This window comes from Lysinibacillus sp. FJAT-14745, assembly GCF_001275675.1.
Classification (GTDB): domain Bacteria; phylum Bacillota; class Bacilli; order Bacillales_A; family Planococcaceae; genus Lysinibacillus.
This window is the reverse complement of the sequence record NZ_LITM01000004.1, coordinates 36954-94624: the sequence shown is the minus strand read 5'-3', so window position 1 is coordinate 94624 and position 57671 is coordinate 36954. Positions and strand designations below refer to the sequence as shown.

Here is a 57671-nt window from a genome sequence, read left to right as displayed (position 1 = left end):
TTTTAAAGAAATCGCAGTGAGCCAATACATGCGCAATAATTAATTTATTTTGTGTTAACGTATTTGTATCAAGCAAAAATGCATAGCATGGGTTTGAGTTAATCACTAGCTCATAGATTTGACTTAGCCCTAAATCATATTGAAGCTTCATTTTATGGAACTGTTTACCGAAGCTCCAATGCGAAAATCGAGTAGGCATACCATATGCGCCAAATGTATAAATAATATCTGCCGGACAAATTTCATAGCGCATTGGAAAGAAATCTAAGCCAAAGCTTGAGGCAATTTCTGTAATTTCATCAATCGCTCGTTCAAGCTCTCTCTTCTCCACTTTTTCGTCCCCTCCTTTGAACATGATTTAAGATTCACTTTTTTTGAAAAAGCTCTTTAGGGCATCGTACACATCGCCTTTTTTTCTCAAAATATGATATCTAAATTTAGGGTCATCTAATTTTTTGTATGTGTACATAAGTGTTGAAAAGCGGTTATGCTGATTGACTTCACCGTAGCCAAACATGCTTGATACATCCATTAACTCTCCCACTAGCTTTAAGCACTTTTCATTATCCATTGATATATTTTCACCATCTGAAAAATGTACTGGATAAATATTATAACGAGCAGGGTTATACTTTTCCCGAATTAGTTCCAATGCCTTTATATAGGCAGATGAACAAATCGTTCCACCACTTTCTCCCTTCGTAAAAAATTCCTCTTCTGTTACTACTTTTGCCTCGGTATGATGTGCAATAAACTCAATTTCCACTGTTCCATATTTAGAGCGCAAAAATTTTGTCATCCAAAAGAAAAAGCTCCTAGCGCAATATTTTTCGAATGAGCCCATCGAGCCACTTGTATCCATCATGGCAAGGACCACTGCCTTCGATTCAGGTTTTTCCACTTCATCCCACGTTTTAAAACGCAGGTCCTCATTGTGAATCGGTGTAATTTCTGGTTTCCCTTGCATAGCATTACGCTTTATCGCATTGAGGATTGTGCGCTTTTTATCGACATTTCCCATTAAACCTTTTTTCCGAATATCATTAAACTCAATTTTTTCGGTTTTAATATCCGCTTTTTCTTTCTGCTGTAGGTTTGGTAGCTCAAGCTCGTTAAATAACACATTTTGAACCTCTTCAATGCTTACTTCAGCTTCATAATAATCCTGGCCTGGCTTGTCACCAGCTTCTTTTCCTTTACCATTAGCCTGATCGCCTCTGCTGGCATCACGCGCAACCACATCACCTACATTACTGTCCCCTTGCCCTTGCCCAACATGCTTGGAGTTATCATAGTTATATCGAATTTTATATTCATCAAGTGAACGTATAGGAATTTTAATAACCTCACGACCATTGGACATGACAATGCTTTCTTCACTAACTAAATCGGGTAAATTATTCTTAATAGCATCTTTTACTTTTTCCATATGCCGTTGCTGGTCCTGGTGCCCTTTACGATGGAGGGACCAATTTTCCTGAGAAATGGCAAAACGTTTATTTTCGTTTTCAGTCATTTTTATCCTCACCCATCTATCAAATTCGCTTTTTCTATACTATGCTAGTCATTCGCTTTCTTGAACTTTTTTAAAGAAATCAATTACACTTCGTGGTTACTTCACTTACGGTAAAAAATAAGTGAATGAAGATAAAAGGAGTGCCCTAAAATGGGACACTCCTATTCACTCCTATCAATAGTCTTATAATTTCCACTGAATAGGTCAAAGCCACTAACGATTTAACAGACTACCTACATACTGCAATAATTCATTTGCAGATGTTGTATTATAGCCATGCTCATCAACAAGTCTTGCCACAACCTCATTAATCTTCTTCAACTGTGATTCATCCGGCATTTTTGAGGATGTTGTAATTTTCACGACATCCTTAAGATCCGCAAATAGTTTCTTCTGGATGGCTTCTCGTAATCTTTCATGAGAATTATAGTCAAAACGCTTACCTTTTCGAGCATAAGCAGAAATACGAATTAATATCTCCTCACGGAATGCTTTTTTCGCATTTTCCGAAATGCCAATTTGCTCCTCAATAGAGCGCATTAATTTTTCATCTGGATTCATTTCCTCACCAGTCAAAGGATCGAAAATTTTATTTTTATTACAAAACGCTTCAACATTATCAAGATAATTATTCATTAATGTTTTTGCAGACTCTTCATACGAGTAAACGAAAGCTTTTTGCACTTCATTCTTGGCAATTTCATCATATTCTCTTCGAGCAACTGCAATATAGTTCATATATTTTTCTCGATCTTCCTGAGAAATAGAAGCATGCTGGTCAAGCCCATCCTTTAGTGCACGCAGAACATCTAATGCATTAATAGATGGTATCTCTTTTCGGATAATAGCAGAAGAAATACGATTAATAATATACCGTGGATCAATACCGTTCATGCCTTCGTTCGGAAACTCTTTTTTCAGCTCCTCTAAGTCAACGGAATTAAATCCCTCCACATTTTCTCCGTCGTACAGTCGCATTTTTTTTATAAGATCCACACCTTGTTTTTTCGGTACTTCCAGTCTTGTTAGAACCGAAAAGATTGCTGCGGCCTTCAATGCATGTGGCGCAATATGAACATGTGCCATATCGCTTTCTTTAATCATTTTTTCGTAAATCAATTCTTCCTGACTAACTTTTAAGTTATACGGAATCGGCATGACAATAATACGTGAATGTAACGCCTCATTCTTTTTATTTGAAATAAATGAACGATATTCTGTTTCGTTTGTATGTGCAACAATTAACTCATCTGCACTAATTAATGCAAATCGCCCTGCTTTAAAATTACCTTCCTGCGTTAAAGATAATAAATTCCACAAGAATTTTTCATCTAGCTTTAACATTTCTTGGAATTCCATCATACCCCTGTTTGCCTTATTTAGCTCACCGTCAAAACGATAAGCACGAGGGTCAGATTCTGAACCAAATTCTCCAATTGTTGAGAAATCAATACTACCTGTTAAATCTGCAATATCCTGTGATTTTGGATCTGATGGCGTAAATGTTCCTATGCCCACACGTTTGTCTTCAGAAAAAGTAATACGTTCAATCATCACATTTTCAATACGTCCATCATACTCCTTTTCAAGACGCATCGTATTTAAAGGCGATAAGCTTCCTTCAATTCGTATACCATACTCTTCATAAAAATCATTACGCAAATGATGTGGAATTAAATGTAGAGGATCCTCATGCATTGGACATCCCTTAATGGCGAAAACTGCGCCTTCATCTGTTCGCGAAAATTGCTCAAGTCCGCGTTTCAACAAGGTCACTATTGTGGATTTACCACCACTTACTGGTCCCATTAATAACAAAATACGTTTTCTAACATCCAATCTTCGTGCTGCCGGATGGAAATATTCCTCCACCAGTCTTTCAATTGCTGTTTCAAGCCCAAAAATTTCTTGCCCAAAAAATTCATACATTTTTTGCCCATCGCGTTCCTCTACACCACTACTTTTGATCATATTGTAGACGCGTGAATGGGCTGTTTGAGCAACTTCAGGTCTTTCCTTGATGATGTTTAAGTAATCTGCAAATGTACCTTCCCACTTCAGTTGATTTTCTTCTTCGCGATAGCTTTTCACTTTATCTAAAATGTTGATAGCCTTCCCTCCATTCAGGGCTTGATTTATAACATAGTATGAAGGAAATGACATTATGATACCCAATACTTTTTCAATGTCGAAGTTTCTTCTTATTGACAATAATTTTTTCCTACAGAATAAAGGAATTTAAAGCAAATCAAAAAGAATGCGTTTAAACTTACTCGTTTCACCTGACGTTTTAATGGCTCATTACCAAAGTTAGGTTGACATTTGTTAAAAGATATTCCATGAGAATAAGTTGATTGGAGTGGAGACTGGGCGACTCCTCGGGGATCAGCGAATAGAGGAACTAAGGCTAAAATCATCACATCCTGTGATAACGCCTTCATGACCAACATCGTGTTGGCCCGAGACCCTGCAGCGAAGCGGATGTTTTCTGTGCGAAAGCGTAGTGCTAACGTAGCGGCAGCAACGAAGCGGCTCATCGGACGCCCCCAGGAAGCTCTGCTCTGTGCGAAAGCGTAGCGACAGCAACAACAAATGTTTTATCTGTAGCGAAAGCGAAGCGGCAGCTACAAAGCGTCCAGCCGGAACGGAAATCAACCCTACGTTATGCGCCGTTTTTCACAAAAATTGCTCATTTCTACCGCTTTATTTTCCCACAAAAAGTGCTGAATGAAGAAAAAAATTTCGGTTATTCTAACGTTAGAAAGGAGGTCCATTATTGAATCGCCATTTTATATTCCTTTTATCATGGATGTTTTTATGGAGCTTTACTCTCCCCGCTGTTGCTTTAGCAAAAGAAGAACCTACCCAAGAAGAAATTGTTCAGCAACGTATGGCCTATTATGTACAATTTGACGAATTACTCATTCCGTGGCATTTCTTAGCAGCCATTGACCAATATGAGCGCAATTTGCAATCAGTTCGTAAAGATATTCCGAAACGGGATGGTACCATTGCCATTCAATTTTCTGATGAATATTGGTCAGGTGCTTTAAATCCTGTAAGAGATGATACTCGCCCAGACACAATTAGTTACTTTGGAGGAATGGGGCTAGATGGCAATAGTGATGGAGTTGCTAGTCCTAAGGATGATGTCGATATCATATTCTCCATGGCTACTTTTTTAAGTAAATTTGGAACAACTGATGAGGACTTTAAATTAGCTTTATGGGAATATTACGGAAGTGAACAGGCCGTAAATCAAATCTTCACCATTTCCAAAATGTATAGTCATTTCAAAACAACTGAACTCGATGCCCACACATTCCCAATACCCACCAATTACGATTACAGCTATCGGAGTACATGGGGTGCCAATAGGGGCTGGGGTGGACGCCGTATTCATGAAGGAACAGATATTTTCGCTAGCTATGGTACTCCAGTGATTTCTACCTCCTATGGTGTAGTGGAAATAAAGGGGTGGAACCAATTTGGTGGTTGGCGCATAGGAATTCGAGATAATCATAATTCGTATCATTATTATGCCCATCTTGGTAGTTATAATAAAAAGATTAAAGTAGGAGACCTTGTCGAACCTGGAACTGTTCTCGGTTATGTTGGTAGCTCTGGCTACGGTAAAGAAGGGACGTCCGGAAAATTCCCTCCCCATCTTCACTACGGTATATATAAGTTCAATGGACGTACAGAATGGGCATTTGATCCATATCCATCATTACTACAATGGGAACGAATTGCAAAAAAAGCGAAACAATAATACATTTGAGCGCTTGGTGCATTTTTGCAGCAAGTGCTTTTTTCATTAAGTAGGAAAAAATACATAAAGCAAATAAAAAAATTTCATAATTGTACTAAAGACACATATTTTTAACTACCTCCCTCGTTAACATCAAAATGTTATTGTACTAAAAAACCATTTTTCATTTTCCCATAAAAAAAGTTTATTTATATACAGATTTAGTTATAAAATAATATTTGTACTATAACAATTTAAAGACCATTGAAAATTAGCAAAGGGTGGGAAAAGATGAAAGGTATTTTTCAGTTTAAAACACTTAAAGCTCGAATATTAAGTGCATTTCTTCTTTTATTAGTATTAGTTGTTTGTTTTACAGCCTATACTTACGTTTCTAATAATAAGATGGAAAAACAAGCAGAAGGTTTAGTGAAAGAAGATTTAATCGTCTTAACTGCAAGTAAAAATTTAGCAATGTCTATGAGCGTTCGTCTCTCTGCAGCATTAAGTTATGTTGTATCTGGTGAAGAAAAATACATAGAAACTTTTAATGAATATCGTAAAATTGCTGAGGAAAACAATAGTATTGTGGAGAAATACGTAAATACGCCTGAGCGTGAGGCGCTAGTAGAAATGGCACGTACATGGAGCAATCGCGTAAATACCGAAGTATTCGATGTTTATAAAAAAGGTGATAAAGATTTAGCATTAAAAAATTTAACAGCTATGAATAATCTTGTATCTGAAGTTCGTATTGGTTATGAAGACTTAGCCAATAAACGCTCCGATGCCATCACTAAGATAGGTGATGACGTAGTATCCACAAGTTTAAGAAATAAAACAGTTGGACTGATTGTTAGCATTGTGTTGACGATCGCAGGTATCGTAATCGCCATTGTCACTGCTGGCAATATTTCTAAGCCTATTACGATTGTCTCAAAGCGCATGAGCGAATTAGCGGATGGTAATTTACAACATGAACTACTTCCAATAACTCATCGTGATGAGATTGGTCAATTAATGCTTTCTGCCAATGATCTGAATGAAAAACTAAAGCAAACGATAGGATCAATCCATGCTGTTTCTGAAACAGTAGCAGCTAGTAGCGAAGAGCTGGCCCAATCTTCTAATGAAGTACAATCTGGTACAGAACAAATTACTGTGACTATGCAGGAGTTAGCCTCTGGCACAGAAACGCAAGCTTCTACAGCAGGTGATTTAGCCGAAACAATGGCTTCTTTCCAGCGTAGTATTCATGATACAACACAGGAAGGCATTGAATTAAAAGAGCATTCAAGTCATGTACAAAAACTAACAACAACTGGTAAAGACTTAATGATACAATCAACACAACAAATGGCAGCTATCAATGAAATTGTTTTAAATTCAGTGAAAAAAGTTGAAGGCTTAAATGTGCAGTCTGCTGAAATTTCCAAGCTTGTTTCTGTCATTGATGATATTTCAAATCAAACAAATTTACTTGCCTTAAACGCTGCCATCGAAGCAGCTCGTGCAGGAGAACACGGTAAAGGTTTTGCAGTTGTAGCCGATGAAGTTCGTAAGCTTGCTGAACAAGTGCAATTCTCTGTCACTGATATTTCAACTATCGTCAACCGCATTCAAGGTGAAACTGGCAATGTAACAACTGCCCTACAATCCGGCTATGAGGAAGTAAAAAGAGGAACAACACAACTTAATCAAACAAATGAAACATTTGAACAAATTTCGGAAGCAGTTGAGGACATGATTCTTAACATAAATACCATTTCAAGCAATCTAAATACAGTTGCTCAAAATTCCGAGTCTATCAATGCCTCCGTTGATGAAATGGCTTCTATTTCTCAAGAGTCTGCGGCTGGCGTAGAACAAACAACTGCAACTGTAGAGGAAACTGCCGCTACTATGGAGGAAATTTCAAGGAGTGCAAATCTGCTTGCTAGTATGGCTGAAGAGCTAAATATCCAATTACAGCAATTTAAAATTTAGGTACGTATCACTTTGACACGATACCGAATCATCACGCTAGATTATCCTAGAAGTAAAAAAAGCAATCTCGACATTACGTTCGAGATTGCTTTTTTCTACAATTTTATTGCCAATGTCTAATTGGTACCCTTTCAAGCTCATAACGTTTGATAATAACACTGATCTTCTGAAACCATTCCTCACATAACTCAAGCGCTTCTTGATACTCATCCTCTTCTCTTGATATAGGCTCACTGTTATCCATAAAAGCATATTCTAGAATAGGATCAGATAAGTTATCAGCTACAATTTTCAACGTCAATTGAGATACAGTGTTATACTCAGGGTCTTCTTCATCTAATTCCTCTTCTATATCCAGTTCTTCACTCAGTAATGAACCACTTATGAAGTTATTGCTAGTCCTTGCAATATACATTTCGTCCTCTACTATAGCAACTTCATATATTTTATTGAATGGAATTTCTTTTTTTATCAAATCTTCTTCTAAATTTTCTCTACTTACGAGGAAAAGTGTATTTGTAGGTTCATTTAATAATAAAGCACTTAAACAATCATTTGAGATGATGCAATGTGTATGAGGGATAGCCAAAAGCTCCACCTCACTTGCCTCTTTCATTTCATTTAATGTATTGATATAGATATATCGTTCTTTAACATAACGAATAATTCCTACTATTACTAATCCTAAACCAATTAATAAATAGACCTTACTAAATATAGCCGTTTCGACTGACTTTGCTAGTAATAAATAGATCATCCCTAGAAATATAAGAAAAAAGGTTTTCATCTATATCCCACCCTCAAAAAGATAATCGATAGGATTATTTCATCCATATTAATAGAAATTTTATTCTAACGATTATCTTTTCATTCTTAATTTCTATGGGAATTAATTATCTGCGTTTCTAACATTTACATCAAACTTTGAAACGGATTTTTCAAGTTCTTCTGCCATTTTATTCAGTTTTAAAATAGAATGGAGGATATCTTAATTGTTGCTTTCCTGTTCCACCGCACGCTCTACAACACTTTCTGTTGCCTTTGCAGCCTTATTAGCAAGCATCGTTGTTTCCATAACTCCTGCTGTAATTTCCTGAGAAAATGCGGACAGTTCTTCTGAGATTACAGAAACTTTTTTGTATGAGATACTACGCCTAGGCCAACGATGTTGGACACTCAGTCGTGTGTTGTTGTTGTCGCTGTCGCACAGAAAAACTGCCTCAGGACATGGCGTTCTTAGACTGAGTTCCTCTATTTCTGAAAAAAGTTAAAAACAGCTACAAAGCAATATTGTAGCTGTTACTATAATTTTGAATAATCAATTACCCCTAAATGATTATTCATATGAAAGATAGTTATTTAGTTAGTGTCATGTATAAGACTGACGGTATGAATGATAAAGCAAACATACAGGAATACCACATAGATGTACGGCGTAATGAAAAACGAACTTGTTTCTTTTCTGCATAAAAAATGTCTAACATCACTGAAGCAACAACAAGTGGGATAGTAACACATGCGATAGCAACTAATAAAATGTTTAAACTAAACATAAAAGCACCCCTCTGTTCGTGAACATTTATTTTTCCTCTTTGTGACAACTTTATGTCAATTTCAGTGTACACAATTCGGTCACAAATTGTCAACTACATTCAACTAAGAAAAGAATGCTTTTAATAGAATATTTTTATCTTAAAGGAGAGATTTACGTAAAAAAATTCACAAAAAAGCAGCTGCTAAATTGCAGCTGCTTTTTTAACCATTAATTCATTAGCTCTTCACCAAAATTTACACTTGACAATTCAAAGAGAACGTTTCGAAAGGTTATGCCTCAGACCTCACGCAACTTTTTAATCAAGAGTTGATCCATTTTATTCTCTATATTTATCTGTCAGCCCTCTTAAAAAATTTCTCACAAAGCGATCGCCACATTCTTTATAGTTACGATGACTTGGATTTCTTAAAATGGCACCTAATTCGCCTTTCGAAACGCTAACGCCTCCATCATATAGAATATCGAGCATCTCCTCACTCGTTAAGGCTAACGCGATCTTCACTTTCTTTAACAGCATATTATTAGGGCTTTCTTTACCTGAAACAGGTAGTGGCTCTTGTGACTGACCAGGCTTAGGCTTTTGTGGTCCTCGTTTAAATGTAATAAATCCATTTAAAAAAGCTTCTATCATTTTATTATTACATTTGATGTATTCTTCTGGTGCTTCTTCCTCATCATTAACTTTAATAAGCATGTTCAATACTTCTTCCTTCGTAAAGTCCATGCCACCTAGGTTAAAAATTTTAACCATATCTTTATTTTTGATATCTAATGCATATCTTAAACGAATTAAAATATCATTGTTCGTCATTTAAAAAACCTCCATTTTAACTGTCAAAGCGCTTCTAACAATCATATCCTCTAAATTGAAGCATTACTCTATTATAGCAGAGACATTCACAATTTTAGTTAGCTTTCCAAAAGTTACTTTACTATAGTATTTAGAATGTGCATTTTATTTTTTAACATGTATGATTAGCTAACTCTCGACCATTCTAATCACAAGGAGGTGAGATAAATGGCTAATCGTAGTTCAAATAAACTTCTAGTTCCTGGTGTACATGAAGCTGTTAATCAATTGAAATATGAAATCGCACAAGAATTTAATGTACAATTAGGGCCAGAAGCCTCTTCTCGTGCAAACGGTTCAGTCGGAGGAGAAATAACAAAACGCCTCGTAGAAATGGCTGAAAAACGTTCAAAAGGTTTATTATAATCATAAATTTAAAAAGAACGAATCCCTTTTTTAAATTGGAATTCGTTCTTTCATGTTTGAATTAATTTATTTCAACCGTTTGTAAAGACTTGCTTGCCCCTTTTAGAGTCAGCATCACGATAAAGGAAATGCAATATAAGGCTGCTAAATAGATCATTACGACCGTCATATCATAACTTTGAAGAATATAACCGACAAAGATCGGTGAAAATCCTCCAATTGCTCTACCGAAGTTAAAAATCGTATTTGTAGCTGTACTTCGAATTTGCACAGGATAGAAACTACTAATTAAAGCTCCATACCCTGCAAACATGCCGTTTGAGAAGAAGCCGACAATCGCACCACCTAACAATATTGCAACACTTCCTGTGGCGTAGGAGTATAAAAACACTGCACATGCTGAAGCAAGTAAAAAGAAACCAAAAGCACGCTTTGCGCCAAATCGGTCCATAAATCGTCCAAATGTTAGCATCCCGATAATCATGCCAACTGCTGTGCTAATTGTCCATAGTGCCGAGCTTGAAACGGATAGACCTTGAGATTTTTGCAGCATAGATGGCAACCAAATCATTAAGCCATTGTAACCAGCAATTTGAACAGTTGCCATAACGATTAATGACATTGTCGTCATCGAAGTTCGAGGCGTTTCAAATAGTTGCGCCAACTTACCTTTTTCATGTTGCTTGTTTATTTTTTTATTTTTCTGAGCAGCCAGCCACTCTGGTGATTCCTCAAGATTTTTTCGCACAATGAATGCGAAAATGACAGGTAACACTCCAACAAAGAATAAAGCTCTCCATCCTAAAGTCGGAAGAATAACGGCACTTAGTAACGCTGCTAAAATAACTCCGTATTGAGCACCTACACTAACATATGAAGAGGCTCTTCCTTGCTTATTCTTCGGCCAAGCCTCGGCAACAAGAGCCATACCAATGCCGTATTCGCCACCTGCACCAAGACCTGCAATAAATCTATAAATATAAATTTGTTCAATATTTGTTGCTAATCCAGTTAAAGCTGTACCAAGCGCAAACAACAAGACGGTGTAAGTAAATACTTTTACCCGCCCATACTTATCAGCTAAAACCCCGAAAATAATACCGCCCAACAGCATACCAATATTCGTTACGGAAGAAATGAGCCCACCCGTTGCGAGATCAATGTTAAATTCCGAAATAATCATTGTCATCGCAAAGGAGATAAACATAATGTCCATTCCTTCCAACGTTAAACCAGCTACTGATGCTACCACTGTTTTCTTACGATAATCCATTCTTACAATCCTCCAGTTTCTTGTTGATTGATCAATTATGCCTCGGCATAATTGCGTCCGGAATCGGCTTTGTGCTTAGGCCTGCGTGATGCAGGTCAGTTAGCCGTTATCGCATGGATGCGATGGTTTTAGGCTAACATCCTTTTAGAACTCCTTTCCGATCTCCGTGACATCCGCCGGAGGCTTGGGCCAACGTGATGTTGGTCACTCAGTCGTTGCCACAGGACGTGGCGTTCTAAGACTGAGTTCCTCTATTTCAGCGGATGTTTGGACACCCGTTGAAAAGTAACTTAAACCCGCATTCATCTCACCACCTATAAAGGTAGGAGACTCTGCTGAAAGAAGTTAAAATCTCTTTTAGCCTATTCGAGGGAATGGATTATACAATTCTTGTCCATTCTCTTTTGAAGCCTCACGGGACTCCCTTTAAAAGATGTATATAAATCAATTTCGCCTTGGCGTAATTGCGTCCGGATTTTGAATTGTGCAGGCACAATTCAAAATCCGTGACATCCGCCGGAGGCTTTATATTCATTCAGCAGGTATTGGGACACCCACTAAAAAGGAACCACATCTGCATTCATCTCACCACCTTCAAAGGTGGGAACCTTCTGCTGAATGAATATAAAAAAGCCCTTTTTGTCACAGAGGACAAAAAGGGCATGCGAAAACAAAGATATTGTTAGCTAAAAAAATATCATGTAGCCCTTTTCAGCCTCTCTGGACCGTATTAAAGGAAATTTATTTCGTTCATTTATATCGTTCTACATTCTATAAGATTATGATTGAAAAAGCAATGCTTTATAGTAGAACAAATTACCTCAGCACTTAGAAAGTTGAGAATATCGATATTTCCCGATATGTCAATTGAAACAATGTCTAGTACTTGATGCTTTACAAATAGATAGCCCTATGATGGGAAACTATTTATGTTCATTAGTAGTTTTTTGTTAGTTATAACAAAGTCTCATCAGCTACAAAAAGCTAATCTCATGGTACTAACTACAAATAAATTAGCCTTATCTCTATACGAATCTGTCGGCTTTTATACTGATAAGGAAGAGATAAGGTACTTTACAAAACTGAATTAGGTAACAAAAAAGAGGGGTTCATTTGCCCCTCTTTTCTATTTACCGTCCTTCGTCAATCAACATCGTTTGATTCAAAGTTATCAAGCAATGCACGCACTTCATCTGTTGATTTCGTGTTCATCAATTGATTTCTTAATTCACCAGCTCCACGGAATCCTTTGACATAAATTTTGAAAAAGCGATGAAGCCCTGTTATGGAACGTGGTAGTACTTCCGCATATTGATCTTGAAGATCAAGCTGCAATCTTAAAAGATCAAGGTACTCTTTACTGCTATGCTCTTTTGGCTCTTTTTCAAAAGCAAAAGGATTTTTAAAAATACCGCGCCCGATCATAACGCCATCAATGCCATATTGTTCAGCAAGCTGTAGCCCAGTTTGACGGTCAGGAATATCACCATTGATCGTTAGTAGCGTATTTGGTGCGATACGGTCACGTAATTTTTTGATTTCCGGAATTAGCTCCCAATGCGCATCTACTTGGCTCATTTCCTTTCTTGTACGTAAATGAATAGAAAGGTTCGCAATATCCTGTTTTAAAATATGCGTTAGCCACTCCTCCCACTCATTTACCTCTTTAAAGCCAAGTCGTGTTTTCACGCTGACAGGCAGTCCGCCCGCTTTTGCTGCTTGAATAAGTTCTGCCGCAACATCTGGACGCAAAATAAGACCACTACCTTTCCCTCTCGATGCCACATTCGGTACAGGGCAGCCCATATTAATATCGATCCCTTTAAATCCTAGCTCTGCCATGCCAATACTCATTTGACGGAAATATTCGGGATTATCTCCCCAAATATGTGCCACCATTGGCTGTTCATCTTCTGTGAAAATCAAACGGCCACGCACACTTTTCATGCCCTCTGGATGACAATAGCTATCCGAGTTTGTAAACTCTGTAAAAAATACATCCGGTCGACCTGCTTCACTTACTACGCGACGAAAAACAACATCTGTCACATCTTCCATTGGTGCAAGTACAAAAAATGGTCGTGGTAAATCACGCCAAAAATTATCTATCATTTTCAAACTCAAATCCTCTCACTATGGATACAACTTTAAACTCTCGATCAAACAATATAACGCCGAATGTTCCACTTCATTTACACTTATATCATGCTTAATAACTTATTATCAAACAAAAGTATATTTGGAATTTATAATTTGTGAAAAACTATTGCGAAAATCGGCAATGTTTAATTGTAAGCGTCAAATAGCGCCCAGCTGTTTATCAGGGGGCGCTATTATTAAAATGAACCCATAGACTTGACAGATAGTTGAACATTCGTCGTGCGTACCGAAAAGGTATGCTTATTTTTTACTTCGGGATTACCCTATACTTAAATGTCGAGGTGACAAAATCTCCATGTTTAAGAATTATTTTAATTGGCAATGAATAAACTTAATTATCAAAAATCCAAAATCGCTAATTAATGATTTTGACTTTTCATTAACACGAATTTACAATGGAGGTGAAAGGGTGTGATAATTATGAGTACAGCTATATATGAAGAAACTAAAAAAGATATCGCCGAAGCCTACAGTAGCCACAACAAATCTAAAATTGCAAAGGAAACAAGTTTTATATTTAATCAATTATTCGTCACAATGCTGAGTAGCTTTAAAGATCGTTTAATAGGCATATCTATTGAATCATTAGATTTCAAAGAAGATTATATCACCTCTGTAAAAAACCATGAGAATCTTTCTGAATGGTTAGATCGATTTTATGACCTAACGCTTCCTCTTTCAGATCTTGAATTTGGGAAATTAAAAATTGATTTTGAATATTGGTATTACCAATTAGGAGGTAAAGAAATTCATTTTTTATATCGTGAAGATTACTTACTTAAACCAAATGAGGTGGCAAAAGAATTAGGTATTTCGACTGTAACGTTGAATAAATACATTAAACAAGGATTAGAATGTGTTGATACAAAAAACCATAATAAAATCCCAAAACATTCTATAGATATATGGAAAGATTCTTTTTATTCAATAAAGATGCAAATGTTATATCAAGAAAAGAAAATGCGTAAACAAACACCTCATGATCGAATACAAGAGATTAATCAAGAATTACTGGAGTTTCAATTAAAGTACAAGAAAAAGAAATGCGATGAAGCCTTTATTGATTGTAATATCAATGAGTTAGATGACCCAAGTGATTATTTTGAGTGGCGAGATTTAGAAGAAGAGAAAGAAACCCTAATTTCAAAGTTAATAGGATCGACAGAACCTGGTGACAAATAATACAAAGGCTGAACTCCTTCTTCCTGCAGATATTCTGGAAATTTCGAAGAAGTATAGCCACTTACTAACGAATTATCCTAATTTACGGGAACGGGATTCTATTTTCGCCAGTATTAAACGAACATCTAACAAACTATCTGTCTTATTTCCACTAAAAGAACATCCAATTCATGGAATAACGGGTTTGCATGCTACTGAAAAGTATGATGAAAATGGTTATGTGAAGGAATATCATTATTCTTGGAAAAGGATTATTCCAAAACAAGGCGTTATCTATAATCATATCTCTGCCTGGGAAAATGAACCTCATGACGATTCAAATACACCTGAGAAATATAAAGTGAATTCTGAACCCCATCATCATCATCATGTTCCTGGAGATCGACACCAACGAAAAGATAACTTTGACATTCATACTTTAGATACTGCTTTTGCCTTTGTTGCAAATTATATTGAGAGTGGAGAAGAATATAAACCTTAGACATTTCCATTAAGGGAATGTCTTTTTTTAATCTATTATAATTCGGCGAATAGTAGAATCAAGTTGAACACTTTAGAAAAATAAAAACATCGTACGCGAAATCGTGTATTATTGAGGCTCCAACACCAATCAATAAGAAGGGATTTCGAATACGATGCTAGAACAGGATATCATAAAAACACAGAATAAGAAACCACGCCTTACATAGTTTCAACATGGAGAACTTCAAGGCTACTTGAACGCTGGAGTTACAAATAGGAGCGAGCTTGCGCGAAAACTCAAGGTTTCGCGTGGGACAATCTACAATGAAGCCTTTAAGCCATCTGATGCAATATTTGTCCATCTGTATCCTTCCCTACAGGCACCAAAGATACCAGTAACATCCCCTTTGCCAGTTTCTTTATTTCCCATTTGATCCAGCGTTGTAACACTTCATAAATTTTATTTTCTGATGAGTGTCCTTAGGATTAACCCATTCATATCCACCTGTACTGCCACCACCAATCTTTTTTTCTCCATCCCGAAGGTACTTTAAAATTAATTGCAGGTTAGATAGTTTTCCCACAAAAAAGCCATTTACATTTCTAAATAATCAGAGTATTATAGCATTTATCTTACATTCAACTTACATGTAAGTTGAATGTAAATTAGGGGAGGGATGTTCTTTGAAAGGAAAAACACTTCAAGAAACAGCGTATCATGAAATTAAAAACAAAATTATTAGAGGGGATTTTTTAGAAAGCGGTTTCACTTCCCAAAATCAGTTAGCAGCTGAGCTAGGAATAAGTAGAACACCGATAATGACTGCTTTACAAAGGTTACAAAATGAAGGGTTTGTAAAAATTATTTCAAACCATGGCATTCAAATTATAGGACTGAATGTTCATGAACTAGAAGAAATGTATGAAATGCGATTGGCGTTAGAAACTTTTATCATACCAAAAATAGTTACATTGGTGACTGCGGAACAAATTGAGATACTTGAAGAAATCATTCAAGAACAGAAAAAGTGTGTTGAACACAATGATATAATTCAATTTTTGAAATTGGACTCTGCCTTTCATCTTCAACTTACTGAAGTTTATGGAAACTCCTTATTTATTCAAACACTTACTAATATTCGAGAAAGATTATTTAGTAACCCATATTATTTTCGCAGAAAAGAATATCAAATTTCTAGATATATAAAGGAACATGAACAAATACTTGAGGCAATTAAATCTAAAGACATTAGCCAAGCGATTAAAGAGTTAGAAACACATATTGTAAATGGCTAAATTTTGAATAGTCGGAGTTTTCATTAAAATGAGTTAACCTAGGAGAGAATTATGAAGAATAAAACTTTAATGGACAGTATTATTATTGGATTTGCCACATTTGCAATATTTTTTGGAGCAGGAAATCTTATTTTCCCACCCTTTATTGGTTTTACATCGGGAACAGAATGGGTTCCGGCGTTACTTGGTATGACACTTACAGGTGTAATTTTACCGGTATTAGGAATTGTAGCTGTATCAAACAGCGGAGGAACATTCGCTGACTTAACTAAACCGATAGCACCTTGGTTTTATAAAGTGTTTTGTACACTCATCATGATAGTCATTGGAACTTTCATCAATGTTCCGCGAACTGCTGGAACTAGTTATGAAGTTGCTATTCAACCATTTTTCCCTAATTTTTCTACAGTCTTGTTCAGCATCATTTTCTTTGCTATTGTGTTTTTAGTTTCTGCTAACAAAGCAAAGGTTATTGATACAATAGGAAAATTCTTCACACCTTTTAAATTTGGATTGCTGCTAGTTATCGTTTTAGTTGCCATTTTTTCTCCTATTGGGAGTCCAATTTCAACAAATTTATCGCAACCATTTTTGAATGCCTTTGTTCAATCCTATCAAACAGCCGATGTATTGACTGGGTTGCTCGTTTCAAATATTATCATCGCAGCGATCCGTGCCAAAGGATACGCTGGAAAAGAATTGAAGAAAATTACAATTTATGTTTCTGCCATTGCAGGTCTTGGGCTTTTCGTAATTTACGGAGGATTGCTCTATCTTGGAGCATCTGGTAGCCAAGTAATTTCAAACAATAATATTGAAAGAACTAGTTTGTTAGTAGAGTTGATGAAAAAATTGATGGGGCAAGGCGGCCTGACACTACTTGCACTATGTGTTTTACTAGCTTGCGTAGTTACAGCAATTGGATTAACAAGTGCAACTAGTGACTTCTTGACAGACCTAACAAAGAATAAAATTCCTTATACTATTTGGGTGGCTATTAATACAATAATAAGTGCAATTTTTGCAAATGTTAAAGTGGATGCACTTATTTCAGCTGCTGCGCCTATCTTCCTTGCTCTGTACCCAATTTCGATTATACTCGTTATTTTAGGATTGTGTAGAAAGTATATACCAAATAGAGGGTCTTATATTGGAACAGCATGTTTTACATTCATCTTTAGTTTAAATGATGCATTTAATGCAATGGGTATTAAATCAGATGCCTTTAACTCATTTGTGGCAAAGATACCATTCGGTTCTCAAGGTTTCACATGGTTGATACCGGCGATCATAGGTTTTATTGCGGGAACTATCATTTACAAAATATTCATTAAAAAGCCTAGCAATACTATTGCAGCATAACTTACACATTAAATTGAAAGAAGGAAGTTTTATGAAAAAACCTATTATCGGAATTTCTTGTAGCTTTAGTCCAAATGGACAGATTGGAGTTGTGTCTCATCTTGGTGCACCAAGCCAGGAATGGCAACTTCTTGCAGATGACTACATTCAAGCAATTGAGAAAGCTGGAGGGATTCCAGTGATTTTGCCAGTCGTTGAAAATCCAGAAACAATCCTTCCGATTCTTGGGAAGCTAGATGGAATTATTTTTACTGGCGGAAATGATGTGAGCCCACTTTGTTATAACGAAATACCTTCAAGTGCTGTTGGAGAGGTTTCTGTGAAAAGAGACCATGCAGATTTAGTACTAATCAAATCTGCATTGGAAAACTATCAAATTCCTATATTAGGAATTTGCAGAGGTTGTCAAATGCTGAACGTAGCTCTTGGTGGCACATTACATCAAGATCTTGTTAAAAATGGTGTCACAGAGAATGAGCACTTCTTATTGTCATACCCTATCGACAATGTATCTCAAATAGCAAATATTGAGACAAACAGTAGACTTTCAAAAATTTTCGGAAGTAAAAGTATAGGAATCAATAGTTTCCATCATCAAGCAGTTAAAGATTTAGGGGAAAATTTAGTAGTAGCTGCAAAAGCTGAAGATGGTGTCATTGAGGCTATTGAAATTCCAGGTGAGAGATTTATAGTTGGTGTTCAATGGCACCCTGAGATGATGCAGAGAAACAAAGTAAATCACTCTGTCTTTTTTGAGAATTTTATTAAGGAGTGCTCTTTAAATTAATTATTAATGTACACTTGCTACACAGTGAAAATTGGTTTAAATACTTATGGCTGTAAGCTTCAAGATTCGAACGGTGAGGTTGCCGCTTTTCCATCGAAAGTAATGATTTGTTAGATATAGATGTGCATGAATGGATTAAGGAGAAAAAATCAAACTCTTTCTATTAGTTCAACTTTAAATGGCTCAACATATGAGAGCATGCTTAAAATCAAAAAAGACAACGTTTAATCTTAGCGTTGCCTTTTTTGATAAAACTATTTTTTTAATATAAGTTTCGCAACTGCCTCGCAATGTGTGGAGTGTATGTGGCAACACATGGGTACTGGTGGGTTTAAGTAATTGGCTAGGTGCTACCATAGTAGAACCTAGCCTATTTTTTGTATGTTCAAACACTTTTTTTTTAATCTCAAGTAGACCGTTAGCAAAAAAAGAAATTGCTCTAATAAAACAAACGCAAACTATTTATTCAATAATAAAATCACTAAATTTTAAATATATCAAGATTTAATCGTATAGTACCTAACACCATACCAAGGCCGAGTATTTTACTTACGTATATGATATTCCTATAAAAAAAATAAATCAGCTATCTAACATCGATAAAAATTACCAATACTAGATAACTGACTTATGTTAGAAATTTACTCTAAGCTTTTTCGGTATTTTATAAATCCGTAAAAGTTGGTGGTTTCTTTTTGAAGCCTTTCGTCGTAATGAAAGCATAGATAAAACCGATTGCAAGCCAGATAAAACCTATCTTCAATGTCATCGGTGATAAATTAATAAATAAGTAGAAACAAATACCAAATCCTAGCCCTGGAATTAAAAAATATCGAATTATTTTCTTTTCTTTTTTACGGAAGAAGTAATATACGATCACTGACAAGTTGACAAACATAAATCCCGTCAGGCCTCCAAAGTTCATTAATTCTGCTACGAAATTTGCTGATAAAAACAGCGCTCCTAAAACACTAATCACACACATTAATAAAATATTGTATACCGGCGTTTGATATTTTGGATGTAAATGTGTGAAAAACTTTTTCGAAAGTACCTCATCACGCCCCATACTAAACATTAATCGAGATGCACTTGCTTGTCCTGTTAAACCAGCTGTCACTGTCGATACAATAATCGCAACCGTATAAAGAGTTGCAAGAGCTGCACCACCTGCTTTTTCCGCTACATCAAATAAAGCCGTATCAGCTGAGCTAAAGTTTGTAACATCAGGCCATACGAGCTGAGCTACATACGCTTGCCCAATAAAAATAAGTCCTCCAATTAAACAAGCTAAAATAGCTGCCTTCCAAATATCATCTTTTGGATTGACTGCCTCTTCAGAAAGAGTTGTAATCGAATCGAACCCTAAAAACGAGAAGCAGGCCATTGCTGCACCAGAAATAATTGCAGACATAACGAATTTTTCATCGTTGAAGAACGGCACAACAGTAAAGAGCGACGTACCACTTTCCCCACCGACAATTGACTTCACACAAAAAACCACAAAAATAACGACTACAATTCCCATAAATATAACGAGGATTTGATTTGTTTTTGCTGCGATGCCAATGCCTAGAATATTTATAGTAGTTATAATCCCTGCAATTAATAACACCCATACCCAATACGGAACAGATGGTATTAATGCATTCGCATATGAAGCACCTACCATAAATACAATGAGTGGTACTAAGACATAATCCATAAACATTGCCCACCCTGCAAAAAAACCTAAATGCGGATTGATTGCACGCTGCGTATATGTATAAGTTGAACCTCCATTTGGAAAAACAGCAGCCATTCGACCGTAACTATATGCAGAAAACATCATTGCAACCATCGCAATCAAGTAGGCTAATGGCAACATCCCTCCTGTAGACTCTGCTGCAAAGCCATAAATATAAGCTGGCGCAATCGGTGTCATAAAGGCAATACCATAAATGACTAAATCTTTTAATGTTAAAACACGCTTTAATTGTGGTGTATGATCATTGGGTGTTTGACTCATAGTCCATTTCCTCTCACACATTCACTGGTTTGCGTTTTGATAGTTCTTCCGTTACTAGATCAATTACTTCATCTGTACTCATCACTTGGCAATAAATTTGATTCATAATCATAATTTCAGCATCATGAAGCTGTTGCGTTGCAGCTGCACATGCATCTTCAACTAAAATAACTTCAAAGCCTGCGTCAGCTAAGCTTCGCACTGTTGAAGCAACACATTGATCTGTTACAACACCTGTACAAACTACTGTTTCAATGCCCATATTACGCAGTAAAAATTCATAATTCGTACCACTTAATACGCTATCTGTCGTTTTATTTACAACAATTTCGTCATCAAGAGGCTTTAATTCATCCACCATCTCCGCTCCTGGGTCACCGATTGGCAATAAAATATTGTTCCATCCTGGGCGACGTTGTACAGGAGAACGATCTCGTCCATCTTTATGATGGCAAGCAATGCGACCAAATGTTACTTCTAATTTATTAGTACGGAAAAAATCTAAAAGCTTTTTATTGTTCGGAATCGTTAAATTGTCGATACGATCAAAAAAGTATTCCCACTGATCAAACATGCCCTTTTCTCTTGCAACCTGCGCGTCTAATCCGTCTCGACTAATAAACTGATGTTGCATGTCTACTACTAGTAATGCTGTTTTATCTGGGTTCACGTTTATTTTTTGACCGTCAGTCGGCAAAAATTCATAATATAATGTTGATGTATTTTCCATAATAATTCCTCCAAAATACCTCTAATTCCAAAATGTATAGACAAATAAAAAACAGACTCTTTGTGCAAAAGAATCTGTCTAACACAAAAATGACCTACTCATTTAAAGCTAAAAACTTAAAATAAATCGACCATTTAAAATTCCCACTGTTGTCTAAACAGAGATAGCACAACTTCATAAACACGTATGTTTACGAAGACAGTCCTGCAACTATTCGCTACAGACCCAGTATATGATGGCGAGAACTCACCACATACTTCGGCGACACTTCCTTCTACCTAACTTCTTCATCTTCTCGGACTCCATTAGGTACTGTTAACTGTCGCGCCTCTACCTCACTATCGGAAAAGTGAGGCTTATTTAATTGTTTGAAATAATTATAATATTGCATTTTTTATATGTCAACTTTAAAATCTACTATATTTTATAAGATTTATCGCGCACAACCACAAAAAAATGACAATTAAAACACTTTTACACAATAACCATTTACAATAAACATAACAATATACTAATAATTGTATACATATTTAATTATTGATCTCACTACATGCTGAATCTACTAAAAAGCAAAAGAAGTTGAATTGCATCGATTTATTTACTGATGCTATTATCTCAAGAGAAGAATTAGTCGAGTATCGCGAACTAACAGTTTATAAAATCAAAGAACTACAAACTAAGAAAACTCAACTCATTGATAAAAGATGAAAATTATGCAGTTACTATCGGCAAAAAGTTAAAAGACATTCTTTCATTAGATGAACTGACACCGCAAATTCTTCATTCACTAGTTGAGCGGATTACGTGTACACACGAGGGTAAAATCCACATACACTACACCTTTGTTTATCCCTTAGAAATAGCATAAAGCCTCCTACAAAGAGGCTGGGACAAAAGGATTTTAGCCAATAAAAAACCCGAACTATATTACAAAACGCTCATTCTGTGTTTCGTATTAGTTCGGGTTTTTTGTTTATATTGCTTTGTAAATTTAAAAATTATCCGGCTTTCATAAAGGACAAATTAGTTATGTTCCAGCCTCTTCCTTTAAAATGAGTTGCGAGACACACTCTACATGCGTTGAATGCGGGAACATATCTACAGGTTGAATCTCCTGCGTTTGATAGCCCCCATCCTCCAAAATTCGAAGGTCACGTGCTAATGTAGCTGGATTACAGGACACATAAACAACTCGCTTAGGACGTTGCTCTAAAATTGTCTTTAGTAGCGCTTCATCGCAGCCTTTGCGTGGTGGGTCCACTACTAAAACATCTGCTTCTTTGCCTTCCTTATACCAACGTGGAATAACTTCCTCTGCTGGCCCGGCCTCGAAATACGTATTCGTAAAGCCATTTAGTGCTGCATTGCGTTTTGCATCTTCAATAGCTTGCGGTACAATTTCAACACCCATAACAGCCTTTGCTTGTTGTGCAAGGAATAATGAAATTGTGCCTATACCACAGTAAGCATCAATTACTCGTTCATCACCCTGTAAGTCAGCGTAGTCTAATGCTTGCTTGTATAGGACTTCCGTTTGCTCAGGGTTTACTTGATAAAATGAACGGGCTGAAATTTCAAAGCGAACATCGCCAATTGTATCAATAATAACGTCCTGGCCCCACAGATTTACGGTTTCGTCACCGAAAATAACGTTCGTTTTGTCGCTATTAATGTTTTGCATTACGGATGTGACATTCGGGACAAGCTTCTGGATTGTCGTAACAGCGGCTTCTTTTTGCGGGAATTTTTTCTTTTTAGTTACGAGAACAACCATCACTTCACCAGTTGCTCGTGCCTTACGAATAACTACGTGGCGTAGCATTCCCTCATGTGATAGCTCGTTGTATGGTTGAATACCGATTGCTGCTAGTTCCTTTTTCAAGCCTGCAAGAATAGCGTCCGCTTCCCCTGTCTGAATTAAGCAACGCTCCATATCCACAATGCTATGAGACTTCGTTTTGTAGAAGCCAGCAATCGCTTGTCCTGCTTCGTTTGAGGAGAAAGGTATTTGTGCTTTATTACGGTAATGCCAAGGCTCTTCAATGCCTTTCACAGGTAAAACAGGCGCATCAATTTTACCAATGCGCTGCATGACATTACGCACCATGTTTTCTTTCCATTTTAACTGCCCTTCATAAGACAGGTGCTGTAATTGGCAGCCGCCACATTGCTTGAAATATTCACAAGGCGCATCTACTCGGTCTGGTGATGGTTTTAGAATTTCTATAACCTTCGCAAAGCCGTAATTTTTTAACGTTTTTACAACATGTACCTCCGCCGTTTCATTAGGAAGTGCACCTTGGATAAATAATGGATAGCCATCGACCTTTGCGACGCCATTACCATCATGAGTTAAATCTTCTATATAAACTGTTAGTCGGTCATTCTTTTTCACGGGTGCTGACATTCGTACATCCTCCATTTCAATCTCTTTATTGTAGCATGTTGTGGCGGATGAAAAAAGAACCAGGCTTAATCTTAACTGCTTGGGTGTATAGAGAAAGTGATCGAGTTTGCTCTCAAACTGCTCGGGTAGGTAGAGTATGTAATCCGTTCTCACTCCAAACTGCTCGGGTTGGCCAAGAATGTGATCCGTTCTCACTCCAAACTACTCGGGTTGGCCAAGAATGTAATCCGTTCTCACTCCAAACTACTCGGGTTGGCCAAGAATGTGATCCGCTCTCACTTCAAACTGCACGGGTAAAAAAAAGTAATCAACTCTTCTTACCGGTGCACTAGAACGGATACATCCTACCCTTTACACGAGTAGAAAAAAGAGCCGCTATTCGCGACTCTTACCCTCTTTCCTCACTGTGTGGTAATCTCTAGGTGCCCACCAGAAAGCAGCAACTACTCCTAGGATGACGACTATAAATGGCGCATAAAAAATTAGAAAACTTGCCATAGTTTTATCCCTCCTATGCGTGATTGTCTTCTTTTCCTGTCACATAATTTTTGTTGAAGAGGAATAATTTCAACAACAAGAATAGTGATGGAATAAGCAGACACAGTCCTAAAATAAACGCAATGACGAGCGCAATCGCCATCTGTGTACTTGTAAAGCTATCGTAAATTGTTAAATACGGATACAGTAAATATGGATATTGAGCGATCCCATATGCGAAGAATGCTACTGCAAATTGAGCAATCAATAATCCAACCGCAAGACCGTAATTTTTTCGCATCCAAATCAACACTACAGTAATAATAAATAACACGGCTGAAATGGCAAACATCCACCATAAATTAATTAGATGATTGTAACTATCAGGATTGATAAATTTCATTTCGTACATAATGCCGACCGCACTGACCATTAATGGTATCGCCCAAGCAAGTGCATATCTTCTCATTAAATTTGTGGCTTCTTTATCCTTTGCTTTATAAGCATACCAAGTTAAAAACACGGCTGAAATATAAAGTACGGCTGCAATGCTCAACACGACAATACTCCAAGCAAACGGGCTCGTATACAACGTCCAATAATTCAAGACAGGCTGCCCGTTAACAATATCAACATAACCACCAGCAGCAATCGCGAATACAACAGAGAGTGAGGCTGGAATAAGTAAGCCAGCTACACCATACGTCAGCGTGTAACCAATATGTCCACGTGTGCCATATGATTCAAATGCATAGTAAGAGCCCCGAATGGCCAGGAGCACTAGCGAAATACTAACTGGGACAAGTAAAATCGTTCCATAATAGAACGCTGTTTGTGGGAAAAATCCAACAATCCCCACAAAGAAGAATACTAAAAAGACATTGGTTACTTCCCAAACAGGTGATAAATAACGCTTAATAATATTCGTTAAAATATGATTTTTTCCGATGAGCAGGCTGTAAGCATTAAAAAAGCCTGCACCAAAATCGATTGAAGCTACAATGACATAACCAAATAGGAAAATCCATAAAACTGAAATACCTAAAATCTCTAATGTCATAAGATGTCACCGCCTTTTTCAGCATGGCGATCTTCTATTTCTCGCTCAATTGGATTCTTTTTGAACATTCGAACTAAAACTACCATACTTCCTATTGCTAATACAGTATACACACCTGTAAACAATAGCATCATTAAATCCACATGGTCACTCGTTGTAGCCCCTTCTGGTGTTCGCATTAATCCATATAAGATCCAAGGCTGTCGACCAACTTCAGCAAGCCACCATCCTGCTTCAATCGCAATAATGGAAAGTGGTCCACCTGCAACAACAATCCATCTAAACCAACGTCTATGAATAAACTGCCAATCACGTGCTTTCCCGGTTACATAAAGCAGTGAAACGAATGCCATGAACATGCCAATCATCACCATGAGATCAAAGAGGTAATGAATATACAGTGGTGGTCGATCTTCTTTAGCAAATTGATCTAAGCCAATTACCTCTGCATTTGGATTATTATGTGCTAAAACGCTCAAAGCATAAGGTACTTTAATAGCATATTTTACTTCTTCACCATTTAATACACCGAATAGTATAAGGGAAGCTTTATCCCCCGTTTCAAAATGCCACTCAGCTGCAGCTAGTTTTTCTGGCTGATATTCTGCTAAATATTTTCCTGAAAAGTCTCCAATAATCGCTGATGCAATGGAGAAAATCAGGCCTATCTTCATAAGTAGTAATAAAGATTTTTTATGGTATACATGCTTAGAACCTCTAAGCAGACGGTATCCTGCAATGGATGCTAACACAAATGCGGACGTCATATAAGCTGTAACGAGAACATGCGCAACTTTTGTCGGCATTGCTGGATTAAACATTGCTAAAAAAGGTTGAATATTCACAAGCTGTCCGTCCACAATGTCAAATCCTTGTGGCGCATTCATAAACGCATTGACAATTGTTATAAACACAGCTGACATCGATGCGCCGACAGCTACAGGAATTAACAGTAGCATATGCTTTTTCTGACTATCGAAGCGATCCCAAGTATATAGGTAGATGCCTAAAAAGATGGCTTCAAAGAAAAATGCAAATGTTTCCATAAAAAGTGGTAATGCAATTGTTTGGCCAGCAAGCTGCATAAAATTCGGCCATAGTAAAGATAACTGTAAGCCAATTGCTGTCCCTGTAACAACTCCGACTGCAACTGTAATAACAAAACCTCGTGCCCAACGTCTTGCCATTAAAATATAATGCTCATCATTCTTTTTATACCCAGTCCATTGTGCAATCATAATCATTAACGGGACACCAACACCAATCGTTGCATAAATAATATGGAACGATAAAGTTAGCTCCGTTAATGCTCTACTCCAAAAGACTGCTGATTCATTCACCATTTCATTGCCCCCCTAACCTCCAAATATTCTTCCAAGTATGGAAAGTAGCATGATAATTCCAACACCAAAGCTTAGCCAAATGAGCTTTCTTTCCTGTGACTTATACAAAGGCAACACTTCCTTTCCTTATCCATACCCCATTTTCCACTATTACAACGAAAAAAACCTTTATAACGGACCGAAATTTCGGCCTATTATAAAGGTTTCAAATTTTGTTCAAGTAATATACGCACATTTGCCAAACAATTTTCTTATTTCATTCACAATACCAATTATTATATCTATATATAGTTATTTTACCAATTTTAACCATCTGTAAATATACTTTCATCTAAGTTAAACAGGGCTCCCTCTTAAATTGAGTAGAGCTCTGTTTTAATGTTCATTACATACGATCTTCTTCACGAATATCTGCTAGTGGAACAAAAATTTCAATATGGCGCTTTAAGTTTTCAAATGTAGCAGGTGCATCTCCACCATATTCACCATCTAAGTTTAAATGTATTTCCTCTTCAGTAGATACTTTTACGACACTTGCCTTTTTATAAATTACGCGATCATCATTCAAATGCTCGCCTCTTAATGCCATTGCAGCAAGCTGAATAAATTCAGGCAAGCTTACTTTTTTCAATACTAATAAAGTAAAGTAGCCATCATTAATACTTGCGTCAGGTGCAAGCTTTTCAAAACCACCGACTGAATTTGTTAAGCCGCATAAAAACATCATGGCATCCCCATCAAACACTTCACCATCATATTCGATACGCATATGTGAAGCTTTGATCGATGGGATCATTTCTACTGCTTTTACGTAATAAGCTAGCTGTCCTAGCATTGTTTTCATTTTACTTGGCACTTCATAAGTTAACTCTGTAATACGTCCGCCAGCGGCAATATTGATGAAATAGCGTTCCCCATTTAATAAACCAACATCTACTGGCAACGTTTCACCTTTAATAATGATGTCAACAGCAACTTCAATATTTCGGGGAATATGCACGGCACGGGCAAAGTCATTCGTTGTGCCCATCGGAATTAACCCTACTTTCGGGCGATTCTCAAATGAACTCACACCTGAAACAACTTCATTTAATGTGCCATCTCCACCAACTGCAATGATTATATCAAAGCCACGTTCAACTGCATTTTTTGCTGCAATGGTTGCATCGCCTTCACAGGTTGTTGCGTGACAAGATGTCTCATAGCCTGCTACCTCTAATTTTGCCAGTACTTCTGGTAGATGCTTTTTAAACACTTCACGCCCAGATGTAGGATTATAAATGATTCTTGCTCGTTTCATAACATACCTTCTTTGCTTCATAAGATTCTATTTCTTTCAACGAATTATTCGTTTAGATGTTGCTTTAAGCTTCCAATAATTTAATAAAAGCTAGGCTCGTCCTCATTCTCTGACATGCAGCCTTATGATTTACGATTATTGTAATGCAGCTGTTACTTGCTTTTTAAAATCCTCATAAACAAATGTCCAATATGATTTATTCGTAATATTCTCTTCACGAATTTCTGCATATAGTGCTTTTTGTGCATCTTCAAATGCAGGATCTTCTTTATCGGGTAAAGTAGCTCGTTTACTCACTACTAGTTCCTGTAATTCTGGTGCACGTGGACCCCATTTTCCAACAACCTGACCAGCATCATCTAATAAAATATAAACCGGAATTGCACGTCCACCGTTTGTTAAATAGCGATCAATTAAATCTGTATCAGCATCACGTAGTACTGCGCGCATTTCTAATCCTGCTACCTCTGCAACACGGCGAATAACTGGATTGTTTAACATTGCGTCCCCGCACCAATCCTCAGTAATTGTTAAAATTTTTGGTTGCTTGTCCTTCAATAGTTCGATAAAACCATCGTTTAGTGGCACTTCGAAGCCATCATAAATACGGAAGCTTTCTTCTTTTAACGTCGTCATATTATTCATATATTGTTGAATCGAAATCGCATCATTGAAATATTGTTGTTCAGTTTTCATTGATTGACCTCCTAAATTTTTATTATGTTCTATTCTATATTTTGCTATGAATACTCTTTGAAGACAACTATAAAGTGTTAATTTGGTATTTTTTAGTATTAATACGATAAAATTAGATCATTACCATAACGTGTGGTTGATTTCCGTTCCGGCTGGGCGCTTTCCTGGGGGCGTCCGATGAGCCGCTTGGGCCTACACGATGTAGGTCACGAAGGCGTTATCACAGGACGTGATGCCCTTAGCCTTCGTTCCTCTACTTGCTCGCTCCAGGGTCTCGGGCCAACACGATGTTGGTCACGAAGGCGTTATCACAGGATGTGATGGTTTTAGCCTTCGTTCTTCTATCGCTAATCCCCAAGGAGTCGCCCAGCCTCCACTCCAATCAACTTATTTACATAGTAGAAGTTTTAACAAAAGTCATCCACAACTTTTGCTGATGAACCATAAAATTAAGTTCAATGAGCTATTTTTTAATATAACTCCGCTTCGGAAAGGTCAATATGTAACCTTTCTAAACTACTACCTGTTGATACTTTATGGTAATGAGGGCATTTATCTTGTATAGATACCCCAAAGAGTTTTTTCTATGTATTCATTATTAAAATAAAAAGCCAAGAAAACGAATTTGCTCTCTTGGCCTTCTATTGCAATTGCAATTAACGTTTTGCAATTTCTTGTTGTAATAATTTATTGACCATTGGTGGGTTCGCTTGACCTTTAGTTGCTTTCATAATTTGACCAACTAAGAAGCCAATAGCACGATCCTTACCGTTTTTGAAGTCTTCGATTGATTGTGCATTGTTGTCTAGAACTTCTGTAACGATCGCAAGTAATGCACCTTCATCAGAAATTTGAACTAAACCTTTTGCTTTAACGATTTCTGCAGCAGAACCGCCTTTTTCTACTAATTCAGCAAATACTTTTTTACCGATTTTAGAAGAAATTGTACCGTCAGTGATTAATTTCACCATCTCAGAAAGGTTTTCTGGTGTTAATGCAGTATCTTTAAGGTCTTTTTGCTCTGCATTTAAGTATGCAGAAACATCACCCATAAGCCAGTTTGCAGAAAGCTTAGCATCAGCATCATTAGCTACCATAGCCTCGAAGAAGTCTGAGATTTCTTTTGAAATAACAAGAACTCCTGCATCATATGGTGTTAAGCCTAATTCTTCAACATAGCGTTTTTTACGAGCATCTGGAAGCTCTGGAATTTCTGATTTTACTCGCTCTAACCATTCATCAGAGATCGATAGACGTACTAAGTCTGGCTCTGGGAAGTAGCGATAATCGTCTGTTCCTTCTTTCACACGCATAAGAATTGTTTTACCTGTTTTTTCATCGAAACGACGAGTTTCTTGCTCAATTACTCCACCTGAAAGAAGTACATCAGCTTGGCGTAATTCCTCGTGCTCTAAACCACGACGAACATAGTTGAATGAGTTCAGGTTTTTAAGCTCTGTTTTCGTACCGAATTCTTCTTGACCGTATGGGCGGATTGAGATGTTAGCATCACAACGTAAAGATCCCTCTTCCATTTTACAGTCTGAAACATCTGCATATTGGATGATTGATTTTACTTTTTCAAGATACGCATACGCTTCGTTTGGTGTGCGAATATCTGGCTCAGAAACGATTTCTACAAGTGGTGTACCTTGACGGTTAAAGTCAACTAAAGAGTGGTCGCCACTGTGAGACAGTTTACCAGCATCTTCTTCCATATGAAGACGTGTAATACCAATACGTTTTGTATAACCATCTACTTCGATATCAACCCAGCCGTTTTTACCGATTGGCTTGTCGAATTGAGAAATTTGATAAGCTTTCGGATTATCTGGATAGAAGTAGTTTTTACGGTCAAATTTTGTTTCTTGTTCGATTTCCATGTTAAGTGCAAGCGCTGCACGCATTGCGAAATCTACAACGTTTTTATTAAGTACAGGTAGGACACCAGGATAGCCTAGGTCGATAACTGTAGTATTTGTATTTGGTTCAGCACCGAAGTGAGCTGGTGCTGGTGAGAAGATTTTTGAGTTTGTTTTTAACTCAACGTGTACTTCTAAACCAATGACTGTTTCAAAGTTCATGTTATTTTCCCTCCCAAATTTGAGGAACTTGTTTATGGAACTCCGTTGCTTGTTCGAAAGCATGAGCTACACGGTAAATTGTTGCTTCATCGAAGTATTTACCGATAATTTGTAAGCCTAGTGGTAGACCATTTTCAATACCACATGGAATTGAGATGGCTGGCACACCAGCTAAGTTCATAGGAATCGTTAAAATATCATTTGCATACATCGTCATTGGATCATCGACGTTTTCACCAATTTTAAATGCTGGTGTTGGAGAAGTTGGTCCAATAATTACGTCAAAGTCTTCAAATACTTTGTCATAGTCTGCTTTGATAAGTGTACGTGCTTGTTGCGCTTTTTTGTAGTAAGCATCATACGTACCTGCGCTTAGTGAGTAAGTACCAAGCATGATACGACGTTTTACTTCATCGCCAAAGCCTTGTGCACGTGTTTCTTTGTAAAGGTCCATTAAGTTATTAACGTTTTCTGCACGGAAACCATAACGGATACCGTCAAAACGAGAAAGGTTAGAAGACGCTTCTGAAGAAGAAAGAATATAGTATGCTGCAAGTGCATATTTAGAATGAGGAAGCGATACTTCTTCTACTGTAGCACCTAAGCCTTTTAATACTTCTAATGCATCAAGCACTGATTGACGTGCTGCTTCGCCAACACCTTCACCAAGGAATTCTTTTGGTACAGCGATACGTAAGCCCTTTACGTCACCTGTAAGGGCTGCTGCGTAGTTTGGTACTTCTACGTCTGCAGAAGTTGAATCGTTTGCATCTAATCCTGCAATTGCTTCAAGTAAAAGAGCGTTGTCTTCTACATTACGAGTAATTGGCCCGATTTGATCTAAAGAAGATGCAAAAGCAACTAGACCAAAGCGAGATACACGACCATATGTAGGCTTCATTCCTACAACACCGCAATAAGCAGCTGGTTGACGGATTGAACCACCTGTATCAGAACCAAGTGAGAATGGTACTTCACCTGCTGCTACTGCTGCTGCAGACGCACCTGAAGATCCACCTGGTACGTGGTTTAAGTTCCATGGATTTTTTGTCGTTTTATAGTATGAGTTTTCGTTTGAAGAACCCATTGCAAACTCGTCCATGTTTAATTTACCGATAGTGACCATACCAGCTTCACGTAGCTTTTTAACTACTGTTGCATCGTAAATTGGCATAAAGCCTTCTAAAATTTTAGAAGCACAAGTTGTTTCTAAACCTTCTGTCACGATGTTGTCTTTAACACCGATAGGAAGACCGAAAAGTGGTCCACGCTCTTCAAATGGCACTTTGTCCATTTCAGCTGCTTGTGCAGTTGCTTTTTCTTCGTTTGAAGCAAGGAAAGCTTGTACATCGCCGTCAAGCTTCGCCACACGTTCATATGCTTCTTTTGTTAAATCAGCAATTGTTAGCTTACCCGCTTTAATGTCAGCTTGTAGCTCCTTTGCTGAACGTTCAAATAACGTCATGAGGAATCCTCCTATGTTTTAGTATTACATGATAGCTGGTACTTTTACTTGACCATCTTCTTGTTCTTTTACGTTTAACATCATTACTTCACGGTCTAAACCTTTTGTTGCCACATCTTCACGCATTACGTTTACTAGTGGTAAAACGTGAGTTGTTGGCTCAACATTCGTTGTGTCTAACTCGTTTAGTTGCTCTGCGAAGTCTGTAATTTTCCCAAGCTGTTCAGCAAATTTCTCTGCTTCCTCTTCCGTAATTGCAAGACGTGCTAAATTTGCAACGTGCTTAACTTCTTCTTTTGTCAATTTTGCCATTTTTCACACCTCCGAATACTCATTCAATTCATTGTTTTTACCGATAACAATAGGGTTGAATAAACTTAACCATGCAAATAATCATAACATTTTTCATATTAAAAATCACAACTTTCACCAAAAATATAGAAACTTTCACTACTATGACGAAGTGTTGTCTTTAGGGACTGTCTTAAGAGTCCTTCTTATAGACTTCGCTTTGCGGGAGTAGGGCGTGGATTGTGTCGCTGTGCTCTCTTTTATTTGTCAAGTTGGTGAGGCTATCCGTCGTTTCTAAGACTCTTTCCGTCGCTTTCACTCTTCTATCCGTCACTTCGGCGAGGCTTTCCGTCGCCTTTTTTCCTTTCCGTCACTCTAAAGAGTCTATCCATTACTCTGATGAATTCTTCCAGCGAAAATTATCAAATCTCATTTTTCTTCTACAAAAAAATATAGTCAGCACGAGGCTGACTATAAATTAATAAACATGGACGTATGGTTCCTTATCGTTGACATTCTTTACGATTAATGCCTCTGGACCGTTAATTGAGGTAATATTTACTTCAACATTGATGTTATCAAATTGATTGATAAGAACACCTGTTAAATATTGAGTAAAGCCTATAATTTCAAGCTTGCCGAAGAATTGGATTGGCACTTCAATCGTTAGCTTTTGAATTTTTTTATTTTGATAGAAGCCTGTTCCTATTACACTAGTATAGTTAGAAAAGTATTTATCTACATCTTGTTTAAAATTCTTAAAGTTATTGCTAACATCTCGGTATACATCCTGTGATTCACTCGTTGGGAACAATACATATTCTTCATCATTAGCTTTCCAATCAGCTACGTCGTTTTGTCCTGCTTTTGCTACGCCATAACTAAAATATGTTCCTGGAACAATGTCATTGCGAGCTTTTTGTTTAAACAAGCCTACTACAATCGGTATATCTTTCAATTCATCACGAGTTCTTAGACGAGACACAATTTCAGCGGCCATCTTCTTTCCTTGCTCAACAAGTTTTGCCTCTGGAATTGGTTGCTCATAGTAATCCCCATACTTTTCTTTTTGATAGTAATAAATAGAGTTTAAGGCAAGCCCTATCGAAATACCGCCTAATTTTACTTTGTTATCACTAGTTTTTGTTAAATAGTTTTGCTCAACAATATGTGATAAATAGATTGGAGCCTTTGTTGCACGTTCTTCTGCAGACATTGAGTCCGTCGTTGGAGGATTTAAACCCTCCTTCGCTTGTGAACTACGTGCAAGCCAATCTGTCACTGTGCTTTCCGCTAAATATTGCCCCTCTTGGAAGAAGTAGTTTTCTGTGTCAAACTCATTTTGAGAAAGACGCATTAAACCTGTTTCTACTTCCTTCATATCATATTTCGTAAAGATATTTGAAACTACTAATCCTCTGCTAGCACTTTGTTTATAAGGTGTTAGCGTTCTATAGTATGATTCATCAATCTGTATGCTTGGAATAATCGTTGTTTCCGCTTTTTCCTGTTGCGTATCCTGTGTAAGCTCTGTTGCCTTTTTATCAGAAGGCACACAGCCGACTAGCATTGCAGCAGCGACAATTGCTGGAATGAGTCGAAATGACTTCATTATATTTGTACTCCTTTACTGAAAATCAAATTCTGCTCGATGAATTGTTCAGACCCTACCTGTAGACAGAAGGAGACATTTATAAAATGCCTCCACCAAGTGGCTAGGACAAATCATCATACTTTAGCTTTGCTTTTATCCATTATTGGACGAGGTTTAGTTGTTCGATCAGGCCGTCTTCATTCCAAACTTCAATACCTAACTGCTCGGCTTTTGTTAGTTTAGAACCAGCATCTGCTCCCGCAATGACAAGGTCAGTTTTTTTGCTGACACTACCTGTAACAATACCACCTAACTCTTCTATTTTCGCCTTTGCTTCGTTACGTGTCAATTGCTCAAGTTTACCAGTTAATACGATTGTTTTACCTGCAAAAGGATTATCCCCTACAGCTACCTCTATTTTTTTACCTTTATACGTCATATTGACACCTACTTCAGCAAGGCGCCCAATGACTGCACGTGCATCCTCATTTGAAAAATACTCGACAAGCGATGAAGCCATTTTATCGCCGATTTCATGAATCGCCACTAGTTGCTCCTCTGTGGCTGCCATTACCGCTTCCATCGTTCCAAACTCCTCTGAAACGATTTTTGCTGCCTTTTCACCAACATGTCGTATACCTAACCCAATTAGTAGACGCTCCATCGAATTTTCCTTGGAAGCCTGAATAGCATTGACTAAATTCGCGGCTGATTTTTCGCCCATACGCTCAAGCTCGACAAGCTGTTCTACCGTTAAGTGATACAAATCAGAGACATCATGAATTAAATCTGCACGTAATAATTGCTCAACGACCTTATCACCAAGACCGTCAATATTCATAGCATTACGAGAGACAAAATATTTAATGCTCTCCGCAACTTGTGCAAAGCATGCAGGATTTACACAGCGTAATGCCACTTCTCCTTCAATACGAATAAGTTCGCTCTCACAAACTGGACAATTTTCAGGCATTACATAGGGCACCGAGTCCTCAGGGCGTTGCTCCAGTATTACACCTACAACTTGAGGAATAATGTCTCCGGCTTTTCGGATAATGACTGTATCTCCAAGTCGGATATCTTTATCTCGAATTAAATCCTCATTGTGTAATGATGCACGTTGTACTGTCGTACCTGCCACTTGAACAGGCGATAAAATAGCAGTTGGTGTAACAACACCTGTACGCCCAACCGTTAAATCAATATCAAATAATGTTGTCACTACTTCCTCAGCGGGGAATTTATAAGCAATTGCCCAACGTGGACTCTTAGCCGTATAACCCAGTTCATCCTGCTGTGCATAGCGATCCACCTTAATAACAATGCCATCAATCTCATAGGCTAAATTCGGACGATTTTCAGTCCATTTTTCGATAAAGGCAAGTACATCTTCAATGGTTGAGCAGCGTTGACGCTCTTTATTTGATGGAAAGCCTAGTCCTTCTAAATAATCGAGCATCTCTGCGTGGCCGTCAATACCATAGGCCTCACCATCTCCCCCAATTGCATAAATAAAGGTTGATAGCTGACGACTCGCTGCTATTTTAGGATCTAACTGGCGTAAAGAGCCGGCAGCCGCATTTCGTGGATTAGCGAATAATTCCTCTCCATTTTCAGCACGTAGGGTATTCAATTTTTCAAATGATTTTTTAGGCATATACGCCTCGCCACGTACTTCAATTGTAAGTGGTTCCTTCAATCGAAGAGGTATTGCTCGAATCGTTTTTAAATTTGCTGTAATATCTTCCCCTACAACACCGTCTCCTCGCGTTGCGCCTTGTACAAAAACGCCATTTTCGTATTTTAATGAAATGGCAAGACCATCAATTTTCAGCTCACAAACATAGGAAAAGTTATCACCGATTGCTTGACGCACTTTACGGTCAAATTCACGTAAGTCTTCTTCATTAAAAGCGTTTGACAGACTTAGCATAGGGTAATCGTGAGTCACCTTTTTAAAGCCTTCTACCACTGCTCCGCCAACACGCTGTGTCGGTGAATCTGGATAAATAAGTGACGGATTCGCTTCCTCTAATGCGATAAGTTCATGTAATAATTGGTCATAAACACTATCTGCTACGACAGGTTTATCCAACACGTAATAGGCATGACCGTATTCATGCAATAATTTATTTAATTCCACAATGCGCTGTTCGATTTCGTTCATTTAAGTTCCCCCGCTCACCCTTTTTCAATAGGTGCAAATTGTGCTAGTAATCGCTTTATACCAATAGGTTGTGGAAAGGCAATATCAAGCTCTGTACTATCACCCTCACCTTTTACACTAACAACCATACCTGTTCCCCATTTTTTATGGATCGCTTTGTCTCCAGCCTTCCAGCCAAATTGGTCTCCACCAGTTGTTTGTAAACGAGCTGTTGCAGGCTGTGTTTTCTGAACTTCTCCAAGTGTACGTTTTTGATAGCCGCCTGCAGAACGATTACTAGAGGCAAACGGAACCTCGGGCTTCGAACCACCTTTGGATATTGATTCTGTAATATCCTCCGAAATTTCACCTAAGAAACGTGAGACATTGTTATAACTAAAACGACCAAAAATCGTACGACTTTGTGCACTCGTTAAATATAAACGTTCCTCTGCACGTGTCACGCCAACATACATTAATCTTCTTTCTTCTTCCATTTCATCCATATCATCAAGTGAACGAGAATGCGGGAAGATATTTTCCTCCATTCCAATGATAAAGACGACAGGGAATTCTAAGCCCTTTGCGGCATGCATCGTCATTAAAATAATGTTGCCCTTCGATGTATCATCTTTATCAAGAGCATCAATATCTGCAATTAGCGCTAAATCTGTTAAAAAGGCAATTAAGCTCTTATCATCACTGCGTTCTTCAAAAGCCTTTGTTACTGATAAAAACTCTTCAATATTTTCTAATCGGCTTTCCGCTTCAATCGTCTTTTCGTTTTGAAGCATTGCACGATAACCAGATTTGTCAATAACCTGCTCTACAATTTCTGTCACCGATAAATACTCTTGCATCTCTGTAAAGCCTTTAATCATTGCATAAAATTGCTCAGCTGAATTAGCAGCCTTCCCTGAAAGACCCATGAACACAAGATCATTCATTGCATCAAAAATAGAGCGTTCTTGTTCAATCGCATAGCGCGCCATTTTTTCAAAGGAAGTTGCACCTATACTACGCTTCGGCTCATTAATAATACGTGCGAGTGATAAATCATCATCATTATTGGCAATAAGGCGCAAGTAGGCAAGTAAATCCTTAATCTCTTTACGATCATAGAACTTAGTACCACCAACTATTTGATAAGCCATATTGGACTTAACAAGCACTTCCTCCATCACACGGGACTGAGCATTTGTACGATATAGTATCGCAAAGTCATCAAACGAACGATTTTCTTTTTGAATAAGCTGTTGGATTGTTTGTACAACGAATTGCGCTTCCTCTTGCTCGTTATACGCTTTGTACAATACGATTCTTTCACCTTCTGCATTTTCTGTACGCAGTTCTTTTGGATAACGTGTTGTATTATTTTGAATGACGTCATTTGCCGCTTGTAGGATGCGTCTTGTTGAACGATAATTTTGCTCAAGCATAATGGCCTTAGCATCTGGATAATCCTTTTCGAATGAAAGAATATTGCCAATGTCCGCACCACGCCATCGATAAATCGATTGGTCTGAATCACCTACAACACAAATATTTTTGAATTTCTTAGCAAGGAGCTGAACGAGTATATATTGAGATTTATTCGTATCTTGATATTCATCCACATGAATATATTGAAATTTATTTTGATAGTATTCAAGCACTTCTGGTACACGCTTAAATAATGTAATAGTTGTCATTATTAAATCATCAAAATCGAGTGATTGATTGCGGCGTAGTCTTTTTTCATAACCTTTATAAACACGGGCAATCGTTTTTTCGTAAGGATTGTTTTCATTGATTTGACCTGCATAATCGTCCGCAGTTTTACATTCGTTTTTTGCTGAACTAATCGCATTTAAAATCGCACGAGGTTCAAAACGTTTAGTGTCAATATTTTCATCCTTCATAACATTTTTAATAACTGATAGCTGATCAGTAGAATCTAAAATTGAAAAGTTGCGTGATATCCCAAGCTGTTCAATATTGCGTCGTAAAATACGCACACACATCGAGTGGAATGTCGATACCCACATACTATCGCCAGTTCCGTTACCGAGAATGCCATCTATACGCTCACGCATTTCACGTGCAGCTTTATTTGTAAACGTAATTGCTAAAATCTTTGATGGATAGACTTCTTTTTCGATTACTAAGTATGCAATACGATGTGTTAATACTCGAGTCTTCCCTGATCCAGCACCCGCCATAATTAGAAGTGGTCCTTCAGTTGTTTTGACTGCTTTTTCCTGCTCAGGGTTCATACCTGCTAATAAGTTTTTCGTTAACTGTTCCATTTCGCACCGCCTTACAAACATTTGTTCTTAGATTATATATTATTTTTTACAGCCTTAACAGTCGCAAGTGCAGCTTTTAAATCTTCGTAAATAATATTACCAACTACTACTGTATCTGCATATTTTGCCATTTCCGCTGCTTGCTTAGCAGATGTAATGCCGCCACCATAAAACAGTCGCGTATTTTTCAGTTCATTTTTCACTGCACTTACAACCTCAATATCACCATAAGTACCGCTATACTCTATATAAAATACAGGTAGTCTAAAGAAATTTTCAGCCATACGTGCGTAGGCAACGACATCATCTATGGATAAATCAGTTTTCGCATTCGTTACTTCCGCTACTTTACAATTCGGGTTTAATATACAATAACCTTCAGCGACTAATTCTTCCCACACCATAATATCTCCATATTCCTTAATTGCTTCATGGTGTAGATTTTTAATCCACTTTGGGTCATCACTATTCAACACGGTTGGAATGAAATAATAGTCATAACCTGGTGTTACTGAATCAATCGCAGAAATTTCGAGCGCTATTGGTACTTCAAAGCGTCTTACACGAACGAGTAAATCTAATACACCATCTAAAGTTACTCCGTCTGTTCCGCCAACTATAATAACATCTGTACCTGATTCACAAATTTTTTCTAGTGCCTCATCTGAAATATCTTTAGCTGGGTCTAACTTGAACACGTGTCTCCATTCTAAATAATCCATCTATTTTACCACCTATCATTTTCTATCTATTCGTTTACAAGTATAGCTTATGACTGTCTACAAAAAAATGAAAAAGACTGGGTAAAAACTCTACCCAGCCTCTTTACCTACTATTCTTTTGGTGCTTGAAATGGCTTTTCATCTGGATACAAACGACCTAACATTTCATCATATGTATCGTTCCCATAATCAAAGCAACGACGTACACGCGAAATAGTTGCTGTACTTGCACCTGTTTCCTTTTTAATGGATTCGTAGGTTTTCTTTAAACGTAGTAAATGCGCAACCTCAAAGCGTTGTGCCAGCGATTGAATTTCACTAATCGTACATAAATCATCAAAAAACTTATAACATTCTTCGATGTCTTTCAGCTCTAACACCGCTTTAAATAATTGATCTGTTTGATGCCCTCGAATTTTTTCGATTTGCATGCAATCTTCCTCCCTTTAAGGCTGCGTTTTCACCATTGCTTTTAACCCTGGTGAAGTTGGCACGAAATGAACCCAAGACTTCCCTGGTACTAGCTTCACAAGCTCCCCAGACTCTTCTACAGCCGTTGGTATTCCATCAATATTCGCCCATTTGACTTCTCTCATATAGCCATTTTGAAATACATACGCATTTCCACCAGAGGTTAAATCAATATCTTGGCGCCCCTCATTATCAATCGTTCGATGTTTCATTTCAAAAAATAGAACATTTGCAAATGATAACGTGTCGCCTGTTAACATATCCTTTGTGTCAACGCCAGCCGATTGTCGTCCATAACGATTACTTTGCTTATCATACAAATATGAATTATGGAAATACTCACTGTTTCCGTAGTAAATGTCAACTCGACTTATTTCATTGCCTATTTTACCACGTTCATCGGGTTCATAAAAAGCCTCATGTACTTTTTCATGGTAACTCATTGAAGCACCTACTTTTTTCGCTCCATTTAATATATTTTCAGACGTAATATACGAGTTGTGTGGAGCAACACGGTCTTTTGATCGTTTAAAAAGTGTACCATCATATTCCATGCCATTTATATTGTCAACTACATTATTAGTAAGCATCGATTTTGCCTCTGGGCTATAGCCATGTGCTACATAAAATGCATCAAAGCCTTTCGCAAGATCAACAAAATAAGATCGAGCACTACGAACTGGCCCCACATTTTCTGGCAGTTCACTTTGATAAACTGCTAATAAACGCGTAACATTGCCTTCTGCCAGCATTTCATAAATGATATCTGCCGCTTCTAATCCTGATTGCGGACGTGCTTTCGGATGATTATTAACGGTAACAATAATTGGTCGTTGCGTAATTTCTTCCTTCACAGCTTCACCTGTTAAAGGAGCAACATATGCCCCTTTTTGAACAGGCTCTTCAATAGCAGTTCCATCATCAACCTTGTTCGTATCATCTTCCTTCACTTCCGACGTATCTTTTGAACATCCTCCAATCAATAAGGTGCTAAAAGCCATTGCGATAAATAGTTTCTTCGAATTGAACACAAGCATTACTCTCCTTTTATCAATTACATCTACCATACGGAAATCAACTAGCGCATCACTGCTGGTAATAATAACTTATTCTTCATAACATCAAAAATCCCTTTTGGTGTTATACGGATATATGGTAAATGTGTCGATTGTAAGAATAGTAAAGAATAAATTACGTCCCCTAAGTGGTACCCACGTTCCGCTAATGCTTGTTTTAAGAACTTCTCTTTTTCAGTTAGCTCCTTAACATCACCATCATATAAAAAACCGCCAATTGTTAAAGGAACAGTAGCAATTACTTCACCTTTTTCAACAAGTACAATACCACCACGCATTGCCTTCATTTCTTCAAAGGCTTTGATCATATCATCTTTATTTTTTCCGATTAGCAAAATATCGCCTGTATTCGAATAAGATGAGGCAAAGCCTTGAACACTAGTAGCAAAACCTTTAATCATCGTGTTAACATGCCAATTACCAGCTCTATTAATGAGCATTAAATAGCATTCATCATGATCTGCAAGTTGTCCTTCTCTTGTAATTAATGAGTTATATGGTTTCGTAATAACATCATTTACTAACTCAATTCCAAAAGGCATCGAGAATTGAAAATCATGAGACGTTAATGAAAAATCTAAATCAAATGCAGGTAACGCTGAATAGTCAATTGCAGCAAGTTTTTGCACTTGCTCTTCATCACGTTTTAACCAAACGCCCTTCGATAGTACGCTCTCAGGAACTGGGTGCCATTCATCTTGTAAAATATTTAGTGAAGCAAATCGACCCGTTGCGATAAAGCCATGTAAATTGGACATATTATAATAACGTGCCACATTATAGGAAGCCATTTGATAAGCATCTATTGGTGCTACACCTGCATCTAAGGCTACTTGGATACATTTATCCATCACGCCATCCTCATGAAAAGAAGGCGGTGAGCCATCTGTTGTCATCATTAAATGATCAAAAATAGGTAGCTCTTTTTCGACTATTCCCTTTAATAGATGTGGTAAGTCTGGACGTATTGAAGAATGACGCAGCGTTACTGCATATCCTTGCATAATACGTCGCTCTACTTCTTCCACTGTCATAGCTTCATGATCACCATCTGCACCAAGTAGCTTCATACGTGCTAAAGTTCGCTCTGATGCACCAGGGAAGTGCCCTTCTATTTTTTTACCTTTGCCCTTAGCCATTTGCATGCGATAGAGCATTTGGTCATCTCCATGTAACAACTTTGGCCAGCCGGTTAATTCTCCTCCAAGTAAAACATCCTCTCGTTCTAGCCATTCTAAAATGGACGTATTAGAAAAAATCTCTTCCTCTTGTTCCATTTCAGTTTGCGAATCAAAACGAGTCCACCAATAAAATGAAAACGGTAGCTCTTTCAAATTATCTAATATTGAAAACGCTTTCTTATTTTCTAAAGATAAAACGAAGCTTAAATTATCTGAAATAAAAGTTGTAGTTCCTAGCTGTCCACAAAAATCAGCAAAAGACTGCGGATGGTATAGCTGGAACGGATGAACATGTGGCTCAATATATCCTGGTACAATTGTTTTATTCGTACAATCGACCACCTCTGTCCCTTCTAATAACGGAGGCATTCTATCACCAGCATAGACAATCCGATCTCCTAAAATCCAAATGTTCCCTACTATCCATTGTTTGAGCATGCTATGTAAATAACGAGCATTTTTCAATACAATATCCGGTGCTTTTTTTCCATCTATAACAGCTAATTGCTGACGTAATTCTGTAATTTTCCATACTGGATCCATTCTATTCGCCCCTTCCTAAATTACGTAAAATTTCATTGTGTAAATCCTACGCGAAATCACATACTACTACTGCATAAACGCTTTTTTTCATAAAATTAGTGCTTTATGCAAACATCTTGTTTCAATCGTAACACAGCACTTTCATAAAGCAAAGTGCACCCCGCTTTATTTTTCCCACAATGACTAAAGGAGGAAATATGATGATGCAAGAAACGAATTTAAGCGAAAAAAATGCCTTTTGTCGCTTTGCCATGGGTACAAGTATGACGGCATTTGGTATCGCTAAGGTCTCAAGAAATCCTAACTGTACGGCAGGTCGATTGATGATTGCTTTTGGTGCCATGAAAATGGCTGAGGGTATCTTTAAGTATTGCCCAACTAAAGCTTTACTAGGCTCTAGCATGCAAGGTGCTATGAACAACGATAATAGCAACGCATCTATGCAAAGTATGTTCAGTGGTCAAAATTCTATGTCATCTGAACAAATCGATAAACTCATGAAGGATTTCTCCTCTGCTATATCTGGAAATATGTCAGGATCAAACGCAACTGCGTCAAAGCAATCTGACTCCAGCACTTCAAATCAAAATTCCTCAGAAAGTAAAAATTCTACAAATAAAACACAAAATCCTTCTTAGTCAAAGGAGCCGTCTCAACTGTATTGTTGAGACGGCTCTCACCCTTTTTAATCATACGTTTGAAAACAATAAGAAGTTTCATTGCATGATAAAAATATTTAAATCAGGTACATAAAAGTTTATCACCATAGCGTAGGGTTGATTTCCGTTCCGGCTGGGCGCTTTGCCGCTGACGCTTCGCTTTCGCGCAGAGCAGAGCTTCCTGGGGGCGTCCGATGAGCCGCTTCACTCGCTTTGCTCGCTCCAGGGTCTCGGGCCGACAGGATGTTGGTCACGAAGGCGTTATCACAGGACGTGATGCTTTTAGCCTTCGTTCCCCTATCGCTGATCCCCGAGGAGTCGCCCAGCCTCCACTACAATCAACTATTTGCATGGTATACGTTTTAACAAAATGGCATCTCTAGATTACGATGATGGACCAAAATTTATTAGTAATATCACTTGTATAGCATTTTACCACAACGAGGATTCGCTGCGCTCCAATCAACTTATATACATAGCATATGTTTTAATAAATGTTGTCCTCAACTTTTAAAATTAAGCCTTCCCTTCGCTTTCGCACAGAAAACATATAGTCCCTACTATTTAAACGTACGCCAGCCGATATCTTTGCGGTAGAAGAAATTGTTCCATTTTTCTGTTGCAATGCCTGCGTATACTTTTTCTTGTGCTTCTTTTAAAGTGGAGGCTTTTGCTCCAACTAATAAAACTCGACCACCATTACCAACAAATTTTTCATCTACAAGCTTTGTACCTGCATGGAATACTGCATGTGAAGCTGATAGAGCCTCTAAGTTAGGTAATGTATTGCCTTTTTCAACGTCCCCTGGATAACCTTCTGCAGCAATAACTACACCAAGCATTGCTTCTTCAGACCATTGCAAATCAAATGGCTTTTCATCCATTAATGCCATCATAAATTCGCCAAAGTCAGATGCCATACGTGGTAAAACTACTTGTGTTTCTGGATCTCCAAAGCGTGCATTAAACTCAATCACTTTGGGACCATTTTTCGTTAAAATCAATCCTGCATATAATATCCCTGTAAACGATACACCATCTGCCTCCATACCTTTTACGGTCGGTTCAACAATAGTCTTATAGGCATCATCCACTACTTCTTGTGAGATTTGAGGTACTGGTGAATAGGCTCCCATACCACCTGTATTTGGTCCTTTATCGCCATCATAAGCACGTTTATGGTCTTGAGCAATGACCATTGGATAAATCTGACCTTTATGGACAAATGACATAAAGGAGAATTCTTCTCCGTCTAGGAATTCTTCAATGACAACACGAGAAGATGATTCACCAAAACGTTGGTTCCCAATCATATCCTCTACAGCTTCAATTGCTTCATCTTCAGTCATGGCTACAACTACGCCTTTACCAGCAGCTAAACCATCTGCTTTGATAACGATTGGTGCACCTTGCTCTTTAATATATGCTATAGCCTTATTTGCTTCAGTGAATGTTTCATGGGCTGCTGTTGGAATATTAAATTTATTCATAATATCTTTCGCGTATGATTTACTGCTTTCAATTTGTGCCGCTACCTTTGTTGGACCAAATACTCGTAAACCACGAGCAGTAAAGAAATCGACTATGCCTTCAGCAAGTGGTTGCTCAGGTCCTACAAAGGTTAAATCTACTGCATTTTCTTTTGCAAATTGTGCAAGACCTGCAAAATCCATAGTATTAATAGCAACGATTTCCGCATCGCCCCTCATGCCATCATTACCAGGTGCTACAAATACTTTATTAACAGATGGTGAAATACTAAATTGTTTGGCGATAGCATGTTCTCGACCGCCGCTTCCAATGACTAATACTTTCATTTTAGGGAATCCTCCTCTTTGTGCGTAAGACCGAGATGTTGCCCATCTCGGTCTAGTTTTTGGATATTTTAGTGCTTGAAATGACGTACGCCAGTGAATACCATCGCAATGCCGTATTCATTCGCTTTATCGATTGAATCCTGATCTTTGATAGAGCCACCTGGTTGAATAATGGCTGTAATACCAGCCGCTGCAGCTGCTTCTACAGTATCGCTCATTGGGAAGAATGCATCTGATGCTAGTGCTGCACCTTTTGCTTTTTCGCCCGCTTGCTCAAATGCGATTTTAGCTGCTCCAACACGGTTCATTTGACCAGCACCAACGCCAAGTGTCATTTGAGAATCTGTCACAACGATAGCATTAGATTTAACGTGCTTCACAACCGCCCAGCCAAGTTGTAATGCTTCCCATTCTTGAGCTGTCGGTTCACGGTCTGTGACAACTTTAATATCTGCATTTGAAAAACCGTAGCGATCGGGTTCTTGTACAAGAAGACCACCTTCAACTGATACAACATTGAACTTGTCTTGTTTTGCTTGCTCAAAAGGAATAGTTAATAAGCGAATATTTTTCTTCTTCGTTAAAATTTCAAGCGCTTCTTGGGAGAAAGCTGGTGCAATGATAATTTCTAAAAAGATATGGCTTAATTTTTCAGCAGTCGCTGCATCTACTTCCATATTTAAAGCAATAATGCCACCAAAAATAGACGTTGGGTCCGCTTCATATGCTTTATCAAATGCTTCTTCTAATGTTACGCCAGTTCCAACACCACAAGGATTCATGTGCTTTACAGCTACTGCTGCAGGCATTTCAAATTCTTTGACAATTTGCAATGCGGCATTCCCGTCTTGAATATTGTTGTATGATAATTCTTTACCATGTAATTGCGTAGCAAAAGCTAATGAGAATTCAGAGCCAAGACGTTTTTGATAGAAAGCGGCTTTTTGATGAGGATTTTCTCCATAGCGTAAGTTCTGTTTTAATTCATATGTCATCGTTAAGCTCTCTGGGAACTCTTCTTCTGTTAAATAGTTTGATATATATGAATCATAAGCGGCTGTGTGACGGAAAACTTTCGCAGCTAACTTACGACGTGTTTCAATTGTCGTAACACCATTAGCTTTAAGTTCCTCTAATACGTTCGCATAGTCATTGCTATCCACAATTACTGTTACATATTGATGGTTTTTTGCTGCAGACCGTAACATTGTTGGACCACCGATATCAATATTTTCAATCGCATCATCCCATGTTACATTAGGCTTTGAAATTGTTTCAACGAATGGGTAAAGATTGACACAAACAATCTCAATTGGCTCAATTCCATGCTCATTCATTTGTGCTTGATGAGAAGCATCGTCAAACTTTCCTAATAGTCCACCGTGAATCATTGGATTTAACGTTTTTACACGACCATCTAAAATTTCAGGGAATTTAGTTACTTCATCTACTGCTGTTACGGCAACATTATTGTCTTGTAACATTTTTTTCGTACCACCAGTTGATAAAATTTCATAACCTAATGCTACTAGTTCCTTTGCAAATTCTAAAATACCATCTTTATTGGAAACACTGATTAATGCACGTTTTGTCACAACGAAATCCTCCTAATTTTTAGGATCATCACCAAAATGTGTGGTTGATTTCCGTTCCAGCTGGGCGCTTTGCCGCTGACGCTTCGCTTTCGCGCAGAGCAGAGCTTCCTGGGGGCGTCCGATGAGCCGCTTCACTCGCGTTGCTCGCTCCAGGGTCTCATCTGTGACGCTAATCCCCAAGGAGTCGCCCAGCCTCCACTCCAATCAACTTATTTTCATAGTAGACGTTTTAACAAAAGTCATCCACAACTTTTGGTGATGAACCAATTTTCATCGTGTTTGCCACGAATATGTCTTGCTATTATTGATAGAGTAGAGTTAGGCTGTATTGTTCCAGAAGACCTAACTCCTCACCACTGAATTACTTTAATAATTGCTGTAAAGCTTTTGTATATAGTCCATGCTCTTCCTGATGAATGGCCGTTTCTGTTGCCTCACGGTCACCTTCAACAACTTGAACTGCCGCTTGTGCAATAATAGGCCCCGTGTCCATACCTTCATCTACAAAATGGACGGTTACGCCTGTTATTTTGACGCCGTGTTCCATCGCTTGACCAATGGCATCTTTACCAGGGAAAGCCGGTAATAATGACGGATGAATATTCACAATGCGCTGTGGATATGCAGTTAGTAATACTTCACTAATTAAGCGCATATAACCTGCAAGCACAATCCATTCTACATGACATTTATGTAGCGCCTCGATAATAGCAGTCTCGTAATCTGCTTTTGAAGCAAACTCTTTCGGACTTAAAGCGAGCACTGGAATATTAAAGTTTTCAGCACGTGTAACTACAAATGCGCCAGGCTTATCTGTAACAACAAGTTCGACCTTTGCATTAAGTTCGCCACGGTCAATGGCCTCTTGAATGGCCTGAAAATTACTACCGCTGCCTGAAGCAAAAACGGCAATTTTAGTTGGTGCCGTCATTACACTAAACTCCCATCATGTGAGCCATTGAATACAACACCTTCGCCTTTCACTACGCGACCGATTTTGTATGCATTTTCACCATTTGCTTCTACTGTAGCAAGGACTTTATCTACTTCATCTGCTGGAACAGCTAACACGAAGCCAATACCCATGTTAAAGACGTTATATAAATCCTTGTCCTCTAACTGTCCTTTTTCTTTTAAAAACTCAAAAATACGTAAGACAGGCCAAGATCCTAAGTCAATCTCTGTTGCTAAACCTTCCGGCATCATGCGTGGTAGGTTTTCATAAAAACCACCGCCAGTTACATGTGCACAGCCATGAACGTCTGCTGCTTTTAAAGCTGCAAGCACAGGTTTCGCATATAGTTTTGTTGGCACTAACAAGGCTTCACCGATAGGACCAAGATCTTCGTAGCCTTCAACAATCGAATCAACAGCGTAATGATTATCAGCAAAGACAATTTTTCGTACTAATGAGTAACCGTTTGAATGCACACCACTTGAAGCAATACCAACAAGCACGTCACCTTCTACTATTTTCTCACCTGTTACGATGGCTGATTTTTCACAAGCTCCTACTGCAAAACCAGCTAAATCATACTCATCTTCATCATAGAGACCTGGCATCTCTGCAGTTTCTCCACCGATTAATGCCGCACCAGATTGCACACAGCCATCTGCAACGCCCTTTACAATTTGCTCAATTTTCGCTGGCTCTGCCTTGCCAAGAGCTACATAATCTAAAAAGTACAATGGTTCAGCACCTTGCGCTACGATATCATTGACACACATCGCTACACAGTCCACACCAATCGTGTCATGCTTGTCCACCATAAATGCTAGCTTTAGCTTTGTCCCAACACCATCTGTACCTGAAATAAGAACAGGTTCCTTAAGATTTAGTTCTGACAAGTCAAACATACCACCAAAGCCACCAAACGTGCCCATCACACCTAGACGGTTTGTACGTTCAACGTGAGACTTCATTCGTTTTACGGCTTCGTAGCCTGCTTCAATATTTACACCTGCTTGTTCATATGCTTTTGACACGCAGAGTTCCTCCTTATCATCCAAATCGCCTTGGCATAGTTAGATGTTTTTCTTAACGTAATAGTTCTTTTTCATGTGGTAAGATTGTATCTGGGAAAATTTCTGTTGGATATTTACCTGTAAAGCACGCTAGGCATAATCCACGGTTTTCATCTTCATATGGTCTTGCAATCGTCTCCACCATGCCTTCAACTGAAAGGAATGTTAATGAATCGGCTCCTATAGCGTCACGGATTTCCTCTACATTGTGGCTTGATGCAATCAGTTCCTCATGCGTTGAAGTATCGATGCCATAATAGCAAGGATCCGTCATTGGTGGTGAGGAAATCACAACATGTACTTCTGCCGCCCCTGCATCTTTTAACATTTTGACAATACGTCTTGAAGTTGTACCGCGAACGATTGAATCGTCCACCATCACTACACGTTTACCTTTTACGACTTGAACAACTGGGGAAAGCTTCATTTTCACACCGCGTTCACGTAATTCCTGTGTCGGTTGGATAAATGTACGACCTACATAACGATTTTTAATAAGACCTAGCTCATACGGAATACCACTTTCCTCAGCAAAGCCGATTGCTGCTGAAATACTTGAATCAGGTACACCTGTTACAACATCAGCTTCAATATGTGCACATTCACGTGCAAGCTGTTTACCCATACGTTTACGTGCCATATGGACGTTAATACCATCAATATCAGAATCAGGACGTGCTAAATAAACATACTCCATCGCGCACATTGCACGTTTATTCATATCTGCAAAACGATCAGATTTGACACCCTCGTCATTAATAATTAATAACTCACCTGGTTCAACAGATCGAACAAATTCTGCACCTATTAAATCGAATGCACAAGTTTCAGAGGCCACAACCCAGCCATCTCCTAGCTTTCCAAGAGATAATGGACGTAAACCATGTGGATCACGTGCTACAAGCATTTCATCTTTAGTCATAATTAAGAATGAATACGCACCCTTTAATAATGATAGGGCATTTTTCACCTTTGCACGGAATGGTGAATGCGAGCTTTTCTTAATAAGATGCGCTAGCACTTCTGTATCGGAGCTAGAATGAAAAATACTTCCTTGACGCTCTAAATACTGTTTCAAGTGCGTTGCATTGACTAAGTTACCGTTATGAGCAATTGAAAGGCTACCAGTTGAGGAGTGGAATAATAACGGCTGTACATTTTCAATACCGCCTCCACCGGCAGTCGTATAACGAACATGGGCAACTGCTGCTTTTCCGTTAACTGCCTTTAATTTCTCTTCGTTGAAAACATCGTTAACTAGTCCTTCGCCTTTCACCGCGCGAAGATGCTGACCGTCAGAAACGACGATCCCTGCACCTTCTTGGCCACGGTGTTGAAGAGCATGAAGCCCGTAATAACTAAGGTGTGCTGGATTTGAGTTGCCCCAAATACCAAACACCCCACATTCTTCGTTTAAGCCTCTGAGTTCAGCAAGCATGGGATTGCTCCTTTCCAATTAGAACGGAATTCCTCCACTGTACCTTCTACAAGCACACCGTTATCACCGTTGATTTTAACAAGCGCATCGTTTGTTACGACACCGATTTTCTGTGCATCTTTTACAATTTCTACAAACGCAGCTGCATTTTCTTCTTTCACTGTTACAACGAAGCGAGATTGTGTTTCACTGAATAATGCTGTTGTTGCAGAGCCTGTTAATGCCACATCAAGACCTAAGCCATTTGCGCCAAATGTTGTTTCAGCGAGCGCTACTGCAAGACCACCTTCTGCTACATCATGTGCAGATTGTACGATTCCTGCTTTAATCGCTTTAAGCAATGCTTGTTGACGTGCAGCTTCAACTTCTAAGTCAATAGCTGGTGCTTTCCCTGAAATAACCCCATTATTTAATAATTTTTGAAGCTCAGAGCCGCCAAATTCAGTTTTTGTATCGCCGATCACAAATACTACATCGCCAGCAGCTTTTACTTCTTGAGTTGTCACATGTGCTAAATCTTCAATTAGTCCAACCATACCGATTGTTGGTGTTGGGTAAACCGCTTCACCAGAACGCTCGTTATAAAGAGACACGTTACCGCCGATTACAGGTGCATTTAGTGCTGTACAAGCGACTGAGATACCATCAGCTGATTTTTCAATTTGCCAGAAGATTTCTGGTTTCTCTGGATTGCCGAAGTTTAAGCAGTCAGTAATCGCTAATGGTGTACCACCAGATGCTACGATATTACGAGCCGCCTCTGCTACAGCTATGGCACCGCCTACCTCTGGATCTAGGAAAATATAACGAGAGTTACAGTCTGTAGTCATCGCTAATCCTTTGTTCGTACCACGCACGCGGATAACGGCTGCATCCGAACCTGGAGCAACGACTGTTGATGTACGAACTTGATAATCATATTGATCGTAAACCCACTCTTTTGAAGCAACTGTTGGTGCTTTTAAAAGTGCATTTAATGTTTCTTTATAATCTGTTACTACTGGTTCTGAATTTTCCATCGCCTGGAACTCAGCATAGTAAGTAGGCTCTGCGGATGGCTTATGATAAACCGGTGCATCTTCTGCAAGTGCATCAGCAGGTACTTCAGCTACAACTTCACCATTATGTAATAGGCGTAGCATTTTATCATCCGTCACGTGACCAATTGCCACAGCATCTAAATCATATTTATCGAAAATCGCTTTAATTTCATCTTCGCGACCTTTTTTCACAACAAGTAGCATACGCTCCTGAGATTCAGATAGCATCATTTCATATGCTGTCATACCCGTCTCACGTTGAGGTACTAAGTCTAAGTTCATTTCTACACCAGAACCAGCTTTAGAAGCCATTTCTGCTGATGAAGAAGTAAGACCAGCAGCACCCATATCTTGAATACCTACTAACGCGTCCGATTTTACAACTTCTAAACATGCTTCAAGTAAAAGTTTCTCCATAAATGGATCTCCCACTTGTACTGCTGGACGTTGGTTCTCAGACTCTTCTGTTAACTCTTCAGATGCAAATGTTGCACCATGGATACCGTCACGACCTGTTTTAGCACCCACATACATAACTGTATTCCCTACACCAGCTGCGATTCCACGTTGAATATCTTTGTGGTCGATTAAACCTACGCACATTGCATTCACTAGTGGGTTGCCTTCATAGCAAGGATCGAACTGAATCTCGCCACCGACTGTAGGAATCCCGATACAGTTACCGTAACCTGCGATACCAGCAACTACTTCTTCAAATAAATATTTGCCACGTGCTGATTTTAATTCGCCAAAGCGTAGTGAGTTTAGCATCGCAATTGGACGTGCACCCATTGAGAAAACGTCACGGATAATACCACCAACACCTGTAGCAGCACCTTGATAAGGCTCAATTGCTGATGGGTGGTTATGTGATTCCATTTTAAATACAACTGCTTGTTCGTCACCAATATCTACGATACCAGCACCTTCACCTGGACCTTGTAAAACTTGTGGACCCTTTGTAGGGAATTTACGTAACACTGGTTTTGAATTTTTGTATGAGCAGTGCTCAGACCACATTACGGAGAAAAGACCTGTCTCTGTCCAGTTTGGTAGACGTCCTAAAATACCTTCTACCATTGCAAATTCTTCGTCTGACATCCCCATACCAGCGTATAATTTTTGATCTTTAATTTGCTGTGCTGTTGGCTCAAACTTAGTTGTTGACATGATTTTCCCTCCACTGCTTTACAATTGATTTAAATACTGCTAGACCATCTGCTCCGCCCACCAGTGCATCAACAGCTCGCTCTGGGTGAGGCATCATACCTAGTACATTGCCGCGCTCGTTTGTAATCCCTGCGATATCTTCTAAAGAACCGTTTGGATTTTCACCTGAGTATGTGAACACGATTTGATTGTTGTCTTTTAACTTTTGTAAAGTTTCCTCGTCACAGTAGTAGTTACCTTCACCATGTGCGATTGGAATATTGATTATTTGACCTTGCTCATATTGATTTGTGAATAATGTATTATTGTTTTCAACTTTAAGCTGGATTGTACGGCACATAAATTTCAAATTTTTGTTACGAAGTAATGCACCTGGTAATAAACCTGCTTCAGTTAGAATTTGGAATCCATTACATACGCCTAATACTGGCTTACCAGCATCCGCTGCTTTCTTGACTTCTGCCATAATATTAGATTGGTTTGCCATCGCACCACAGCGAAGATAATCCCCGTATGAGAAGCCTCCTGGTACTAAAATGCCATCAAAGCCACTTAAATCTGTTGCTGTATGCCATACATATTCTACTTCTTCACCTAGCTCGTCTTTAATCGCATGATACATATCGATATCACAGTTTGACCCAGGGAACACGAGTACTGCGAATTTCATGATTAGTTAGCCTCCTCGACTTCGTAACGGTAGTCTTCGATTACAACGTTAGTTAAAACCTTTTCACACATTTCTTTTACTAGAGTATCAATATCACGTTCTGTATCTTTAATTGTTAGTTCAAGATATTTACCGATACGTAAATCTTCTACTTCAGCGTAACCCATCTTCACTAAAGAACCTTGTACAGCTGAACCTTGTGGATCAAGAATGCTCTCACGTAATGTTACGTAAATTTTAACTTTTTTCATTGTTATTTGCCTCCGAGTCTAGAAAGTATAATAGTATAAACTTCAGTTAAATTACCAAGGTCTCTACGAAAGACATCTTTGTCTAACTTTTGCTTTGTAGTTGCATCCCAAAGTCTGCATGTATCTGGTGATATTTCATCTGCCAGTAGTACATTTCCGTCATTGTCACGTCCGAATTCTAATTTAAAGTCAATTAGTGTAACGTTGACATCTGCAAATATTGGCTGCAGAACTTTGTTAACAGCTAGTGCACCATCATAAATGGCAGTCACTTCTTCAGGTTTTGCAAGATCAAGTACATCAATATGTTCCGTTGAAATGAGTGGATCTCCAAGCTCGTCGTCTTTATAGTAAAACTCAACGATTGGACGTTTTAATGGTGTACCTTCCTCAAGGCCAAGGCGTTTCGCTAAGCTACCTGCCGCTATATTACGAACAACAACCTCAATCGGAATAATATCTACCTGTTTTACAAGCTGTTGCGTATCAGACAATTGTTTCACGAAATGTGACGCAATTCCGTAAGCTCGTAATTTTTCGAAAATTAATGAAGTAATGCGATTATTTAATACGCCTTTTCCTTCAATTTCTTCTTTTTTCTCACCATTAAACGCTGTTGCACTATCCTTGTACTCAACGAGTAGAACATTTGGCTCCTCTGTTGTATACAATTTTTTTGCTTTACCTTCATACAAAAGTTGACCTTTAATCATTTCGTTAATCCCCCTGATATTATGAAATACACGCGTATTGTACAGAATTGAATCGTACGTATACGATTCAATTCTGTAACATCCGCTAGTGACTCTACTTAGTTAAGTCCAAGACGCTCAAAAATCATATCTACATGCTGTAAATGGTAGTTGTAGTCAAAGCAATCATCTAGCTCTTCCTTCGTTAAATACGATGTAATTTTTTCACTTGCATCGACTAACGTACGGAACTGAACTTGCTCGTCCCACGCTTGCATCGCTAAAGGTTGTACTGTATCATACGCTTCCTCACGCACTAACCCTTTATCGATAAGTGCTAATAAGATACGTTGAGAGTAAATTAAACCAAAAGTGCGACCCATATTACGTTTCATGTTTTCAGGGAATACTGTTAAGTTTTTCACAATATTACCGAAGCGATTTAACATATAGTTAAGTGTAATCGTTGCATCCGGTAAAATGACGCGCTCTGCAGATGAATGTGAAATATCACGCTCATGCCATAAAGCTACGTTTTCAAAAGCTGTCACCATATAACCACGCATTAAACGTGACATACCAACCATGTTTTCAGACCCGATTGGATTACGTTTATGAGGCATCGCTGACGAGCCTTTTTGCCCTTTTGCAAAGGCTTCTTCAACTTCTCGCGTTTCAGATTTTTGCAAGCCGCGAATCTCTGTTGCAAATCTCTCTATTGATGTTGCGATTAATGCCAACGCACCTAAATATTGAGCATGACGATCACGTTGTAATGTTTGAGTTGAAATAGGTGATGCTGTTAGTCCTAATTTATCGCATACATATTGCTCAACTTGAGGATCGATATTGGCATATGTTCCAACTGCTCCAGACATTTTTCCTGTTTCAATTACTTTTGCCGCTGCTTCAAAGCGTTCTAGGTTACGCTTCATTTCTTCATACCATAAACCTAGTTTTAAACCGAAAGTTGTTGGCTCAGCATGAACACCATGTGTACGTCCCATCATAACCGTATGCTTATGCTCTTTCGCTTTTGCAGCAATAATATCAATGAAATTCACGATGTCTTTGCGTAAAATATCATTCGCTTGTTTAATCAAATAAGAAAGAGCTGTATCAACTACGTCCGTAGAAGTTAAACCATAGTGCACCCATTTTCGCTCTTCACCAAGTGTTTCAGAAACGGCACGAGTAAATGCTACAACATCATGACGCGTTTCTTTCTCAATCTCTAAAATACGATTAACATCAAATGAAGCATTTTCACGAATTTTAACTACATCCTCTTTCGGAATGTCGCCAAGTTCTGCCCAAGCCTCACATGCTAAAATTTCAACTTCTAGCCAAGCTTGATATTTATTTTGTTCTGTCCAAATTGCGCCCATTTCGGGTCTTGTGTAACGTTCGATCATTGCGTTTCTCCTTCTATTCTGACCAAATGCCAGAACTCTCGATTTGTTGTAATGTTTCTTCTAAGTTTTTTGTCATAATCGTTACGTGGCCCATCTTACGGTTCACCTTAGCTTCAGCTTTCCCATAAAGATGTATAGACCATTCAGGATATTTAGCAATTGAGTTACTAAGTGGCATGACATGCTGCCCTAAAACATTTACCATAATAGATGGTGCCCAAAGTTGTGGTTTACGTAATGGCCAACCACAAACAGCGCGTATATGCTGATGGAACTGTGAAACATTACATGCTTCTAATGAATAGTGACCTGAATTATGAGGTCTTGGTGCTAATTCATTAATAACAATTCCACCATCTTCTAATACAAACATTTCTACAGCTAATGTCCCTACTAAATTTAAATAATCAGCAATTTTCAAAGCTTCTCGCTCTGCAGCCTGTGCTGTTTCTTCTTTTATACGAGCTGGCACAATCGTTTCATGTAAAATATGATGAACATGAATATTTTCTCCAACTGGCTGACAATATGATTCACCATTACCGTTTCTTTGTACAATGACAGACACCTCTTTAACGAAAGGCACAAATCCCTCAACAATACATTGTGAATGAGTGAAAAGCTCCTTTGCCAATGGTAGGTCTTCGGCAGATTTTAAAAGTTGCTGCCCCTTGCCATCGTAACCACCTCTTGCTGTTTTGACTATACAAGGATAACCAATCCTATCGATATTGGCTAGTAATTCTTCATATGTATTTGCAACCAAATAAGGGGCTACCGGACAACCTGCGTTCACAATCGCTTCTTTCTCAGTCACACGGTTTTGTGTGATGCGTACAAGCTCTGCTCCTTGTGGAACGTAAGCCATTTGTGTTAAACGTTTTAAGCCATCATAATCGATATTTTCAAACTCATACGTTATAACGTCACTTACCTCGGCAAGTTCTTCTAAAGCTGACTCATCATCATATGGTGCTACAATACGTATATCCGCAACCTGTCCACATGGTGAATCCATTGATGGTTCAAGAACGGCAATTTTAAAGCCTGCTTCTTTAGCAGCAAGTGCCATCATACGGCCAAGCTGCCCTCCCCCGATAATGCCTAACGTCTGCCCTGGATAAATTATCTTTGTCACACTAAGTCACCTGTGCTTTCCAGTACTTGTTGCTTCGTAGCTTCACGTCTAGCATCTAGTTTATTAGCAAGCTCTGCATCTGTTGTCGACAAAATTTGCGCTGCTAGCAAGCCTGCATTCGTAGCTCCCGCTTTGCCAATCGCTACTGTTGCTACAGGTACACCGCCAGGCATTTGAACGATTGATAATAGAGAATCAAGACCGTTAAGAGCACGGGATTGCACAGGTACACCGATTACTGGTAACGTTGTTTTAGCCGCTACCATTCCAGGTAAATGCGCAGCTCCACCTGCACCGGCAATAATTACTTGAATACCTCGCTCACGTGCTGATTCTGCATACTCAAACATTAAATCAGGCGTACGATGTGCAGACACAACCTTTTTCTCGTACGGTACTTGTATTTCATCTAAAATATCACATGCATGTTTCATTGTTTCCCAGTCACTTGAACTCCCCATAATGACACCGATTTTCGGATTCATGATTGTCGCTCCTTTTTAACGTTAGAAAAATGATCAAATATTGTGCAAGCCTTTATTCCTCATATAGCTTTACTTTTATAACAAAGAAAGTCCCCAAATAAACTACTCCCTACCATACACGTGAAAGCAGTTTACTTGAGGACTTATTATGAAAAGAATATGCAAATGTACATTTCTGTACATACACCTTCTCGTAACATGCCAAAAGTGCTTTCCCGCATAGTCCAGCATTTACGGTGCCGGGTAGAGACACTAGAGCCAATCCTCTAGCATATATGTGGGATTTATTTGTTTTTCCTTCTCACATTTTAACAAGTCATCGCATTATAGTCAATGCAAAAATGCGAACATTTTATTTTTACTATTTATAAATGTTCGGATTTTGGTCAAATTCACTCGGAATCTTGCCATAACATCGCTTTGAATTGTATTTTTTGACGTAAATGCGTTGGTTCTCCATTGACTACGTGAAAAATCGGTTCTTCTTTTCTTCCCACTGCCATATAACCATCTCGACGCATTCTTGCCAAACAATCTTCAATTGACTCGTTTTCTTCTACCTCATACCAAATTTGTTTTTTCCCCAAATCTTTCTTCCTTTCGATCTTGTTTCCAATTATTTTCCCTTGTATGAATTCCATTATACCTTTAGTTTGTTCCTTTAGTATGTATGATTCATTAATAATATGTTCTTCACCATAACGTGATGTTAATTTTCGTTCCTACTGGGCACTTTCCTAGGGGCGTCCAATGAGCCGATTGGGGCAGCAGATGTTTTTTGCGCGAAAGCGTAGTGCAACGTAGCGACAGCGGCATATGTTTTTTGCGCGAAAGTGTAGTGCAACGTA

The 57671-nt window shown here is 38.3% G+C and carries 50 protein-coding genes and 2 riboswitches (1 of these 52 only partly in view); of the genes, 10 read left to right on the top strand and 40 right to left on the bottom strand.

Features of this window, described 5'->3' with window-relative positions; all coding sequences use genetic code 11:
- From AMS59_RS06980 to AMS59_RS06965, 4 genes are all read right to left on the bottom strand, one after another.
- Window positions 1-331, bottom strand: partial view of a SpoVR family protein gene (locus AMS59_RS06980; protein ID WP_304438248.1) — the start only. It extends 1073 nt beyond the left edge of the window; only the first 331 of its 1404 coding nucleotides appear in the window; it begins with the start codon at window positions 329-331; its stop codon lies beyond the left edge, outside the window.
- A gap of 27 nt (window positions 332-358) precedes the next feature.
- Window positions 359-1516 (bottom strand): sporulation protein YhbH, encoded by a 1158-nt coding sequence (gene yhbH, locus AMS59_RS06975; protein ID WP_053483029.1) that lies wholly within the window; start codon window positions 1514-1516, stop codon window positions 359-361.
- Window positions 1517-1729: 213 nt separating this feature from the next.
- Window positions 1730-3625, bottom strand: a complete 1896-nt coding sequence (locus AMS59_RS06970; RefSeq protein WP_053483104.1) for a PrkA family serine protein kinase — start codon at window positions 3623-3625, stop codon at window positions 1730-1732.
- Window positions 3626-3717: 92 nt separating this feature from the next.
- Window positions 3718-4053, bottom strand: a complete 336-nt coding sequence (locus AMS59_RS06965) for a hypothetical protein (protein WP_053483028.1) — start codon at window positions 4051-4053, stop codon at window positions 3718-3720.
- Window positions 4054-4292: 239 nt separating this feature from the next.
- On the opposite strand from AMS59_RS06965, the gene AMS59_RS06960 reads away from it, so the two are divergent.
- Window positions 4293-5288 carry a M23 family metallopeptidase gene (locus tag AMS59_RS06960; RefSeq protein ID WP_082337418.1) on the top strand — a complete coding sequence of 332 codons (996 nt, stop codon included), beginning with the start codon at window positions 4293-4295 and terminating at the stop codon, window positions 5286-5288.
- A gap of 270 nt (window positions 5289-5558) precedes the next feature.
- Window positions 5559-7253: a methyl-accepting chemotaxis protein gene (locus tag AMS59_RS06955; RefSeq protein WP_053483027.1), complete on the top strand. Its 1695-nt coding sequence runs from the start codon at window positions 5559-5561 to the stop codon at window positions 7251-7253.
- Between the two features lie 103 nt (window positions 7254-7356).
- On the opposite strand, the gene AMS59_RS06950 is transcribed toward AMS59_RS06955, so the two are convergent.
- The 3 genes from AMS59_RS06950 to AMS59_RS06940 form a co-directional block, all read right to left on the bottom strand.
- On the bottom strand, window positions 7357-8040 hold the full coding sequence (locus tag AMS59_RS06950; protein WP_053483026.1) for a hypothetical protein: 684 nt from the start codon (window positions 8038-8040) through the stop codon (window positions 7357-7359).
- Between the two features lie 568 nt (window positions 8041-8608).
- Complete coding sequence (locus AMS59_RS06945) at window positions 8609-8806, bottom strand: hypothetical protein (protein ID WP_053483025.1); 198 nt, start codon at window positions 8804-8806, stop codon at window positions 8609-8611.
- Between the two features lie 318 nt (window positions 8807-9124).
- Window positions 9125-9619, bottom strand: coding sequence for a DUF1456 family protein (locus tag AMS59_RS06940; RefSeq protein ID WP_053483024.1), 495 nt, complete (start codon window positions 9617-9619; stop codon window positions 9125-9127).
- A 207-nt stretch (window positions 9620-9826) separates the two neighbouring features.
- Here AMS59_RS06940 and AMS59_RS06935 point away from each other — a divergent pair, with 207 nt between their 5' ends.
- Window positions 9827-10024: an alpha/beta-type small acid-soluble spore protein gene (locus AMS59_RS06935; protein WP_053483023.1), complete on the top strand. Its 198-nt coding sequence runs from the start codon at window positions 9827-9829 to the stop codon at window positions 10022-10024.
- Window positions 10025-10085: 61 nt separating this feature from the next.
- On the opposite strand, the gene AMS59_RS06930 is transcribed toward AMS59_RS06935, so the two are convergent.
- Window positions 10086-11297 (bottom strand): MFS transporter, encoded by a 1212-nt coding sequence (locus tag AMS59_RS06930; RefSeq protein WP_053483022.1) that lies wholly within the window; start codon window positions 11295-11297, stop codon window positions 10086-10088.
- 1143 nt (window positions 11298-12440) lie between these two features.
- Entirely contained in the window at window positions 12441-13409 is a 969-nt protein-coding gene (locus AMS59_RS06925) for a tRNA-dihydrouridine synthase (protein ID WP_053483102.1), read from the bottom strand.
- A 468-nt stretch (window positions 13410-13877) separates the two neighbouring features.
- On the opposite strand from AMS59_RS06925, the gene AMS59_RS06920 reads away from it, so the two are divergent.
- From AMS59_RS06920 to AMS59_RS06900, 5 genes are all read left to right on the top strand, one after another.
- Window positions 13878-14639, top strand: coding sequence for a helix-turn-helix domain-containing protein (locus AMS59_RS06920; RefSeq protein WP_053483101.1), 762 nt, complete (start codon window positions 13878-13880; stop codon window positions 14637-14639).
- Entirely contained in the window at window positions 14629-15120 is a 492-nt protein-coding gene (locus AMS59_RS06915) for a DUF6516 family protein (protein WP_053483021.1), read from the top strand. Before AMS59_RS06920 ends, AMS59_RS06915 begins: the two co-directional genes overlap by 11 nt.
- A gap of 665 nt (window positions 15121-15785) precedes the next feature.
- Entirely contained in the window at window positions 15786-16397 is a 612-nt protein-coding gene (locus AMS59_RS06910; RefSeq protein ID WP_053483020.1) for a GntR family transcriptional regulator, read from the top strand.
- Window positions 16398-16448: 51 nt separating this feature from the next.
- Window positions 16449-17759 carry a branched-chain amino acid transport system II carrier protein gene (gene brnQ / locus AMS59_RS06905; protein WP_053483019.1) on the top strand — a complete coding sequence of 437 codons (1311 nt, stop codon included), beginning with the start codon at window positions 16449-16451 and terminating at the stop codon, window positions 17757-17759.
- Between the two features lie 31 nt (window positions 17760-17790).
- A complete protein-coding gene (locus AMS59_RS06900) occupies window positions 17791-18546 on the top strand; it encodes a gamma-glutamyl-gamma-aminobutyrate hydrolase family protein (protein WP_053483018.1) in 756 nt (251 codons plus the stop codon).
- 664 nt (window positions 18547-19210) lie between these two features.
- On the opposite strand, the gene AMS59_RS06895 is transcribed toward AMS59_RS06900, so the two are convergent.
- Complete coding sequence (locus AMS59_RS06895) at window positions 19211-20554, bottom strand: APC family permease (protein ID WP_156304576.1); 1344 nt, start codon at window positions 20552-20554, stop codon at window positions 19211-19213.
- Between the two features lie 13 nt (window positions 20555-20567).
- Complete coding sequence (locus AMS59_RS06890; RefSeq protein ID WP_053483016.1) at window positions 20568-21284, bottom strand: cysteine hydrolase family protein; 717 nt, start codon at window positions 21282-21284, stop codon at window positions 20568-20570.
- A 156-nt stretch (window positions 21285-21440) separates the two neighbouring features.
- Window positions 21441-21625, bottom strand: a riboswitch (Lysine riboswitch).
- A 353-nt stretch (window positions 21626-21978) separates the two neighbouring features.
- Between AMS59_RS06890 and AMS59_RS26910 the strand changes: the two genes are divergently transcribed.
- Window positions 21979-22152: a DUF4368 domain-containing protein gene (locus tag AMS59_RS26910; protein ID WP_199777682.1), complete on the top strand. Its 174-nt coding sequence runs from the start codon at window positions 21979-21981 to the stop codon at window positions 22150-22152.
- Between the two features lie 159 nt (window positions 22153-22311).
- Here the strand turns inward: AMS59_RS26910 and rlmD are convergent, their stop codons facing one another.
- From rlmD to AMS59_RS06810, 16 genes are all read right to left on the bottom strand, one after another.
- The gene (gene rlmD, locus AMS59_RS06885) at window positions 22312-23691 is read right to left on the bottom strand and encodes a 23S rRNA (uracil(1939)-C(5))-methyltransferase RlmD (protein WP_053483015.1); all 1380 of its coding nucleotides are present in this window, start codon (window positions 23689-23691) and stop codon (window positions 22312-22314) included.
- A gap of 375 nt (window positions 23692-24066) precedes the next feature.
- Window positions 24067-24189 carry a hypothetical protein gene (locus AMS59_RS26620; RefSeq protein ID WP_255350000.1) on the bottom strand — a complete coding sequence of 41 codons (123 nt, stop codon included), beginning with the start codon at window positions 24187-24189 and terminating at the stop codon, window positions 24067-24069.
- Window positions 24190-24202: 13 nt separating this feature from the next.
- Entirely contained in the window at window positions 24203-25228 is a 1026-nt protein-coding gene (locus AMS59_RS06880; protein WP_053483014.1) for a cytochrome d ubiquinol oxidase subunit II, read from the bottom strand.
- Window positions 25225-26571, bottom strand: a complete 1347-nt coding sequence (locus AMS59_RS06875) for a cytochrome ubiquinol oxidase subunit I (protein ID WP_053483013.1) — start codon at window positions 26569-26571, stop codon at window positions 25225-25227. The genes AMS59_RS06880 and AMS59_RS06875 overlap by 4 nt, the downstream gene beginning before the upstream one ends.
- 385 nt (window positions 26572-26956) lie before the next feature.
- Window positions 26957-27871 carry a diacylglycerol kinase gene (locus tag AMS59_RS06870; protein WP_053483012.1) on the bottom strand — a complete coding sequence of 305 codons (915 nt, stop codon included), beginning with the start codon at window positions 27869-27871 and terminating at the stop codon, window positions 26957-26959.
- 135 nt (window positions 27872-28006) lie between these two features.
- Window positions 28007-28567, bottom strand: coding sequence for a thioredoxin family protein (locus AMS59_RS06865; protein ID WP_053483011.1), 561 nt, complete (start codon window positions 28565-28567; stop codon window positions 28007-28009).
- 656 nt (window positions 28568-29223) lie between these two features.
- Window positions 29224-30651, bottom strand: a complete 1428-nt coding sequence (gatB, locus tag AMS59_RS06855) for an Asp-tRNA(Asn)/Glu-tRNA(Gln) amidotransferase subunit GatB (protein ID WP_053483009.1) — start codon at window positions 30649-30651, stop codon at window positions 29224-29226.
- Window position 30652: 1 nt separating this feature from the next.
- A complete protein-coding gene (gene gatA, locus AMS59_RS06850) occupies window positions 30653-32116 on the bottom strand; it encodes an Asp-tRNA(Asn)/Glu-tRNA(Gln) amidotransferase subunit GatA (protein ID WP_053483008.1) in 1464 nt (487 codons plus the stop codon).
- 24 nt (window positions 32117-32140) lie between these two features.
- The gene (gene gatC, locus AMS59_RS06845; protein WP_010857153.1) at window positions 32141-32428 is read right to left on the bottom strand and encodes an Asp-tRNA(Asn)/Glu-tRNA(Gln) amidotransferase subunit GatC; all 288 of its coding nucleotides are present in this window, start codon (window positions 32426-32428) and stop codon (window positions 32141-32143) included.
- 457 nt (window positions 32429-32885) lie between these two features.
- A complete protein-coding gene (locus tag AMS59_RS06840) occupies window positions 32886-34019 on the bottom strand; it encodes a CamS family sex pheromone protein (RefSeq protein WP_053483007.1) in 1134 nt (377 codons plus the stop codon).
- 142 nt (window positions 34020-34161) lie between these two features.
- Window positions 34162-36168 carry an NAD-dependent DNA ligase LigA gene (gene ligA, locus AMS59_RS06835; protein WP_053483006.1) on the bottom strand — a complete coding sequence of 669 codons (2007 nt, stop codon included), beginning with the start codon at window positions 36166-36168 and terminating at the stop codon, window positions 34162-34164.
- Window positions 36169-36182: 14 nt separating this feature from the next.
- Window positions 36183-38435, bottom strand: coding sequence for a DNA helicase PcrA (gene pcrA, locus AMS59_RS06830; RefSeq protein ID WP_053483005.1), 2253 nt, complete (start codon window positions 38433-38435; stop codon window positions 36183-36185).
- Window positions 38436-38467: 32 nt separating this feature from the next.
- The gene (locus AMS59_RS06825) at window positions 38468-39157 is read right to left on the bottom strand and encodes a heptaprenylglyceryl phosphate synthase (protein ID WP_053483004.1); all 690 of its coding nucleotides are present in this window, start codon (window positions 39155-39157) and stop codon (window positions 38468-38470) included.
- 110 nt (window positions 39158-39267) lie between these two features.
- Complete coding sequence (locus AMS59_RS06820; RefSeq protein WP_004225717.1) at window positions 39268-39588, bottom strand: YerC/YecD family TrpR-related protein; 321 nt, start codon at window positions 39586-39588, stop codon at window positions 39268-39270.
- Window positions 39589-39603: 15 nt separating this feature from the next.
- Window positions 39604-40665, bottom strand: coding sequence for a DUF3048 domain-containing protein (locus tag AMS59_RS06815; protein WP_199777687.1), 1062 nt, complete (start codon window positions 40663-40665; stop codon window positions 39604-39606).
- A gap of 41 nt (window positions 40666-40706) precedes the next feature.
- The gene (locus tag AMS59_RS06810; protein ID WP_053483003.1) at window positions 40707-42428 is read right to left on the bottom strand and encodes an adenine deaminase C-terminal domain-containing protein; all 1722 of its coding nucleotides are present in this window, start codon (window positions 42426-42428) and stop codon (window positions 40707-40709) included.
- 200 nt (window positions 42429-42628) lie between these two features.
- Here AMS59_RS06810 and AMS59_RS06805 point away from each other — a divergent pair, with 200 nt between their 5' ends.
- On the top strand, window positions 42629-43066 hold the full coding sequence (locus tag AMS59_RS06805) for a YgaP-like transmembrane domain (RefSeq protein ID WP_082337416.1): 438 nt from the start codon (window positions 42629-42631) through the stop codon (window positions 43064-43066).
- Between the two features lie 581 nt (window positions 43067-43647).
- Here AMS59_RS06805 and purD read toward each other — a convergent pair.
- From purD to AMS59_RS06735, 13 genes are all read right to left on the bottom strand, one after another.
- Window positions 43648-44904, bottom strand: coding sequence for a phosphoribosylamine--glycine ligase (purD, locus tag AMS59_RS06795; protein WP_053483001.1), 1257 nt, complete (start codon window positions 44902-44904; stop codon window positions 43648-43650).
- A gap of 68 nt (window positions 44905-44972) precedes the next feature.
- A complete protein-coding gene (gene purH, locus AMS59_RS06790; protein WP_053483000.1) occupies window positions 44973-46499 on the bottom strand; it encodes a bifunctional phosphoribosylaminoimidazolecarboxamide formyltransferase/IMP cyclohydrolase in 1527 nt (508 codons plus the stop codon).
- 361 nt (window positions 46500-46860) lie between these two features.
- Complete coding sequence (purN, locus tag AMS59_RS06785; RefSeq protein WP_053482999.1) at window positions 46861-47430, bottom strand: phosphoribosylglycinamide formyltransferase; 570 nt, start codon at window positions 47428-47430, stop codon at window positions 46861-46863.
- The gene (gene purM, locus AMS59_RS06780) at window positions 47430-48485 is read right to left on the bottom strand and encodes a phosphoribosylformylglycinamidine cyclo-ligase (RefSeq protein WP_053482998.1); all 1056 of its coding nucleotides are present in this window, start codon (window positions 48483-48485) and stop codon (window positions 47430-47432) included. Before purM ends, purN begins: the two co-directional genes overlap by 1 nt.
- Before the next feature lie 52 nt (window positions 48486-48537).
- Window positions 48538-49962 (bottom strand): amidophosphoribosyltransferase, encoded by a 1425-nt coding sequence (gene purF, locus AMS59_RS06775; protein WP_053482997.1) that lies wholly within the window; start codon window positions 49960-49962, stop codon window positions 48538-48540.
- A complete protein-coding gene (gene purL, locus AMS59_RS06770) occupies window positions 49938-52172 on the bottom strand; it encodes a phosphoribosylformylglycinamidine synthase subunit PurL (RefSeq protein ID WP_053482996.1) in 2235 nt (744 codons plus the stop codon). The genes purF and purL overlap by 25 nt, the downstream gene beginning before the upstream one ends.
- Entirely contained in the window at window positions 52159-52842 is a 684-nt protein-coding gene (gene purQ / locus AMS59_RS06765; RefSeq protein ID WP_053482995.1) for a phosphoribosylformylglycinamidine synthase subunit PurQ, read from the bottom strand. The genes purL and purQ overlap by 14 nt, the downstream gene beginning before the upstream one ends.
- A gap of 2 nt (window positions 52843-52844) precedes the next feature.
- The gene (purS, locus tag AMS59_RS06760) at window positions 52845-53093 is read right to left on the bottom strand and encodes a phosphoribosylformylglycinamidine synthase subunit PurS (RefSeq protein WP_053482994.1); all 249 of its coding nucleotides are present in this window, start codon (window positions 53091-53093) and stop codon (window positions 52845-52847) included.
- Window positions 53094-53095: 2 nt separating this feature from the next.
- Window positions 53096-53806, bottom strand: a complete 711-nt coding sequence (purC, locus tag AMS59_RS06755; RefSeq protein WP_053482993.1) for a phosphoribosylaminoimidazolesuccinocarboxamide synthase — start codon at window positions 53804-53806, stop codon at window positions 53096-53098.
- Window positions 53807-53904: 98 nt separating this feature from the next.
- Window positions 53905-55200 (bottom strand): adenylosuccinate lyase, encoded by a 1296-nt coding sequence (gene purB, locus AMS59_RS06750; RefSeq protein ID WP_053482992.1) that lies wholly within the window; start codon window positions 55198-55200, stop codon window positions 53905-53907.
- A 13-nt stretch (window positions 55201-55213) separates the two neighbouring features.
- Window positions 55214-56338 carry a 5-(carboxyamino)imidazole ribonucleotide synthase gene (gene purK / locus AMS59_RS06745; RefSeq protein WP_053482991.1) on the bottom strand — a complete coding sequence of 375 codons (1125 nt, stop codon included), beginning with the start codon at window positions 56336-56338 and terminating at the stop codon, window positions 55214-55216.
- A complete protein-coding gene (gene purE, locus AMS59_RS06740; RefSeq protein ID WP_053482990.1) occupies window positions 56335-56823 on the bottom strand; it encodes a 5-(carboxyamino)imidazole ribonucleotide mutase in 489 nt (162 codons plus the stop codon). Before purE ends, purK begins: the two co-directional genes overlap by 4 nt.
- 200 nt (window positions 56824-57023) lie before the next feature.
- Window positions 57024-57122: riboswitch (purine riboswitch) on the bottom strand.
- Between the two features lie 93 nt (window positions 57123-57215).
- Complete coding sequence (locus tag AMS59_RS06735; RefSeq protein ID WP_053482989.1) at window positions 57216-57410, bottom strand: NETI motif-containing protein; 195 nt, start codon at window positions 57408-57410, stop codon at window positions 57216-57218.
- Window positions 57411-57671: the final 261 nt, after the last annotated feature.

Excerpts from the sequence above, each read along its gene's own strand:
- AMS59_RS06875 (WP_053483013.1), bottom strand. The coding sequence starts at position 26,571 with ATGGTGAATGAATCAGCAGTCTTTTGGAGTAGAGCATTAACGGAGCTA.
- purB (WP_053482992.1), bottom strand. The coding sequence starts at position 55,200 with ATGATCGAACGTTACACAAGACCCGAAATGGGCGCAATTTGGACAGAA.
- AMS59_RS06950 (WP_053483026.1), bottom strand. The coding sequence starts at position 8,040 with ATGAAAACCTTTTTTCTTATATTTCTAGGGATGATCTATTTATTACTA.
- AMS59_RS06890 (WP_053483016.1), bottom strand. The coding sequence starts at position 21,284 with ATGGAAAATACATCAACATTATATTATGAATTTTTGCCGACTGACGGT.
- AMS59_RS06810 (WP_053483003.1), bottom strand. The coding sequence starts at position 42,428 with ATGGATCCAGTATGGAAAATTACAGAATTACGTCAGCAATTAGCTGTT.
- purQ (WP_053482995.1), bottom strand. The coding sequence starts at position 52,842 with ATGAAATTCGCAGTACTCGTGTTCCCTGGGTCAAACTGTGATATCGAT.
- AMS59_RS06805 (WP_082337416.1), top strand. The coding sequence starts at position 42,629 with ATGATGCAAGAAACGAATTTAAGCGAAAAAAATGCCTTTTGTCGCTTT.
- AMS59_RS06865 (WP_053483011.1), bottom strand. The coding sequence starts at position 28,567 with ATGAAAACTGAACAACAATATTTCAATGATGCGATTTCGATTCAACAA.
- AMS59_RS06965 (WP_053483028.1), bottom strand. The coding sequence starts at position 4,053 with ATGAGCCGCTTCGTTGCTGCCGCTACGTTAGCACTACGCTTTCGCACA.
- AMS59_RS06930 (WP_053483022.1), bottom strand. The coding sequence starts at position 11,297 with ATGGATTATCGTAAGAAAACAGTGGTAGCATCAGTAGCTGGTTTAACG.
- purC (WP_053482993.1), bottom strand. The coding sequence starts at position 53,806 with ATGATTAAAGGTCAACTTTTGTATGAAGGTAAAGCAAAAAAATTGTAT.
- purD (WP_053483001.1), bottom strand. The coding sequence starts at position 44,904 with ATGAAAGTATTAGTCATTGGAAGCGGCGGTCGAGAACATGCTATCGCC.
- AMS59_RS06955 (WP_053483027.1), top strand. The coding sequence starts at position 5,559 with ATGAAAGGTATTTTTCAGTTTAAAACACTTAAAGCTCGAATATTAAGT.
- purE (WP_053482990.1), bottom strand. The coding sequence starts at position 56,823 with ATGAATCCGAAAATCGGTGTCATTATGGGGAGTTCAAGTGACTGGGAA.
- AMS59_RS26620 (WP_255350000.1), bottom strand. The coding sequence starts at position 24,189 with ATGGCAAGTTTTCTAATTTTTTATGCGCCATTTATAGTCGTCATCCTA.
- AMS59_RS06940 (WP_053483024.1), bottom strand. The coding sequence starts at position 9,619 with ATGACGAACAATGATATTTTAATTCGTTTAAGATATGCATTAGATATC.
- gatB (WP_053483009.1), bottom strand. The coding sequence starts at position 30,651 with ATGAACTTTGAAACAGTCATTGGTTTAGAAGTACACGTTGAGTTAAAA.
- AMS59_RS06945 (WP_053483025.1), bottom strand. The coding sequence starts at position 8,806 with ATGTTTAGTTTAAACATTTTATTAGTTGCTATCGCATGTGTTACTATC.
- AMS59_RS06825 (WP_053483004.1), bottom strand. The coding sequence starts at position 39,157 with ATGGATTATTTAGAATGGAGACACGTGTTCAAGTTAGACCCAGCTAAA.
- pcrA (WP_053483005.1), bottom strand. The coding sequence starts at position 38,435 with ATGGAACAGTTAACGAAAAACTTATTAGCAGGTATGAACCCTGAGCAG.
- purF (WP_053482997.1), bottom strand. The coding sequence starts at position 49,962 with ATGCTTGCTGAACTCAGAGGCTTAAACGAAGAATGTGGGGTGTTTGGT.
- AMS59_RS06820 (WP_004225717.1), bottom strand. The coding sequence starts at position 39,588 with ATGCAAATCGAAAAAATTCGAGGGCATCAAACAGATCAATTATTTAAA.
- AMS59_RS06935 (WP_053483023.1), top strand. The coding sequence starts at position 9,827 with ATGGCTAATCGTAGTTCAAATAAACTTCTAGTTCCTGGTGTACATGAA.
- purS (WP_053482994.1), bottom strand. The coding sequence starts at position 53,093 with ATGAAAAAAGTTAAAATTTACGTAACATTACGTGAGAGCATTCTTGAT.
- rlmD (WP_053483015.1), bottom strand. The coding sequence starts at position 23,691 with ATGTCAGCACCCGTGAAAAAGAATGACCGACTAACAGTTTATATAGAA.
- AMS59_RS06840 (WP_053483007.1), bottom strand. The coding sequence starts at position 34,019 with ATGAAGTCATTTCGACTCATTCCAGCAATTGTCGCTGCTGCAATGCTA.
- AMS59_RS06900 (WP_053483018.1), top strand. The coding sequence starts at position 17,791 with ATGAAAAAACCTATTATCGGAATTTCTTGTAGCTTTAGTCCAAATGGA.
- yhbH (WP_053483029.1), bottom strand. The coding sequence starts at position 1,516 with ATGACTGAAAACGAAAATAAACGTTTTGCCATTTCTCAGGAAAATTGG.
- AMS59_RS06895 (WP_156304576.1), bottom strand. The coding sequence starts at position 20,554 with ATGAGTCAAACACCCAATGATCATACACCACAATTAAAGCGTGTTTTA.
- AMS59_RS06925 (WP_053483102.1), bottom strand. The coding sequence starts at position 13,409 with ATGATAGATAATTTTTGGCGTGATTTACCACGACCATTTTTTGTACTT.
- AMS59_RS06815 (WP_199777687.1), bottom strand. The coding sequence starts at position 40,665 with ATGCTTGTGTTCAATTCGAAGAAACTATTTATCGCAATGGCTTTTAGC.
- AMS59_RS06920 (WP_053483101.1), top strand. The coding sequence starts at position 13,878 with ATGAGTACAGCTATATATGAAGAAACTAAAAAAGATATCGCCGAAGCC.
- brnQ (WP_053483019.1), top strand. The coding sequence starts at position 16,449 with ATGAAGAATAAAACTTTAATGGACAGTATTATTATTGGATTTGCCACA.
- purN (WP_053482999.1), bottom strand. The coding sequence starts at position 47,430 with ATGACGGCACCAACTAAAATTGCCGTTTTTGCTTCAGGCAGCGGTAGT.
- AMS59_RS06880 (WP_053483014.1), bottom strand. The coding sequence starts at position 25,228 with ATGACATTAGAGATTTTAGGTATTTCAGTTTTATGGATTTTCCTATTT.
- purL (WP_053482996.1), bottom strand. The coding sequence starts at position 52,172 with ATGTCAACAACTAAGTTTGAGCCAACAGCACAGCAAATTAAAGATCAA.
- AMS59_RS06870 (WP_053483012.1), bottom strand. The coding sequence starts at position 27,871 with ATGAAACGAGCAAGAATCATTTATAATCCTACATCTGGGCGTGAAGTG.
- gatA (WP_053483008.1), bottom strand. The coding sequence starts at position 32,116 with ATGACGTTATTTGAACGTTCAGCAAAGGAGCTACAAGCTGACATTAAA.
- gatC (WP_010857153.1), bottom strand. The coding sequence starts at position 32,428 with ATGGCAAAATTGACAAAAGAAGAAGTTAAGCACGTTGCAAATTTAGCA.
- ligA (WP_053483006.1), bottom strand. The coding sequence starts at position 36,168 with ATGAACGAAATCGAACAGCGCATTGTGGAATTAAATAAATTATTGCAT.